Source organism: Cellulosimicrobium sp. I38E, assembly GCF_001647255.1.
GTDB lineage: Bacteria > Actinomycetota > Actinomycetes > Actinomycetales > Cellulomonadaceae > Cellulosimicrobium > Cellulosimicrobium cellulans_E.
Genome location: NZ_LUAZ01000009.1, coordinates 1 through 57,671 on the forward strand (window position 1 = coordinate 1; position 57,671 = coordinate 57,671).

The following is a 57,671-nucleotide window of genomic DNA, read 5'->3' on the forward strand; positions in this document are numbered from 1 at the left end:
CCAGGACGAGCACGACCTCCTCGCCTCCCAACGCGCCGTCTTCCTCGACCCCCACGACCCCCAAGTGATCGCCGCCGCACGCGCCGAGGGCATCCCCGAGGACTGGATCACCGCCGCCCAACGCTCCCCCATCTGGGACCTCATCACCCGCTACGAGGTCGCCCTGCCCCTGCACCCCGAGTACCGCACCCTGCCCATGGTCTGGTACATCCCACCCCTGTCCCCCGTCGTCGACGTCGTCGCGGCCTCGGGCAACGACGGCGAAGACGGACGCACCCTGTTCGCCGCCATCTCCCAGCTGCGCATCCCCCTCGAATACCTCGCGGGCCTGTTCACCGCCGGGGACACCGCCCCCGTCGAACGCGTCCTGCGCCGCCTGGCCGCCATGCGCTCCTACATGCGCGACCTCAACCTCGGCCGCGAACCCGACGAACAGACCGCGGCCGCGGTCGGCATGACCGGCACCCAGGTCCAAGACATGTACCGCCTCCTGGCCATCGCGAAGTACGAGGACCGGTACGTCATCCCCACCGCCCACACCGAGATCGCCCGCGAGCTCACGGACATGGCGTGCTCGCTCGACTACGACGGCGGCCCGGGGATGGGTGGCGCGGGACCCACGACGGGCGAGTCGTTCCACGCGGTCGGCGCGCAGGAGCGCGCCACGAGCCCGTACACGCCGTCCACGTCGGGCCGGGTCAACCTGCTCACCTGGGACGGCGACGGAACCCCGGGCGGGCTCTTCCCGCCGTCGCGACCAGCGGGCGGCCCCGAGCCCTCGGGGGGTGCGGCATGAGGCGCGCGGCCCGGTCCCGGCCGGCGTCCTCGACGAGCGCGGCGGCGCCCGGTCCCCTGCCGGACGACCAGCGCCGCGCCGCGCACACCGTGATCTCGCTCCTGCTCGACTACCCCACCGCGGAGACCGCCGCCCACCGGGCGGACGTCGAGGACGTCGTCGTGGGGCTGCCCCCGGACGTGGGGCGACCCCTGCGCGCGTTCCTCGACGCCACGGCGTCCGTGCCCCTCCGCGAGCTCCAGGCCGCCTACGTCACGACGTTCGACCTCAAGCGCAAGTGCTCGCTCTACCTGTCGTACTACGCGGCCGGGGACACCCGGAAGCGCGGGGCCGCGCTCGTCACGTTCGTCGAGGCGTTCCGCGCGGCCGGATGGGAGACGGACGGCTCCGAGCTGCCGGACCACCTGCCCACGGTGCTCGAGCTCTCCGCGCGGACCGACGGCGAGATCGCCGGCATGGTGCTCGACGCGCACCGCGACGGCATCGAGGTCCTGCGCGCCGCGCTCGAGACCGTCCGCAGCCCGTACGCGCACGTGGTCGCGGCTCTCGTCGCGACGCTCCCGGCGATGCAGTCCGCGACCGCCGCACGCTTCCGCGACCTCGTCGCCGCGGGACCGCCCACCGAGCTCGTCGGCCTGAGCGACCTGTCCCACCTCACGCCCTTCGCCACGATCCCGAGCCTGACCGAGGAGACCCGACGATGAGCCCGCTCGACGTCCTGCTGTGGGTCGCCGTCCCGTACGCGGTGGCGGCCGTGTTCATCGTCGGCCACGTGTGGCGGTACCGCTACGACCAGTTCGGCTGGACCACGCGCTCGTCGCAGCTCTACGAGAACCGCTGGCTCCGCCTCGGCTCGCCTCTCTTCCACGTCGGCATCCTCATGGTCATCGGCGGGCACGTCGTCGGCATCCTCGTGCCGCGCCCGTGGCTCGAGGCCGTCGGCGTGGACGAGCACGCCTACCACCTCGTCGCGACGATCGCCGGGACGTTCGCGGCCGTGCTCACGGTGGTCGGGCTCGTGATCCTCGTCCTGCGCCGGAGGCTCTCCGGCGCGGTATTCCGCGTGACCACGCGCACGGACAAGCTCATGTACGTCGTGCTCGGCGCCGCGATCGGGTTCGGCACGCTCGCGACGGTGCAGCACCAGATCTTCGGCGGCGGGTACGACTACCGCGGGTCGATCTCGCCGTGGTTCCGTTCGCTGCTCACGTTCCAGCCAGACCCGTCGCTCATGGCCGACGTCCCGCTCGCGTTCCAGCTCCACGTCCTGTGCGGCCTGGCGCTGTTCGCCCTGTGGCCGTTCACGCGCCTCGTGCACGTGTTCTCCGCGCCGCTCGGGTACCTCACGCGCCCGTACGTCGTCTACCGGCGCCGCGCGGCCACGACGACGTCGCGCGCACCGCGCCGCGGCTGGGAGCCCCCGACGGCCCCCTAGCGAGCACCGCCCTCACCCCACGATGCGTCCGCGCCCGAGTGCTGCGTCCCGACACGCAGCGCTCGGGCGCCGGCGCATCGCTCGATCCGGTGAGCGCACGACGACGCCCGGCGCCATCCCCGTGCCGCCGGGCGTCGTCGCGTGCGAGGGCTTGCCGGCCCCGCTGCTCAGCCCTGCGCGGGCACCGGCCGGCGCGTGAGGCGGATGCTCACCTCGGCCGCCTCGCGCGACAGGTACTCGCGGTCGAACGCGCCGGGCTCCCGTCCCTCGAGCTGTGCGAGCAGCGGGAGCGGGTCGTGCGGCGCGACGAGCACGAGCCCGTCGCCGGGCGCGAGCGCCTCGAGGGCCCCGAAGACGACTCCGTGGCGCACGGCGTGCGGGATCGTGCGGACGTCGAGCACGATCTCGGCGTCGTCGTGGGCGCACCCGCACGTGTGCCCCTCGTCGGGCCCTTCCCCGTGCACAGCCTCGTGCTGCGGGGGCTCGGTGATCTCGATCGGTTCTGCTGCCATGTGGTCCTCCTGGGTCGTGGCGCGAGCGCCGGGTGGGGTGCTGGGTCTGCGGGCCTGTCGGCGCGGACGCCGTCGCCGACGGCGGGCCTGTCAGGGCGTCACGGCGAACGCCCCGGACGCGCCGCGCTCGGCGTCGGACATGGCGTGCGTGACGAACGGGTAGGTCCCGGCCTCGGGGAACGCGAGCTCGACGAACCCGCCCTGTGCGGGCAGCAGGCCGAGCACCTGGCTGCCGCCGGAGCTCCCGGCCGGGAGCGAGTACGCGCCCTCGTGGTAGACGGTGTCGAACTGGCCGCCGACGACGTGGAACGCGCTCGGGCGGTTCGGACCGGCGTCGAGCACCCACACGCGCACGCGCTCGCCGACCCGGGCCTCCAGCGGGTCGTGCCGGTACTGGTTCGCGTAGCCGTTGAAGGCGAGCAGGTCGGGCTCGGCGGCCGCGACCTTCGCGTCGTCCGCGGACGCGCCCTGCGCGCCGAGGTAGAGCTCGGACTGCACGACGACGTACTCGTGGTCCACGCGAGCGAGGTCCGGCGGGTCGACGATCACCGCGCCGAACATGCCGTTCGCGATGTGCAGCGACATGGGCATGGTCGAACAGTGGTACATCCAGATCCCGGCGCGGGTCGCCGTGAAGCGGTAGACGAGCGACTCCCCGGGCGCGATGGTCTGCATCGGCTCGTCGGGCGCGAGCGCGCCCGCGTGGAAGTCGATCGAGTGCCCGATCGTGCCGTCGTTGACGAGCGTGATCTCGAAGACGTCACCCACCTTCCCGCGCAGCACGGGCCCCGGCGCGGTCCCGCCGAACGTCCACACCGTCTGCTCGACCGCGGGTGCGACCTCCTGGACGGCCTCCGTCACGGTGAGGGTGCGCCGGTGCACGACCGGCTCGCCCGACGGGTCCGTCTCGGCCGGTGCGAGCGTCGCGTCGCGCGAGGTGAACCCGTCGCCCGGGTGCGTCATGAGGTCGACGTCGGACGCGGTCAGCGAGGCCGCCCCGCCCGAGCCCGTGCTCGCGTGCCCGCCGTGCGCGTCGTGCACGTCGCGGCCACCGTCGTCCGCCGTGACCGTCCCGCCGGAGCCGTCCGAGCCGCCGGTGCCCTCGACGTCGATCGTGAGCGTCATGCCCATGAGCCGGTGCCCGGCGACGGAGCACCAGCCGTCGAGCGGACCGCTCACGACGCCGACGTCGACCGTGGCGGTCTCCCCCGGTGCGACGCGGCCCGACGTCGTGCTGTCCTCGAGGACGAGGTCGTGCACGTCGTCGTCGGTGTTGGTCAGCTCGACGACGAGCCGGTCGCCCGCGGGCACGGTGATCGTGCCCGGGACGAACCGCATGTCGGCGGCCTCGACCTGCACGGTCGTCGTGCGGCCGGTCGTCGCGACCGGCACGCCGGCCCCTCCGGTCCCGGCGACAGCGCCACCCCCGACGACGCCCGACCCGACGCCGGCTGCCACCGGGTCGGCGGCGATGCCGCCCACGACCGCGAGCGCCAGCGTCGCGACGGCGGCCGTCACCGCGCCCGCGAGGGGTCGGCGCGCCTGCGCGTCCCGGCGTGCGGCGACGGCGCGAGCGGCGTCGCCGCGGCGCGTGCCCGACGGCGGAGCCTCCGTCGTGAGGCTCGCCGCGCCCGGGGCGGGCGGCTGGGCCGGGGACGGGACCGCCGTCGGCTGCGACGCGTCCTCGCGCGAGACCGTGTCGCCCCGCGAGACGACCACGGCGCGCAGCGCGAGGACGAGGAAGGCGAGGAAGGTCGCGAAGACGACGAGCGACAGCCCGACGCGCACCCACGACGGCAGCGGCAGGAGGTACAGCGCGAGCCCGCCGTTCGCGACGAGCACACGGTACGCGCCGCCCGCGCCGACGACGGACTCGGTGCGGCGCCGTCGTGCCGGGCCGCCGCCGAGCACGACGGGGACGAGGTACGTGAGCGCGCCGAGGAGCACCTGCGCGGCGAACCCGACGACGAACGGGAGCAGCAGCCCGCCGATCGCGTCCTGCGCCGCGGCCCACGACGGCGCCGTCGCGACCCGCACCCCGAACGCGGCCACGCTCCCGGCGAACCACGCCACGGACGCGGCGAGGCTCCACGCGGCGAACCCCCAGGCGCCGCGCTGGGCGGCCCGACCCTGCGCCGCGAGGTGCCGACCGACCAGCACGACACCGCCCAGCACGACGGCCGCCCCGGCCGCGACGAGGGGCCGCCAGCCGACCGCGCACGCCGCGACGACGAGCAGGATCCCGGCGGTGAGGACCGGCAGCGCGCGGCGGGCCGCGACGTCGGCGTCGGGCTGGATGCGCGTGCGCAGCACGGTCGGCCACAGCAGCACGAGCGTGCCGAGCACCGTGAGACCGACCCACCCGAGGACGTTGAGCGTCACGTGCGCCACGTAGAGGCGGCCGTACGCCTCCGTCCCCGCGCCGCCGCGGGCCATGAGGACGCCGAGCGTCACGCCGACGGGCAGGCACGCGGCAGCGACGACGTAGTAGCGGACGAGCCGGCCGAAGCGCGACGGCAGCGCGCCCCGGCCCTGGAGCACGAGCACCGTCGCGTGCGTCACCGCCCCCGCGCCCACGAGCACCCCGCCCGCGACCACGAGGGACCAGACGTCGGTCAGCAGCCCCGCGACGACGAGCAGCGCACCGACCGTGTGCGCGGCGAGCCGCGCGACGTGCAGCGGGCGCCCGCCCGGTGCCTGGCGGCGCAGCATCGTGTCGGCGAAGTGCTGGCTCCACACGAGGACGGCCGTGCTCACGGCGCCGAGCATGAGGACGTGGACCATGAGCCACACGGCCTCCGGCACGAACCGGTGCACCACGACGAGCACCGCCTCGGCGACGAACCACCCGAGGACGAGGACATGGAGCCACAGGTTCCGACCGGTGCCCCCGACCTTCTGCGTACCCGGGAGCGGCCCGGCGGGCCGGGCGGACAGGAGCGACGGTCGCTCGGGCGAGGCGGGCACGGTCACCTTCCGGAGACGATCGGGAGCACGGCAGACGGTGCCGAGGCAGAGCCCTGGTCGCGCGAGATAGAGGCTCGGTCAGCCGAGGTAGAGGCCCGGTCGGGGCGCAGCGCCGACCAGACCGCGACCCCGACGAACCCGAGGACGGCGACGACGTTCCCCGCGCCGCCGACGCGGACGGCCGCCACCGCTCCGGGCCCGTCGCCCGCGAGGTCACCGGCGACCCGGACGGCGAGCGACGCGTGCAGCAGCGCGAGCGGCGCCCACATCGCGGCCCGGTATGGGAGCGGACGGCGCAGCACGGCCGGGAGGATGAGCGGCGCGTGCGCCATGATCATCGACACCCCGAACCCGAGGAACACGGCGTGCACGACGGCGTCGTACGTCGTCCCCGAGCGCAGCGTCACCGCCGGGCCGAGCCCGGAGGGACTGGCCCCCGCCGCGAGGAACACCCAGGCCGCGCCCGCGACGACGAGCCACGCGTAGCCCGCGAGCATCGCCGCCGCAGCGAAGCGCGGCAGGCCTCGGCCACGGACGGTGCGGCGCGCGACGTCGTGCCGCAGCAGCACGAGAGCCGACACCGCGAGCGCCGCCCCGGCCATGGCGTACCCGGGTGCGGGGGCGAGCAGGGCGACGCACGCCGCGCCGACGGAGACCAGCGACCCGGCGAGGACGGTGCGCTCGGTCCGGGCGTCGATCTCGAGCCGTGCGAGCTCGACGCGCTCGCCGAGCACGGTCCAGGCGACGAACCCGACGAGCCACGGAAGGAGGTCCGGCACCGCGACGCCCGCAGCCCAGAGCGCGGCACCCCCGACGGCGAGCACGGCGCCCGTGGCCTGGATCGCCGTCGCGACGGCGGGCTGGCGCCGCCAGAGCGCGGCGTAGATCGCGACGAGTCCGAGCGTCCCCGCGACGAGCAGCCCCTGCCCGACCGCGCGGGGCGCGGGCGAGAGGAGCGCGAGCGCGCCGAGCCCGAGCGCGGCGGGTGCGAGGTAGGCGACCGGGCGCCGCACGGCGACGGCGCGTTCGAGGGTGACGAGCGTGCCGACGAACCCGAGCACCATGAGCAGGCCGTGCGCGTCCTGGACCCGCTCGGCAGGGACGGGCGACGGGAGCCCGAGCAGGGCGAACCCGGTCGCGAGCCCCGTGAGCAGCGCGATCCCGGCGGGGAGCACGAGGAGCGCGCGGAACGGCGTCCGGCTCGTCACGCCCCGAGGGTTTTCCACGGTCCCGACCGTAGGAATCCAGCAGTACGCCCGGACAGGGCCGAAGGTCCCGCCGGGACGCGCCGGTCACGTGGGCTGGGTCACGCCGGCGGTCACGCGGACGAGAGCCCCAGCGCGGGTACGTGGCGGCTCACTCGCGCGCCCGGACGAGGTCGCGCACGGCGGGGCCGACCGTCTCGCCGTACGCGCGCAGGGTCTCGTCCTTGGCGTCGTGCTGGAGGTAGACGGCGAACTGGTCGACGCCGAGCGCGGCGAGCTCGCGCAGCCGCTCGACGTGCCGCTCGGCCGGCCCGACGAGGCAGAACCGGTCGACGATCTCGTCCGTGACGAACGCCGTGTGGGTGTTCCCCGCGCGCCCGTGCTCGTTGTAGTCGTAGCCCTGGCGCCCCGCGACGAAGTCGGTGAGCGCGTGCGGGATCGTCACACCCGCACCCGCCTCCGACCCGCCGGGCCCGTACCGCGCGACGATCTCCGCGACGTGGTTGCCGACCATCCCCCCGAACCAGCGGCACTGGTCGTAGGCGTGCGCGAGCGCACGACGTCCCGCCTCGCCGTCCGACGGCGCGTGGTCGGTCACGTACGCGGGCGCGGCGACGCAGATGCGCACCGCGTCCGGGTCGCGACCCGCGCGCTCGGCCGCGGCGCGCACCGCGGCGACGGACCACGCGACGACGTCGGGGTCGGCGAGCTGGAGGATGAAGCCGTCGCCGACCTCGCCCGTGAGGGCGAGCGCCTTCGGCCCGTACGCCGCGACCCACACCGGCAGCCGGGAGTCCGGGTTCCACGGCAGGCGCAGCGTCGAGCCGCGGTACTCGACGGCCTCCCCCGACGCGAGGCCGCGGATGACGCCGATCGCCTCGCGGAGCTCGGCGAGCGTGACGGGCCGTCCGTTGATGACGCGCACCGCGGAGTCGCCGCGCCCGATGCCGCAGATCGTCCGGTTGCCGAACATCTCGTTGAGCGTCGCGAAGAGCGAGGCGGTGACGGTGACGTCACGCGTCGCGGGGTTGGTGACCATGGGGCCGACCGTGACCCGGTGCGTCGCGGCGAGGATCTGGGAGTAGACGACGAACGGCTCCTCCCACAGCAGGTGCGAGTCGAACGTCCACACGTGCGAGAAGCCGTACGTCTCCGCCTGCCGCGCGAGGTCGACGACCCGCCACGCGGGCGGGTCATTCTGCAGCACCACGCCGAGGTCCACGTGCCCTCCCGATCCGGTCCGTGCCCGTCCTTCGCAGCTCGCCGCTCAGCGCAGGTACGCCGACAGCCCGCGGCGCAGGAACCGCCCGTGGCCGGGGCTGCCGTGGTACGTGCCGTCCTCGACGACGACGCGCCCGCGCGACATGACGACGTCCACGTGCCCGGCGACCTCGAACCCCTCCCACGCGGAGTGGTCCATGTTCATGTGGTGCGTCTTCTCGTACCCGATCGACGTGCGCCCGGCGGGGTCGTAGACGACGACGTCGGCGTCCGCGCCCGGGGCGAGCACGCCCTTGCGGCCGTCGAGCCCGAACATGCGGGCCGGCGTCGTGCAGCACAGCTCGACCCACCGCTCGCGCGTGATGCGCCCGTCGACGACGCCCTGGTAGAGCAGGTCGAGGCGGTGCTCGACGCCGCCGATCCCGTTGGGGATCTTCGAGAAGTCGCCGCGCCCGAGCTCCTTCTGCTCCTTCATGCAGAACGGGCAGTGGTCGGTGCTGACGACCGACAGGTCGCCGGTGCGCAGGTACCGCCACAGCTCGTCCTGGTGGCCCTCGGCGCGCGAGCGCAGCGGCGTCGAGCACACCCACTTGGCGCCCTCGAAGTCGCCCCACTCGTCGCTGCGCGCGGCGAGCTGTTCCTCCAGCGACAGGTAGAGGTACTGCGGGCACGTCTCGCCGAACACGTTGTGCCCCTCGTCGCGCGCCTGCGCGAGCGTCGCGACGGCCTGCTTCGCGGACATGTGCACGACGTACAGCGGCGCCCCGGTCAGGCGCGCGAGCATGATCGCGCGGTGCGTCGCCTCCTCCTCGGTCTCCCACGGTCGGCTCGTGCCGTGGAAGTACGGGGCGGTGTCGCCCCGGTCGAGCGCCTCGCGCACGAGCACGTCGATCGCGATGCCGTTCTCGGCGTGCATCATGATCACCGACCCGTTGTCGCGCGCCTTGCGCATCGCGCGCAGGATCTGCCCGTCGTCGCTGTAGAACACTCCCGGGTAGGCCATGAACAGCTTGAAGCTCGTGATGCCCTCGCTGACGAGCTCGTCCATGGCCTTGAGCGAGTCGTCGTCGACGCCCCCGAGGATCTGGTGGAACCCGTAGTCGATCGCACACTGCCCGTCGGCCTTCGCGTGCCACGCGGCGAGCCCGTCCTGGACGCGCTCGCCGGTGCGCTGGACGGCGAAGTCGACGATCGTCGTCGTGCCGCCCCACGCCGCGGCGCGCGTCCCGGTCTCGAACGTGTCCGACGCGTTCGTCCCGCCGAACGGCAGCTCCATGTGCGTGTGGCAGTCCACCGCGCCCGGGATGACGTACTTGCCGGTCGCGTCGATCACGCGCTCGGCGGTCGCGGCCAGGTCGGCCCCGAGGCTCGTGTCCCCGGGCCGCAGGAGCGCGGCGACCTGCTCGCCGTCGACCAGCACGTCGGCGGGCATCGAGCCCGTGGGCCCGACGACGGTCCCTCCCCGGATCAGCGTGTGCGGCATCGCGTGCTCCCCTCTCGGGTCCTCAGGTCACGGCCGGGTGAGGTCGTCGTAGGCGTCGGGGCGGCGGTCGCGGTAGAACTGCCACCGGTCGCGCACGACGCGCAGGAGGTCCAGGTCGAGGTCGCGCACCACGAGCTCCTCCTCGTGGTCGTCGGCGGGGTCGCCGACGAACGCGCCCTCCGGGTCGACGAAGTACGACGTGCCGTAGAAGTCGTCGTCGCCCAGGTCCTCGACGCCCACGCGGTTGATCGCGCCGACGTAGTACTCGTTGGCGACCGCCGCCGCCGGCTGCTCGAGCCTCCACAGGTAGTTCGACAGCCCGCGGCTCGTCGCGCTGGGGTTGAGGACGATCTCCGCGCCGTTCAGGCCGAGCGCACGCCAGCCCTCCGGGAAGTGCCGGTCGTAGCAGATGTAGACGCCCACGCGCCCGACAGCGGTGTCGAACACCGGGTAGCCCAGGTTGCCGGGGCGGAAGTAGAACTTCTCCCAGAACCCGCGCACGTGCGGGATGTGCGTCTTGCGGTACTTGCCGAGATAGCGCCCGTCCGCGTCGATCACCGCCGCGGTGTTGTACAGGACGCCCGGCTGCTCCTCCTCGTAGACCGGCAGCACGACGACGGTGCCCAGCTCGGCCGCGAGCGCCGAGAACCGCTCGACCGTGGGCCCGGGGACCGACTCGGCGTAGGCGTAGTACGCGGCGTCCTGCACCTGGCAGAAGTACGGCCCGTAGAACAGCTCCTGGAAGCACACGAGCTTCGCGCCATGGTCGGCGGCGTCGCGCAGGTGCTTCTCGTGGACGTCGATCATCGACTCCTTGTCGCCCGTCCAGCGGACCTGGGTGAGCGCGGCACGCACGGTGGTCATGACCCCTCCTCAGTTGTGGGCATGAAATGGGCCTGGTCTGGGGGCGCGAACCGGGCCCTTCTCATGCCCGCACCGCCTCGGCCTGCTCGTCGGCGACGTCGAGAGCCGCGTCGATCGCGGCGAGGCCGTGCTCGAGGTCGGCGGCAGACGTGACGAGCGGCGGCGCGACGTGCAGGCGGTTGAAGTGCACGAACGGCCACACGCCGCGCTCCTTCACCGCGGCGACGACGGCGGCCATCGGCGCGGCCGCAGGCCCGCTCGCGTTGAACGGGACGAGCGGTTCGCGCGTCTCCCGGTCGCGCACGAGCTCGACCGCCCAGAAGAACCCGAGCCCGCGGACCTCCCCGACGCTCGGGTGCCGGTCCGCGATCTCGCGCAGCCGCTTCCCGATGACGTCCGCGCCGAGCGTCCGCACCCGCTCCAGGATCCGGTCGTCCTCGAACGTGCGGACCGACTCGACCCCCACCGCGCACGCGAGCGGGTGGCCGGAGTAGGTGAGGCCCCCGGGAAAGACGCGGTCGTCGAACGTCCGCGCGACGTGCTCCCCGAGGACGACGCCGCCCAGCGGCACGTAGCCGGAGTTCACGCCCTTGGCGAAGGTCACGAGGTCGGGCACGACGCCCCACCGGTCCACCGCGAACCACTCGCCCACCCGGCCGAACCCGACCATGACCTCGTCGGTCACCAGGAGGATGCCGTGCTCGTCGCACAGCGCGCGCACGCCCTCGAGGTAGCCGTCGGGCGGGATGAGCACGCCGTTGGTCCCGACGATCGTCTCGAGCAGGATCGCCGCGATCGTCCCCGGCCCCTCGAGCTGCACCACCTCGCGCAGGTGGGCGAGCGCACGCACGCCCTCCTCCGCGTCGTCTCGCGCCCCGAACGCGGAGCGGTACGCGTACGGGCCGAGGAAGTGCCGCACGTGCGGGTCGGGCGAGACCTCGTTGGGCCAGCGCCGCGGGTCGCCCGTGAGGGAGATCGCCGTCGTCGTGTTGCCGTGGTACGACCGGTACGCGGCGAGCACCTTCGCGCGCCCGGTGTGCAGGCGCGCGAGCCGGACCGCGTTCTCGACGGCGTCGGCCCCGCCGTTCGTGAAGAAGACGCGCCACCGTCGCTCGTCGCCGGTCGCCGGCCCGCCGTCCCGCGCGCCCGGGGCGCGCTCCGCGATCAGCCGGGCGAGCTCGCCCCGCACGTCGTTGGCGAACGTCGGGCCGACGGTCGCGAGCCGGCCCGCCTGCGCCTGGAGCGCCGCGACGAGCCGCGGGTGCTGGTGGCCCAGGTTCAGGTTCACGAGCTGGGACGCGAAGTCGAGGTAGCGGTTGCCGTCCTCGTCCCAGAACCACGCGCCCTCCCCGCCGGCGACGGGCAGCGGGTCGATCGCGCCCTGCGCGGACCACGAGTGGAAGACGTAGCGGTCGTCGGCGCGCGTGGTCGACGTGCGCCGGGCGAGCTCCTCCGTCGTCATCGGGCGCTCACCGGGTCCGGGGGAAGCCGAGGTCCACGCCCGCCGTGGACGGGTCGGGCCAGCGCGTCGTGACGACCTTGGTGCGCGTGTAGAACTGCACGCTCTCCGGGCCGTAGACGTGCAGGTCCCCGAAGAGCGAGCTCTTCCAGCCGCCGAACGAGTAGTAGCCGACCGGCACGGGGATGGGGACGTTGACGCCGATCATGCCCGCCCGGGCGTCGACCTCGAACGCGCGCGCTGCGCCGCCGTCGCGCGTGAAGATCGCGGCGCCGTTGCCGTACGGGTTGTCGTTCACGAGCCCGACGGCCTCGTCGTAGGACTCCGTGCGCACGACCGACAGCACCGGCCCGAAGATCTCCTCGCGGTACACCGTGTGCTCGGGGCGCACGTGGTCGACGAGCGTGGGGTGCAGGAAGAACCCCTCCCCGAGATCCCCCGCACCGTCGGGGGCCTCGCGCCCGTCGACGACGAGCGTCGCGCCCTCCTCGGCGGCGGTGCCGACGCGCGCCGCGACGCGGTCGCGGTGCTCGGCCGTGATGAGAGGGCCCATCTGCGACGCGGGGTCGGAGCCCGGCCCGACGACGAGTCGCGCCACACGCTCGCGGATCGCCTCGACGAGCGGGTCGGCCACCGCTCCGACGGCCACGAGCACGGAGACCGCCATGCAGCGCTCGCCCGCCGACCCGTACGCCGCGGAGACCGCCGCGTCGGCCGCGACGTCCACGTCGGCGTCGGGCAGCACGACCATGTGGTTCTTCGCCCCGCCGAGCGCCTGGACGCGCTTGCCGTGCCGGGTCCCCGTCTCGTAGACGTGGCGCGCGACGGGCGTCGAGCCGACGAAGCTCACGGCCTCGACGTCGGGGTGCTCCAGCAGGCGTTCGACCGCGACGCGGTCGCCCTGCACGACGTTCACCACGCCGTCCGGCACGCCGGCCTCCTGGAGCAGGCGCGCGACGACGAGCGACGCCGAGGGGTCGCGCTCGCTCGGCTTGAGCACGACCGTGTTCCCGCACGCGATCGCGTTGGGGATCATCCACAGCGGCACCATGGCCGGGAAGTTGAACGGCGTGATGCAGGCGACGACGCCGAGGGCCTGCTTCACCTCGTGCACGTCCACGCCCGACGACGCCTGCTCGGTGTACCCGCCCTTGAGGAGCTGGCCGATGCCGCACGCGAACTCGACGCACTCGAGCGCGCGGGCGACCTCGCCCGCCGCGTCGGAGAGCACCTTGCCGTGCTCGGCGCTCACGACCGCCGCGATCTCGTCGCGGTGGTCGACGAGGAGCTGGTGGAACGCGAAGAGGATCTCGACGCGACGCGACACGCTCGTCGCACGCCACGCGGGGAACGCGTCCCGCGCCGCGGCGACCGCGGCGTCGACGTCCGCGGCGGACGCGAGCGCCACACGCCCCGTGACCGCGCCCGTCGCCGGGTCGTGGACCGGTCCGTACCGCTCCGCGTCGGGCCGCGCGCGACCCGCGACCCAGTGCCCGATGCGCGCCTCCCCGGCGCGCCCCTGCTCGTCGTCCGTCGCGGTCGGGGCGCTCGTGGCGCCCTGCGCGTGCGGGGAGATCCCAGCGGTCGTCTCCACGTCCTCGCCTCCTCGCGCGCCGAGGTGGTGGCGCGCCGTCGCAGCCGATCCCTCAGTCTGGCACGGAAGACCCGATCGTGTGGTGCGGATCACAGCGCCCGCCCGGTAGCGTCGTGCCTCGTGAGCGCAGCGCAGCCCCCGCCCGTCCGGCCCGTTCCCCGGCCCGCCACCCGGTTCGACCGCGCGGCCCTCCTCCCGCTCCTGCTCGTCGTGACGGTCACCGCGATCGTCGTCGAGCTCGTCCGGTCGAGCGGCCCCCTGCTCGACCACGCGTTCTCCGCCGGCGTCGTCACCGTGGCCCTCACGGCGCTCGCGACGTACGCCGCCCCCGGCGTCCTCGTCGTGATGATCGCGGCACGCCTCGAGCTCACGGGGAGGGTCGTGCTGCTCGCCGTGGCCGCGCTCGTCGTGGCCCGCCTCGCGCTCCAGGGGCTCGGCGCGGCGATCACCGCGGGCGTCGACCTCGGGCTCGTGCGGTACGGCGTCGGGCTCGCGACCGTCGCGCTCGGGATCGGCGTGCTCGTGCTCGTGGCCGCGTTCGCGAGCGGGACGCCGACCCGCGACGGCAGGGACCTCGCACCCGGCAGCGACGGCGCGCCGGAGGCTTCGCCGGCCCGGCCGGACGGGCGCCTCGCGCGCGGGTCCCTCGTCGCCCTCGGCGTCGTGCTCGGCGCCCTGCTCGCCGGGGCGGTGAGCGCCGCCCTCGGCACGTGGGACGCCTACTGGCGGTCCGACGTCGCGGCGTGGGTCGTGACGGTCGCCGTCGCCGGCGCCGCGGTCGCGTGCGCGTGGGCGCTGCGGGGCCGCGCCGCATGGCCGGGCGCGCGCGGGCTGTGGGTGCTCGGCCCGTTCGTCGCGCTCGCGGTGCAGGTGCTCGCCAACCCGGCGTTCGCCGCGTCCCAGGCGGGCGTCGCGCTGCCGTTCGCCGTCGCAGCCCTGGCCGTCGCGGCCGTGCTCGCCCCGTGGTTCGTCCCGTGGGCGGGCCGGTCGACCCGGCCCGGGTCGCCGTGGCTGTCCCCCACCGTGCTCGTCGCCGGCGTCGCGGTGGTGTTCCTCGCGGTGCCGCGCCTCGACGGTCCCGGGACGGTCGGCGGCTGGGCGCTCCTCGCGCTGCTCGTGCTCCTGGTCCCCGCGGCCGCGCGGACGCTCGCCCTCGCCCTGACGAAGGCCGCGCGCCCGCTCACGTGGCTGCGGCTCGCGGGCGCGGCGAGCGTCGCCGGGCTCACGACCGCCGTGCCCCTGCTCGGGTACCAGCTGGAGTACGACGTCCCGCTCCCCGTCCCCCACACGCTCGTCCCCGTCGCGGCCGCGCTCGCGCTCGCCGTGCCGGCGGTCGCCGCCGGGCTCCGCGCCCGCGGTGCGTCGACGGCCCCGGCCGACCCCGGGGGGTCGGGGACGACGACCGCCGCCGAGGGCACCGGCGTCCCGGCGCTCGCCGTCGGCGGGGCGGTCGCGGTGCTCGCGCTCGTCGGGGTCACGCAGGTCCACGTGCCGACGACGACGTCGGCCGTCGCCGACTACCCCGTCGGCGAGCTGCGCCTGCTCGACTGGAACCTGCACTACGGCGTGAGCGCGGACCCGTCGGTCCGGCTCGACGAGCTGGTCGCGACCATCGAAGACTCCGGTGCCGACGTCGTCACGCTCCAGGAGGTCTCCCGCGGCTGGGTGCTCGGCGGCGGCGCAGACATGGCGACCTACCTCGCGCGCGAGACCGGGATGCGCTTTGCCTTCGTCCCCGCGGCCGACCGGCAGTTCGGCAACGCGCTCCTGTGGGACCCGCTGCGCGGCGACCTCGCCGACGTCGTGCGCCACGCCCTGCCGTACGGCGCCGGGCCGCAGGAGCGCTCGGCGATCTCGGCCACGCTCGACGCCGGGGGCGTCCCCGTGCGCGTCACGTCGGTGCACCTCCAGCACCGCGAGGAGAACACGCCGACCCGCCTCGACCAGCTCGAGACCCTCCTCGCCGACGAGCCGGTGGAGGGCGCGTCCGTCCTCGCGGGAGACCTCAACGCCGAGCCCGGCTGGGACGAGATCACCTTCCTCGAGGAGCAGGGCCTCGAGAGCGGTCAGGACGCCGCCGGCGACCCGGACGCGCTCACGTCGCCCTCCATTGCGCCAGCCCATCGCATCGACTGGGTCTTCGGCTCCGACGACGTGACCTTCCGCTCCTTCGAGGTCCGCGACGTCACCGCCTCGGACCACCGGCCCCTGCTCGCCGAGCTCCGCGCCCGCGACTGAGCACGCCGGCTCGGCCCGCCGTCGCACCCCGGCGGCGTCGGCCTACGCGAGCGCACGCACCACGGCGTCCGCCCACGGCTCCGCCAGAGCGCACCCGACGAGCACCGCCAGCAGGTACAGGAACCCGAACCGTCGCGCGAGTCGCGTCGGCGTCGCGCCCATGATCGCCGCGACGATCCCGAAGAACGCGGCACCGACGAACGTCACCGCGGCCCCGAGGATCAGCGCCCCGACGTCCCCCGAGCACGGCGGCCCGGACGTCTCCGGCCCGCACGGTAGCGGCGTCGGGACCTGCGTCGCGCGGACGACGCCCCACACCGTCAGCGGCAGGCAGACCCCGGCCACGACCGTGAGCACCGCCCGGAGCGGCACCGACCACCGGTACGTCTCGGCCCGCGCCCCCTCCTCCGTCTCCGGCGTCGGGTTCCCCGCGTCCGACGTCGCGGTACCGACGTCCCCAGCCCCGTCCTGCTCGCTCGGTGAGTCCACGGCGCGCAGGGTACCGACGCCCGCACGTCCCGCGCTCCCGTGCCCGTCTCGATGTCGGAGGTGGCAGCGGCGCAGGGCCCACCGCTCCGCCGTCGGCCCTGCCCGGAGGTTAGGGTCGACGGGTGCGTATCGAGCTGACCGTGACCGAGGCCGTCGAGATCGCGCGCGCGACGGGCGGGCTGCCGCCGTACGTGCGCTCGGTGACGAGCGAGGGCGACGACGTGCGGGTCGTCGTCGACCTGCGCGAGGTGCCCGACCCGCCGTCGGCGCTCAAGCTCGCCGCCCGGCTGGTCCCCGTGGTGCGGGCGACGCTGCACGTCGAGTCAGTCGTGGCGGGCACCGCCGTGCTCGCGGTCGAGGCCAACGCCGCCGGACTGCCGGCGCACAAGCTGCTCGGGTTCGTCGAGGCGCCGCTCCAGGGCGCGCTGCGCTCGCACGGGCTGCCGCCCCAGGCGGTGCGCGTGCTCCCCGACGCGCGGGTCGCGGTCGACGTGCAGGCGCTGCTCGGAGGCGTGCTCGAGCACACCTTCCCGGGGTTCCAGCTCACCGAGCTCGCGTTCGCGGACGGGACGCTGCGCCTGGACGGCCGGCTCTGAGATGGGCGACGGGCCCACCGCGCTCGGCTGAGGGAGCCGGCGCGGTCAGTCCTCGCGGTGGTGCAGCATGCGCGCCACCTCGGCGATGGACCCCGAGAGCGACGGGTAGACGGTGAAGGCCGACGCGACGTCGTCGACCGTCAGCCGGTGGGACACGGCGAGCGTGATGGGGAACACGAGCTCGCTCGCGCGCGGCGCGACGACGACCCCGCCGAGGACGACCCCCGCCTCGGGGTGCGCGAAGAGCTTGACGAAGCCGTCGCGCATGCCGAGCATCTTGGCGCGCGGGTTGCGCGCGAGCGGCAGCACGGTCGTGACGTACTTGCTGCTCTGCGCCTTGAGCTGCTCCTCGCTGTACCCGACGGTCGCGATCTCGGGGGCGGTGAAGATGTTCGCCGCGACGGTGCGCAGCTTGATCGGCACGACCGCGTCGCCGAGCGCGTGCGACATGGCGACGCGGCCCTGCATCGCCGCGACTGACGCGAGCGGCAGGACGCCGGTGCAGTCACCCGCCGCGTAGACGCCGCGCACCGACGTGCGCGACACCTTGTCCACCTCGACGTGCCCGCTCGGCGTGAGCCGGACCCCGGCCTCCTCGAGGCCGATGCCGATCGTCGACGGGATGGCGCCGACGGCGATGAGGACGTGCGAGCCCTCGACGACGCGGCCGTCGGAGAGCGTGACGCGCACGCCGTCCTCGGTGCGCTCGGCGGACTCGGCACGGGACCGCGACATGACGGTCATGCCGCGGGAGCGGAACACACCCTCGAGCAGCTCCGCGGCGTCGGCGTCCTCCCCCGGGAGCACGCGGTCGCGGCTCGACACGAGCACGACGTCGGACCCCAGCGCGTTGTACGCGCCCGCGAACTCGGCGCCCGTGACGCCCGACCCGACGACGATGAGCCGCTCCGGCAGCTCGGACAGGTTGTAGAGCTGCGTCCACGTGAGGATGCGCTCGCCGTCGGGCTGCGCCGTCGGCAGGACGCGCGGCGTCGCACCGACCGCGAGGAGGATCACGTCGGCGTCGAGCACGACGGGCCCGTCCGCGCCGTCGGGCGAGTCGACGACGACGCGCTCGGGGCCGTCGAGGCGACCCGCGCCGATGACGACGCGCACGCCCTCGCGCTCGAGGCGCGCGTGGATGTCCGCCGACTGCGCGGCCGCGAGCGCCATGACGCGCGTGTTCACGGCCTCGAGGTCGACGATGTGGCGGCGCATCGCGGGGTGCTGCGCCTTGGCGGTGTCGACGGGCAGGCGGATCCCGAGCTCGGCGGCGCGCTCGGCGATGGTCATCCAGTCCGCGGTCGCGATGAGGGTCTTGGAGGGGACGACGTCGGTCAGCACGGCCGCGCCGCCGAGGCCGTGGCGCTCGACGACGGTCACGTCGGCGCCGAGCCGGCGGGCGACGAGAGCGGCCTCGTACCCTCCGGGCCCGCCTCCGAGGACGACGATGCGGGTGGCCTGGTGGTCGATGCTCGCGTGCGTCACGCCGGACATTCTGTCAGGCCGTCGCGTCCCGCGGTGTCAGCATGCGAGACGCCGGCACCGGTGAGGGGCGCGCGGTGGCGCCGACCCTCGTCGGGTCGCGTGCCCGGGGACGGACTAGCCTTGCGACCATGACGACGACGCCTGCGAGCACGCCCCCGCTCGACGACCCCGCGACCGACCCGTTCCTCGTGGCACGGGCCGCCGCCGACCACATCGCGCAGGCCACGGGGGTCGACGGCCACGACATGGCCCTCGTGCTCGGCTCGGGCTGGGGCGGGGCCGCGGAGCTCCTGGGCGAGGTCGTCGCGGAGGTCCCGACGCACGAGATCCCCGGGTTCTCCGCCCCCGCGGTCGCGGGCCACCTCTCGGTGACGCGGTCGATCCGGGTCGAGCGCGCGGACGGCTCGGTGCGCCACGCGCTCGTGCTCGGCTCGCGCACGCACCTGTACGAGGGCAAGGGCGTGCGCGCCGTCGTGCACGGAGTGCGCACGGCCGCGGCGACGGGCGCCGAGACGCTCATCCTCACGAACGGGTGCGGCGGGCTCAACCAGGAGTGGGGCGCGGGCACGCCCGTGCTGCTCTCGGACCACATCAACCTCACGGCCCGCAGCCCGCTCGAGGGACCGACGTTCGTCGACCTCACCGACGCCTACTCGCCGCGCCTGCGCGAGCTCGCGCACCGCGTCGACCCGACCCTCCCGGAGGGCGTGTACGCGCAGTTCCCCGGGCCGCACTACGAGACCCCGGCCGAGGTGCGCATGGCCGGGATCCTCGGCGCCGACCTGGTGGGTATGTCCACGACGCTCGAGGCCATCGCGGCCCGCCACTGCGGACTCGAGGTGCTCGGCGTCTCGCTCGTGACGAACCTCGCCGCCGGGATCAGCCCGACGCCGCTCTCCCACGCCGAGGTCATCGAGGCCGGCCAGGCCGCGGGACCCCGGATCAGCGCCCTCCTGGCCGACATCGCGAAGCTGGTGTGACATGACGGACCGCACCGCGGGATACCGGACCGACCCTGCCGACGACCCGACGTTCGACCCGGGGACCGACCGCGGCGCCTTCCTCGAGCGCGTCGCCGCGTGGGTCGACGACGACGTCGACGCGGGCGACCAGGACGAGCTGCGGCACCTGCTCGACCTCGCGGACTCACCCGACCCGCGCAAGCACGACGTGCGCGTCGCCGCCCTCGCCGAGCTCCAGGACCGGTTCTCGGGACCGCTCGAGTTTGGCACCGCCGGCCTCCGTGGCCGCATGGCCGCCGGGCCGCACCGCATGAACCGCGCCGTCGTGATCCGCGCGGCGGCGGGCCTCGGGGCCTTCCTCCTCGACACGCTCGGCCCCGCGGGCGCCGGCGGCGGGGCCCGCCCGCGCGTCGTCGTCGGGTTCGACGCGCGGCACCGCTCGCGCGCGTTCGCCGTCGACAGCGCGGCCGTGCTCACGGCGGCCGGTCTCGACGTGCTCGTGCTGCCGTCCGCCCTGCCGACGCCGGTGCTCGCGTTCGCGGTGCGCCACCTCGGCGCGGACGCGGGCGTCATGGTGACCGCGAGCCACAACCCGCCCGCCGACAACGGCTACAAGGTCTACCTCGGCGGGCGCGTCGTCGCGGACTCCGGGCAGGGTGCCCAGATCGTCCCGCCCTACGACGCGCGCATCGCCGCCGCGATCGCGGCCGTCGGCCCGGCGCGGTCCGTCCCGCGCGCAGGCTCGGGGTGGACCGTCCTGGGCCGCGACGTCGTCGACGCGTACGTCCGCTCTGTCCTCGCGCTGTCCGACGGCGCACCCCGCCGGCTCAAGGTCGTCACCACCGCGCTGCACGGCGTGGGCGGCGAGACGGTCGCGCACGTGCTGCGCGACGCGGGCTTCACGACCGTCGTCCCGGTCGAGGAGCAGCTCGACCCGAACCCCGACTTCCCGTCCGTCGCGTTCCCCAACCCGGAGGAGCCGGGCGCGATGGACCTCGCGCTCGCCGTCGCGCAGGACTCCGCGGCCGACGTCGTGCTGGCCAACGACCCCGACGCCGACCGCTGCGCGGTCGCGGTGTTCGACCCGCGCGTCGGCACCTACCAGGGTGCGGAGACCGCGCGCTCCAACGGCTGGCGGATGCTGCACGGCGACGAGGTGGGCGCGCTGCTCGGCGACGACGTCGCACGGCGCGTCGCGGCGTCCGGCGCCGCAGGCGGGGTGCTCGCGTGCTCGGTCGTGTCCTCGCGGCTGCTCGGGAAGATCGCGGCCGCGCACGGCCTCGGCTTCGCGACGACGCTCACGGGCTTCAAGTGGATCTCGCGGGTCGACGGGCTCGTCTTCGGCTACGAGGAGGCGCTCGGCTACTGCGTCGACCCCGCGCACGTGCGCGACAAGGACGGGATCAGCGCCGCGCTGCTCGTCGCGCAGCTCGCGAACCGGCTCAAGGCCGAGGGCCGCTCGCTCGTCGACGCGCTCGACGACCTGGCACGCCAGCACGGCCTCCACGTGAGCGACCAGCTCTCCGCGCGGTTCACCGACCTCGACCGCATCGGCGAGACGATGACGCACCTGCGGGCCGCTCCCCCGCGCACGCTCGCGGGCGCCGGCGTCTCGGACGTCGCCGACCTCTCGGCCGGTCTCGACGGCCTGCCGCCCACCGACGGCGTGCGCATCCTCACGGCCGACGGGACACGCGTCATCGTGCGCCCGAGCGGGACCGAGCCGAAGGTGAAGTGCTACCTCGAGGTCGTGCTGCCCGTCGCCCCCGACGCGTCGCACGACGACCTCACGGCGGCCCGCGCCGCCGCGCGCGACCGCCTCGACCGCGTGAAGGCGGACATGCAGCGGGCGCTGGGTCTCTGACGTTCAGGGGTCGGGAAGCTCGAGTACCCGCTGCATGAACTCGTCCCACGGGACGCGCTCCTCCCTCGTCGGGTCGAGGTCGTCCCAGACGACCGCGACCTGGTCCTCGCGGTAGAGGTCGGCGCCGTACACGTTGCCCGGGACCTCGAGGTAACCAGCCTCGGAGCGCGCGAACGCGAGGATCCGGGCTCGCGCGCGTGCGTCGACCGTCTCGCGGAGGAACAGGTCGAAGGTCGTCGTCACGGCGCCCATGCTGTCAGATGACGAGCAGGCGCGCGGCCCGCCGCGAGGCGTACCGGCGGGTAACCTGGGGCGATGAGCACAACGACACCGACGTCGGTCGCGCAGACCGGCCGGGCGGGCACCGGAACCGCCCCGGCGACCCCGGGTTCGGCCGACCGGTCCGCTGCCGAGATCGCCGATCTCGCGCGCTCCGTGACGGGTTCCGCCCTCCTCGACGACACCGCGTGGCGCCGCTACCTGCACGGGCTGCCGGGGGTGGACAAGGTGGGCGCCGACGGCCGCGCGGCCGCCCTGGGCACCCGCTCGATCAAGACGACGTCCAAGGCCTGGGCGCTCGACACGATCATCCGCATGGTCGACCTCACGACGCTCGAGGGCGCGGACACGCCCGGCAAGGTGCGCGCGCTCGCCGCGAAGGCCGTGCGCCCCGAGCCCGCCGACCCGTCGTGCCCGTCGGCCGCCGCCGTGTGCGTGTACAACGACCTCGTCCCGGTCGCCGTCGAGGCGCTCGCCGGGACGGGCGTCAAGGTCGCCGCCGTCTCGACCGCGTTCCCGTCGGGCCGCGCGAGCCGCGCGGTGCGCCTCGCGGACACGCGCGACGCGGTCGAGGCCGGCGCGGACGAGATCGACATGGTCATCGACCGCGGCGCGTTCCTGTCCGGCCGGTACTCCCAGGTCTACGAGGACATCGTCGCCGTGCGCGAGGAGTGCCGCGCGAACGGGCACCACGCGCACCTCAAGGTCATCCTCGAGACGGGCGAGCTCGCCACGTACGACAACGTGCGCCGCGCGTCGTGGCTCGCGATGCTCGCGGGAGCCGACTTCATCAAGACGAGCACCGGCAAGGTCTCCCCCGCCGCGACGCTCCCGGTGACGATCGTCATGCTCGAGGCCGTGCGCGACTTCCGCGCCCTCACGGGCGTGCCGATCGGGGTCAAGCCCGCCGGGGGCATCCGCACGTCGAAGGACGCGATCAAGTACCTCGTCGCGGTCAACGAGACCGCGGGCGGCGACTGGCTCGACCCGGACTGGTTCCGGTTCGGTGCGTCGTCGCTGCTCAACGACGTGCTCATGCAGCGCAACAAGCTCGCCACGGGTGCCTACTGGGGCCCCGACTACGTGACCGTCGACTGAGCGGGACTGAAGGACACCATGACCACCACAGCCAGCACGGCCGGCTCGCCGTTCGAGTACGCACCGGCCCCCGAGTCGCGCGCCGTCGTCGACATCGCGTCGTCGTACGGCCTGTTCATCGACGGCGAGTTCACGCCGGCGTCGGACTCCGGCTCGTTCAAGACCGTCAACCCCGCCACGGAGGAGGTCCTCGCCGAGGTCGCGGAGGCGACCGAGGAGGACGTCGACCGCGCCGTCCGCGCGGCGCGCCGCGCGCAGGAGAAGGTGTGGGGCCCGATGCCGGGCCGCGAGCGCGCCAAGTACCTGTTCCGCATCGCGCGCCTGCTCGCCGAGCGCTCGCGCGAGTTCGCGGTGCTCGAGACGCTCGACAACGGCAAGCCGATCCGCGAGTCGCGCGACGTCGACGTCCCGACGGCGGCTGCGCACTTCTTCTACTACGCGGGCTGGGCGGACAAGCTCGAGCACGCGGGCTACGGCCCCGACCCGCGCCCGCACGGCGTCGCCGCGCAGGTCATCCCGTGGAACTTCCCGCTGCTCATGCTCGCGTGGAAGATCGCGCCCGCGCTCGCGACGGGCAACACGGTCGTGCTCAAGCCCGCCGAGACCACGCCGCTCACCGCGCTCCTCTTCGCGGACCTGCTCCGCCAGGCCGAGCTGCCGCCCGGCGTGGTCAACATCGTCACCGGCGCGCGCGCCACCGGCTCGGCGCTGGTCAACCACCCGGACGTCGACAAGATCGCGTTCACGGGCTCGACGCCGGTCGGCAAGCGCATCGCGCAGGAGATCGCGGGCACGCGCAAGCACGCGACGCTCGAGCTCGGCGGCAAGGCCGCGAACATCGTGTTCGACGACGCGCCGATCGACCAGGCGATCGAGGGCATCGTCAACGGCATCTTCTTCAACCAGGGCCAGGTGTGCTGCGCCGGGTCGCGCCTGCTCGTGCAGGAGTCGATCGCCGAGGAGCTCGTGGACCGGCTCAAGGCCCGCCTCGGCACGCTGCGCGTCGGCGACCCGATGGACAAGAACACCGACGTGGGAGCGATCAACTCGCCCCAGCAGCTCGCGCGCATCACCGAGCTCACCGACGCGGGCACCGCCGAGGGCGCCACGCGCTGGAGCCCGGACTGCGAGCTGCCGTCGTCGGGCTACTGGTTCGCGCCGACGCTCTTCACGGGCGTCTCGGCCGCGCACCGCATCGCGCGCGAGGAGATCTTCGGCCCGGTCCTCAGCGTCCTGACGTTCCGCACGCCCGCCGAGGCGGTCGCCAAGGCGAACAACACCCCCTACGGGCTCTCCGCGGGGATCTGGACCGAGAAGGGGTCCCGCATCCTCTGGATGGCCGACCAGCTCCGCGCGGGCGTCGTGTGGTCCAACACCTTCAACCGGTTCGACCCGGCCAGCCCGTTCGGCGGCTACAAGGAGTCGGGCTACGGACGCGAGGGCGGCCGGCACGGCCTGGCGCCCTACCTGATCGAGGGGAGCACCTACTGATGGCCCGCACGACGAAGGCGCCCACCGCTACCCGCACGGCGCCCGAGCGCCTCGGGGTGCGCAAGACGTACAAGCTCTACGTCGGCGGGAAGTTCCCCCGCAGCGAGTCGGGCCGCACGTACGAGGTGACGGACACCAAGGGCCGGTTCCTCGCGAACGTCGCCCAGGGCTCGCGCAAGGACGCGCGCGAGGCCGTCGTGGCCGCTCGCGCGGCGCAGGCGAAGTGGGCCGGCGCGACGGCCTACAACCGCGGCCAGGTGCTCTACCGCGTCGCGGAGATGCTGGAGGGGCGCCGCGAGCAGTTCGTCGCCGAGGTCGTCGCGGGCGAAGGGCTCACGGCGCGCCAGGCCGAGCTCGCGGTCTCCGAGGCGATCGACCGCTGGGTCTGGTACGCGGGCTGGACGGACAAGGTCGCGCAGGTCGCCGGCTCCGCCAACCCGGTCGCCGGACCGTACTTCAACCTGTCCTCGCCCGAGCCGACGGGCGTCGTCGTCGTCCTCGCCCCGCAGCGCTCGTCGCTGCTCGGCCTCGTCTCGACGATCGTCCCGCCGCTCGTCACGGGCAACGCCGTGATCGTCGTCGCGAGCGAGCAGCGCCCGATCCCGGCCGTCACGCTGTCCGAGGTGCTCGCGACGTCGGACGTCCCGGGCGGCGTCGTGAACGTCCTCACGGGCTTCACCCGGGAGCTCGCTCCCCCGCTCGCGTCGCACCTCGACGTCAACGCGATCGACCTCGCGGGCGCCGTCGGCGCCGAGGGCGTCGCGTGGGGCGAGCTCGAGGCCGCCGCGGCCGACTCGGTCAAGCGCGTCCTGCGACCCGCCGTCGGCCGCCGCGGCGACGACGCCGAGCCCGACTGGACCGAGGCCCCGCGCCCCCAGCGCATCCTCGCGTTCACCGAGACCAAGACGGTCTGGCACCCCAAGGGCGTCTGACCCCGGCCGAGCACGACTGTGGTGCCGTGATCGCGTCGATCACGGCACCACAGTCATCGTGCGGCGACCCGGGTGGGTCGGCACGTCTGCTCAGAGCTGCGCGCCCTGGACCTCCTGGTAGCCCGGCAGGATCACGTCGTCGACGAGCGCGCGACGCTCGTCGTGGTGGACGAACGCGCTCCACGCGGCGGTCATCGTCACGTCGGCGAGGTCGTCGATCGTCCACCCGGCGTGCTCGACGAGCAGCGCCATCTCCTGCGTCATGGTCGTGCGCGACATGAGGCGGTTGTCGGTGTTGAGCGTGACCGCGAAGTCGAGCTCCTTGAGCCGCGTGATCGGGTGGTCCGCGACCGACGTCGCCGCCCCGGTCTGCACGTTGGACGACGGGCACAGCTCGAGCGGGACCTGGTGGTCGCGCACCCAGTGCGCGAGGAGGCCGAGCGCGGCCGTCCCGGACTCGCCCTCGGCGCTGTGCGGGAACTCGGGATCGAACGTGATGTCCTCGACGATGCGCACGCCGTGGCCGATGCGGCTCGCTTGCCCGAGGTGCACGGCCTCGGCGATCGACTCCGGGCCGGCGGCCTCGCCCGCGTGGATGGTGACGGGGAAGTTCTGGTCGGCGAGGTAGCGCCAGATCTCCGCGTGGCGCGAGGGCGGGAACCCGTCCTCGGCACCGGCGATGTCGAACCCGACGACGCCGTTCGCGCGGTTCGCGACGGCGAGCTCGGCGATCTCCTGCCACCGGTCCGCGTGGCGCATGGCGGTGACGAGCTGCCCGACGCGGATGGTCCGGCCCTCGGCGGCGGCCTCGGCGATGCCCTGCTCGATGCCGGACTGGACGGCGTCGACGGTCTCCTGGAGCGTCAGCCCGCGCTGGAGGTGCTGCTCGGGCGCCCAGCGTTGCTCGGCGTACACGACGCCGTCGCGCGCGAGGTCGAGCACCGCCTCGCGCGCCACGCGGGCCAGCGCCGCGGGGGTCTGCATGACCGCGATGGTGTGGTCGAACGTCTCGAGGTAGCGCACGAGCGAGCCGGAGTCGGCCGACTCGGCGAACCAGGCTCCGAGGGCCTCGGCGTCGCCCGCGGGGAGCTGGTGCCCGACGTCGGCGGCGAGCTCGAGGATCGTGGCGGGGCGGAGCCCACCGTCGAGGTGGTCGTGCAGCACGACCTTGGGCAGCGAGCGGATGACGTCGACCGTCAGGGGGGCGTTCTCGGTGGTCATGCGCTCACGGTACCGGCCGGTACGCCTGCGCTCGCGCCGAGCGGTCGGACGGGCCCGGCCGGTCAGGCGTAGTCGTCCTCCTCGCCCGGCACGGCGGACGCCTGCTCGACGACGTCGGCCTCGTTCGCCTCGCCCTCGAGGTCCGGTCGCGCGGTGCGCGGACGGTACTCGTCGCCCTCGTGCTCGGCGTCGTCGACGCCCGGGCTGTCGTCCTCCGACTCCTCGACCAGGCTCACGACCTCGTCGTCCTGCTCGACGAGGCCGGCGTCCCGCCACGCGTCGTTCCCGGGCACGGTGCTCATCGCGTCTCCTCACCTGACGACTCGGCGCGTTCCACGGACGTGGCGGCCGCTTCCATCCTCGCGCCGCGCGTGGGGGCTCGCCAGCCCTGCCGTCCAGCCGGGAGGAGTGCCCAGCAGACGTGTGGCCAGCCCCCGAGCGCGTGCCGCACCGCGGGCGACCGGGCGCCGTCGAGCAGGTGCACCGCGTCCAGGTCGTGCACGGTGCCCGACGACGGCTCGTAGACCCGGCACCGACGCGCCCGCGCGTCGGCGTCCGTGAGGAGCACGACGTGACGCGGCACCGCCGTCGCGATCCCGAGCGCGAGGTCACCGCCCGTGAAGAGGGGCACCGGCACACCGCACGCGGCCGCGGCGAGGGCGGCCCGGACCACCTGCTCGTCCCGGGCCCCGACGACGACGCGCTCGACGTACCGCACGTCCGCGTGGCGCGCGGCCCGCGCGGCACCCCACGGGGGTGTTCCGAGGGAGGCGGGCCATGGCAGCGGGCCGAGGGCGGCATGGTTGGTGCGCCGCTTCACCGCCTGCTGCAGCTCCTCGAACCGTGCCGCGCCGCCCGACCAGGACCGGCCCCTGGGCCCCGGGTCGTCCCCGGGGTGCAGGCCCGTGGCGAGCCACAGGGCGAGCACCGGGTCACCGGCCGCGGCGAGCAGCCCGAGCACGGCCGAGCCGCACGTCGTCGCGTCGGTCTGGCGCGCGGGATCCCCGCCGAGCTCGAGCGGACGGACCCGGCGGTCGCGTGACGCCTCGGGGGCGGCACGGGCCAGCGGGTCGACGACGGCGCGCCGGGTCCTCGGGTCGAGCGCACCGAGGGTCGTGGAGAGGGCTCGCACCCGCGAGACGGGGTGGCCCGCGCGCCGGGCGAGATCGAGCGCGTGCTCCGTGCCGCCGTCGGGCCGGTAGAGGGCAGCGGGTGGTGGTCCCGGCACGGCCCGGGCGGGCACGAGCCGTGCGAGGTCGGTGACCCGGAGCGCGCCGAGCGGGCCGCGGACGTTCATGCCGCTCCCAGCGCCCGGCCGAGCGCCCAGACGGCACCCACGACGGCCAGCACGACGACGAGGCTCGCCACACGCACCAGGAAGGACCACGAGTACAGCCGGCCGCTCCCGGGCAGCCCGCCGGTCGGGGGACGCAGGACGGCGGGGACCAGCGCCAGCACGCCGACGGCGACCGCCGCGCACACGGTCACCGTGGACCCGGAGCGGAGACCGGCGGCGGCGAGGACGAGCGATCCGACGACCACGCCGAGCACCGTCCGCTGCCACGCGAGCGCCGTGCGCTCCGGCTGCATGCCCTCGTCCCGGACCGGCGTGGGCCCCTCCCCGGTCGGCAGGCTCACGGACCGGTCGCCGATCCCACGGCGTAGCCCGCGAGCAGCAGCGCAAGGACCACGACCCCCACCACGAGCACGGGCAGCCCGCTCGGGGCGGGCAGCCGCCGGCGCAGGCGGAGCGCGCGCTCGTTGCGGCGCCAGGAGACCAGTGCGTACCCCGCGAACCCGGCGCCCACGAGGCAGGCGACGCCGGCGACGACGTCGAGCACGCCCGGCATGTCGGCGAACGTGGCGAAGGACGTCAGCGCGACGCCCCCCGCGACGAGGCCGAGGCCGGTGCGCACCCACGCGAGCGCGGTGCGCTCGTTGGCGAGGCTGAACCGCGCGTCGGGCTCGGTGCCGACCCCGTACACGGAGCGCGGCCGACGCGTGTCCGCCGGCTCGCCGGCGCCCGGCTCGTCGGGTGCCACGCTCAGTCGACGCGGTCCAGGACGACGGGCCGGCGCTCGACGACGGTCCCCGGGTCCGCGATCGACCACGCCCCCTCGAGCGCCTGCACGGCCCGCTCGAAGCGTTCGGGCGTGTCGGTGTGCAGCGTCATGAGGTGCTGCCCCTTGCGCACGGTGTCCCCCGGCTTGGCGAACAGCTCGACGCCCGCTCCCGCCTGCACGGGGTCCTCCTTGCGCGCGCGCCCCGCGCCCAGGCGCCACGCGGCGACCCCGACGGCGTACGCGTCGAGCCGCTCGAGCACGCCGTCCCGGTCGGCGACGACGTGCTCCCGTTCGCGTGCGACCGGCAGCGGGGCCCGCGAGTCGCCGCCCTGCTCGGCGATCATCTCGCGCCACTTGTCGAGCGCGCGCCCGCCGACGAGCGCGTGCCGCACGTCGTCCTCGTCCTGCGGGCGACCCGCACCGGCGAGCATCTCGAGCGCGAGCGCGACCGTGAGGTCGACGACGTCCTGCGGCCCCGCGCCCTTCATCACCTCGACCGACTCGCGCACCTCGAGCGCGTTGCCCGCGGTGAGGCCGAGCGGCGTCGACATGTCCGTGAGCAGCGCGACCGTGCGCACGCCGGCGTCGGTACCGAGGTCGACCATGGTCCGCGCGAGCTCGCGCGCCGAGTCGAGCTCCTTCATGAACGCGCCGGACCCGACCTTGACGTCGAGGACCAGGGCCCCGGTGCCCTCCGCGATCTTCTTGCTCATGATCGAGCTCGCGATGAGCGGGATGGACTCGACCGTGCCCGTGACGTCGCGCAGCGCGTACAGGAGCCGGTCCGCGGGCGCGAGGCCGGAGCCCGCCTGGCAGATCACGGCGCCGACGTGCTCGAGCGCGTTCATCATCTGCTCGTTGGTCAGCGCCGCGCGCCAGCCCGGGATCGCCTCGAGCTTGTCGAGCGTGCCGCCCGTGTGCCCGAGGCCGCGCCCCGAGAGCTGCGGCACCGCGACGCCGTACACCGCGACGAGCGGCGCGAGCGGCAGCGTGATCTTGTCCCCCACGCCCCCGGTCGAGTGCTTGTCCGCGGTCGGCCGCGAGAGCCCCGAGAAGTCCATCCGCTCGCCCGAGGCGATCATCGCCTGCGTCCAGCGGCCGATCTCGGTCCGGTCCATGCCGTTGAGGTAGATCGCCATCGCGAGCGCGGCCATCTGCTCCTCGGCGACGACGCCGCGCGTGTAGGCGTCGATCACCCAGTCGATCTGGGCCGGGTCGAGCCGCGCGCCGTCACGCTTCGTCCGGATGACGTCGACGGCGTCGAACGGCTCGGGAGCCGACCCCTCGCCGTCCGCGCCCGCACCGTCGTCCCCGACCCCGGCGGGCGCCTCCGCCGTCGCGTCCTCGTCCTCGGTCCCGCCACCCTGCGGGGTCACGTCGTCGCTGGTCACGAGCGCTCCTCCAGATCCTCGGGCCCGAAGGCGTCGGGCAGCACGTCCCTCATCGTCTTGATACCACGCACGGTGTCGACCAGCAGGTCGGGGCCCCCGTGCTCCCACAGGAGCTGCCGGCAACGCCCGCACGGCATGAGCGTCGACCCGTGCCCGTCCACGCACGCGAACGCCACGAGGCGACCACCGCCCGTCCCGACGAGCGAGCTCACGAGCGAGCACTCGGCGCACAGCGTCACGCCGTACGCGGCGTTCTCGACGTTGCACCCGACGACGACGCGCCCGTCGTCCACGAGCGCGGCGGCGCCCACCGGGAATCCCGAGTAGGGGGCGTACGCGCGGGTCATGATCTCGCGTGCGGCGTCGCGCAGGGCGTCCCAGTCGACGGACGGCCCGACGGCGGTCCCGCCCTGGTCCGTCCCCTCGCCCGGCCGGGGCTCGGCGTCGTGCACGTGCGGCAGGTCTGTCATCGGCACCGTGGCCTCACTTCACGTAGGGGATGCCCTCGGCGGCCGGCGGGCGCACGCGCCCGACGAGGCCCGCGACGGCGAAGATCGTCACGACGTACGGCGTCATGAGCATGATCTGGCTGGGGATCGGCGTGCCGACGATGCCGAGCACCGTCTGGAGGTTGTCGGAGAACCCGAACAGGAGCGCCGCGACGAGCGCACCGACCGGGTTCCACCGGCCGAGGATCATGGCCGCGAGGGCGATGAAGCCCTTGCCGCCCGTCATCTCCTTGCCGAACGCGAGGCCCGCCGCGACCGTGAAGAACGCGCCGCCGAGGCCGGCGACCGCCCCGCCGAGGATCGTGTTGCGCACGCGGGTCGCGTTGACCTTGATGCCCACGGTGTCGGCGGCCTTGGGGTGCTCGCCGACCGCGCGCAGGCGCAGGCCCCACCGGCTCCGGAAGAGGAAGATCTGGAGCAGGATCACGACGACGTACATGATGTAGACGAGCAGCGTCTGGCGGAAGAGCACCGGTCCCACGACGGGGATCTGCGACAGCACCGGGATCTCGATGACGGGCAGCGGGTTGCGCGAGTTCCACGTCGCCGCGTCCTCCGTGAGGACCGTCGAGTAGAGGTAGCTCGTCACGCCGACCACGAGCACGTTGAGCACGACGCCGACGATGATCTGGTTCACCCAGTACTTCACCGAGAAGATCACGAGCAGCACGCCGACGAGAGCCCCCGCGATCGGGGCGGCGATGAGGCCGGCGTACGCCGACGACGTGAGCGAGGCGACGACCGCGGCGAGGAACGCCCCGGCGAGGAGCTGACCCTCGATGGCGATGTTGATGATGCCGACGCGCTCGCACAGCACGCCCGAGAGCGCGCCGAACACGAGCGGGACGGCGAGGAACAGCGAGCCCTGCAGCAGGCCGGTGAGCGGGATCGCGGACTTGCCCGCGCCCGCCCAGCACAGGAACGCGAAGACGACGGCGACGCCGAAGACGATCGGGAGCCAGATGCCGACCTTGCGCCGGTCGCGGGCCGCCCAGAAGGACAGCCCCGCGAGCAGGAGCGCGAGGATCGACAGGAACAGCGCCGCCCCCGTCGAGCTGACCGTGACCGGCTCGATCTGGAAGAAGTCGTTCGCCGTCGAGAGGCGGAACGTCGTCTGCAGCCCGCCGGCGGGGAGCAGGGCGAAGAAGACCAGCGACAGCAGGCCGATGACCGCGTAGGCGATCGGAGCCTTCCAGCTGATGGGCGGCAGCGGCTTGGCCGCGCGCTCCGGCGCGGAGGCCGGCGCCGGGGTGGTGGTCGCGGTGCTCATGCTCCGACCTCCTGCGTCGTCGTGGTGGACGGGGCCGACTTCGCGCGCCGTCTCGCGGCGTGGCGCTCGGCGCGCGTCGGGCCGCCCGGGGTGGGGAGCCGGAAGATCGCCCGCACGAGCGGCGGCGCCGCGATGAAGAGCACGATGAGGGACTGGACCACGAGCACGATGTCGATGGGTGTCCCGGTGCGGGCCTGCATCGCGAACCCGCCGGCGCGCAGCGCGCCGAACAGGAGACCCGCGAGGACGGTGCCGAGCGGACGGGACCGACCGAGCAGGGCCACCGTGATCGCGTCGAACCCGAAGCTCGCGGCGACGCCCGCGGTGAGCACCTTCTCCGTGCCGAGCACCTGGGCGCTGCCCGCGAGGCCGGCGAGCGCGCCCGCGATGGCCATGACCCAGACGGTGGTCCACGGGACCGACATGCCGGCGGTGCGCGCGGCGTGCGGGTTCTCGCCCACGGCGCGGAAGCGGAAGCCGAGGGTCGAGCGCTCCATGAGCCACCAGACGCCCACGGCGACGAGCAGGGCGAGCACGAACCCGAGGTGGAGGCGGAAGCCCTCGCCGAGCAGCAGCGGGAACTGGGCCGTGGTCGGGATGCGCGGGCTGATGGGGTTCGAGCTTCCGGGAGCCTGGAACGGGTCCGTGGTCAGCAGGTACGCGACGAGGTAGATCGCGATGTTGTTGAGCATGATCGTGACGATCACCTCGTGCGCCCCGGTGCGGGCCTTGAGGACGCCGGCGATGCTCGCCCACAGGGCGCCGCCGAGCGCGGCACCCAGCACCGCGAGCAGCAGGTGCAGTCCCGGCGGCAGCGCGAACGTCCAGCCGATGAACCCGGCGAAGATGCCGCCCAGGATGATCTGTCCCTGCGCACCGATGTTGAACAGGCCGGCCCGGAAGCCGATGCCGAGACCGAGGCCCGCGAGGATGAGCGGGGTCGCGACCGTCATCGTCTCGGTGAGCGGTCGGAGCGCGCGGGCGAGGTCGGGCGCCTGGAAGTTGATGACGCTGCCCTGGAAGAGGGCGCTGTACGCGCCGAAGACGGCGTTCCAGACCGCCTCGAAGAAGTCCGAGGGCCGCGCGAAGAAGTAGGTCGCGGCCTCCTGGACCTCCGGGTCGGCCGCCGCGATGAGGACACCGCCGAGGACCAGCGCGGCGACGATCGCGAGCAGCGAGACGAGCCAGCTGCTCTCGAGCATCTCGCGCAGGACGCTCTGGCCGGCCGGCGTCGCCGGCTTCTCGGGGTCGCTCGGCGGTGCCGCGGTCGGCGGGAGCGCCGACGCGTCGTCGGGCGTTGCCTGCTGGGTCACTGGATCTCCTCCTCGCGGGCGGCGGCCGCGGCCTGCGCGGCGTCCGACGGCGCGTCCTCGGCGACGGCGTCCGCCTCGCCGAGGGTCGTGTGGTGCTCGGCGGCCTGCACGACGGCCTCCTCGAGCGGGACCCCGGCCATCATGAGGCCGAGGACGTCGCGGTCGGTGTCGCCGGGAACGACCCCGACGACGCGGCCGCGGTACATCACGGCGATACGGTCCGCGAGCGCGAGCACCTCGTCGAGCTCGGTCGACACGATGATCACGGGGGTGCCGTTGTCGCGCTCCTGCACGATGCGTCGGTGCACGAACTCGATCGAGCCGACGTCGAGGCCACGCGTCGGCTGCGACGCGATGAACAGGCGCAGCGGGCGCGACATCTCGCGCGCCAGGACCACCTTCTGCTGGTTGCCGCCCGACAGCGTCCCCGCGGGCGTCTCGACGGACTGCGTGCGGACGTCGAACTCGACGATGCGCTGCTCGGCGTTGTCGCGGATCGTGCCGCGCGCGAGCGCGCCGCCACGCGAGTACGGCGCGGACGTCACCAGGTCGAGGACGAGGTTTTCCTCGACGGAGAACGTCCCGATGATCCCGTCGGTGCTCCGGTCCTCGGGCACGTAGCCCACGCCGGCCTCGAGCACCTGGGAGACGCTGCGCCCCACGAGCTCCTTGCCGTCGAGCAGGATCGAACCGGCGACCGGCTTGCGCAGGCCGACGATCGTCTCCGTGAGCTCGGTCTGCCCGTTGCCCTGGACGCCCGCCACGACGAGGATCTCCCCGCGCGCGACGTCGAGGCTCACCCGGTCGACGACGGCCGTGCCCACGTCGTCCATGACGGTGAGGTCGTCGACGCGGAACGTCGCGTCGCCGGCCTCCGCGGGAGCCTTGTCGACCCCGAGCGAGACGGAACGGCCGACCATGAGCGACGCGAGCTCCGTCTCGCTCGCGCTGGGGTCCGCCGTGCCGACGACCTTGCCGCGCCGGATGACCGTGATGCGGTCGGCGACCGCGCGGACCTCGCGGAGCTTGTGCGTGATGAAGACGATCGAGGTGCCCGCCGCCTTGAGCTGACGCATGATCGCGATGAGCTCGTCCGTCTCCTGGGGCGTAAGGACGGCCGTGGGCTCGTCGAGGATGAGCACGCGCGCGTCGCGCGAGAGGGCCTTGATGATCTCGACGCGCTGCTGCACCCCGACCGGGATGTCCTCGACCATCGCGTCCGGGTCGACCTCGAACCCGAAGCGGTCGGAGATCTCCTGGACCAGGCGGCGCGCGCGCCGGGCGTCGATGAGGCCGGCCCCCTTCACGGGCTCGTGCCCGAGCGCGACGTTCTCGGCGACCGAGAACACCGGGACGAGCATGAAGTGCTGGTGCACCATGCCGATGCCGGCGGCCATCGCGTCACCGGGGCCGGTGAACTGCACCGGGACGTCGTCGACGAGGATCTGCCCGTCGTCCGGGTCGTACAGCCCGTACAGCACGTTCATGAGCGTGCTCTTGCCCGCGCCGTTCTCCCCGAGCAGGGCGTGGATCTCGCCGGGCTCGATGACCAGGTCGATGTGGTCGTTGGCGACCAGGGACCCGAAGACCTTCGTGATCCCGCGCAGCTCCAGCTTCACCGGTCTGCCTCTCCTCGTGCTTCGCAGTGTTCTTCGCGGTGTCCGGCCCCGCACGCGTCGCGATACTCCATCGAACCGCACTCGCGGGGGCGCGTCGCGTCGTGGGCCTGCACGCGTCGTCGCAGGCCCGACGACCCCGTCGTCGTCATGACGGTGGCCCGGGCGCTGTGCCCGGGCCACCGGTGCCGTCCGCCCGGAGGCGGCACGGCGGGTTCAGCGTCGCGTCACGGGGTGTTCTCGGACTCGATGACGAGGTCGCCCGCGATGATCTGCTCCTGGTACTGCGCGAGCTGGTCCTGGAGCTCGGCCGGGACGGCGTCCTCGAAGTCGTGGAACGGCGCGAGGCCGACACCCTCGTTCTCGAGCGTGCCCACGTACGGCTCGCTCGTGAAGTTGCCGTCCGCCGACTCGCTCACGGTGTCGAACACGGCCGGGCCGATCTGCTTCATGACCGACGTGAGGATGAGGCTGCCGTAGTCCGTCGTGAGGAAGCCGTCCGAGTCGACCCAGATGATCTTCGCGCCCCCAGCCTCGGCGGCAGCAGCCGCACCCAGACCGACGGGACCGGCGACGGGCATGATGATGTCCGCGCCCTGGTCGATGAAGCCCTGGGTGACGTTCTGGCCGTTGGCCTGGTTGTCGAAGTCGCCGGTGAACGTGCCCGTCTGGGCCGCCTTGTCCCACCCGAGGACCTTGACGTCCGTGCCGTTGTCCTCGTTGTACTTCGCGACGCCGTCGACGTAGCCGTCCATGAAGATGGCGACCGACGGGATCTGGATGCCGCCGAACGTGGCGACCGTGCCCGTCTCCGTCATGCCCGCCGCGAGGTAGCCGGCGAGGAACGCCGCCTCCGCGGTGTTGAACAGGATCGGCTTCGCGTTGTCGAGCTCGACGGCCACCGGCGGGTCGTCAGCCGTGGCGCCCGGGTCGGAGAACGAGGAGTCGATGAGCGCGAAGTGCACGTCGGGGTTCGCGACGGCCGCGGCCTGGATCGGGTCCTCGAGGAGGAAGCCGACGCCGATGATGAGGTTGCAGCCCTGCTGGACAAGGCTGTCGATGTTGGGCGCGTAGTCCGTGTCGGCCTGCGACTCGACCTCGTGGATCGTGATGCCGAGCTCGTCCTCCGCCTGCTTGAGCCCTTCGAAACCGGACTGGTTGAAGGACTGGTCGTCGAAACCGCCGGCGTCGGACACCATGCACGCGGAGAAGTCGGAGTTGCCGCCCGCGGTGTTCTCGCCGCCGCCGGTCGTCTCGTCGTCCTCGGGTGCGGCGCCGCACGCGGCCAGCGCGAGCGCGGCGACGGCCGCGAGCGCGGTGACCTGAGTCGCTCTCTTCACCTGATAGCTCCTGTCGTTCTCGTAGCAGGGCCGCGCAGGGAAGGACCCCTGGGCCCTCCCGAGCGTCGTTGCACGGGAGGACCGGTCCGTCGGCCTCTATAGGACCGAACACTAATCAGCCGGACGGGTCTTGCACGTTACTTGTCGGTAACGCCGCTGCTTCGTTATGCAAGCGTCACTTAGCTTCTAGCAGGTGACACGCCCCATCTCACGGAACGGGACGGCGTCGCTGACGCCGCGTGTCGAGACGCCCCGGCGTCGAGATTCGGCGACCAAACGGGGCGCCCGCCAGGCACAAGTTGGAGCACCAGGACCATGCGGTCCACGAGGGCCGGAGCGAGCGACGCCAAACCCTCAACCGCGGCGCCGGCCGCAGCCAGCTTCTCGAGCATCTCGACCGCGCCCGGCAGCTGTTCGACAAGCACCGTCGCGCGCAGCCCGCACGGACTCGGCGAGCAGGATCTCGCGGCACCGCAGCTCCCATGGCCCGTGCTCGGCGATCACTCGTGGCCGTTTTCTGAAGCTCGCGTGTCAGCACCACTACCGATGGCCAGCCCGATCCTGGGCCATGTACGCAATCATGCGCGTCTACGGACACCGAGTGAGGCCCACCGAGAAGGAAGAGCACTCGAGCACGGACTATGGCAGGCGAGTGCCGGCTACGCCGACGACAGTGCATGCGAGCGAACGATGAGAGGTCGGTGCCGCGACAGGCGCTCGTGGTCACAGTGCGGCTTCAAAGTGCGGATCCGACGGCGGAGAGAAGACCCGCGCACAGGGCACGACAGCCCCCGAAGCTCTCCGTTGCTGAGCCGAAACGCGTTGCACTAGACCGACAACACCAAGCACCGACCGGGGAGGGCAAGTTCACCGGTAGGCGATCGACGCTGGCGAGCTCACGTGCACGAACGGGCAGGAGAGCTACCGTTGGTACTGACGCGCGTGCGTGAAGCCCCGGACCGTCACCGCCACGAGAGTCCATGCCGCGCAGGCTCTGTCCCAAGGCCTACGTCCCGTCCCGGCTGGCGCGCCTGCGCTAGGTGTACGCATAGGCCCACATGGTGATCAGAGTGCGGTTGAGACGTTCGACCTCGCCGTTGGCCAGAGGCAGTGCGGCTTGATGAACTTCAGCTCGGCGCCGAGATCGGCCGCCTCGTCACCGAAGGCGTGGGACTGGCGGAAGTTCTTCGCGTTGTCACTCAGGACGCGCTGGATGGTGATGCTGTCCGTGGTGAAGACGCTGCGGCTGAGGTCAGGAACGCAGCGCAGGTAGTGCCAGTCGGGATCTCGGCTTAGGCGAGGCTGGAGTGGTCGTCGATCGCGGTGTGGACGTAGTCGTAGCCGTTCCCGGGGCCGCGGACCACCTCTAAACGACCATGGGCCCGCCACCCGCCACTGTCGGAGATACGGCCGAGCATCTTGACGTCGATGTGCACCAGCGAGCCGCGAGAGGGTGCTCGCCGCGGTGGGTGGCCATGCTGTGATCCGCGAGTGAACCCATCTCCGCGGCGATTTGCGCGACCGCGCGGCCCGCCGCGATCCGCTGGACCATGATCAGCCTCCCAACCGGAGTCGCTAGGCGCTAGCGCGAGACACGAGAGACCTCCGTTGGCAATACGCCGGCTTTGTGAGACAACCCCCACACGACCCCGAGGTCTCCCGCAATGTCAACAACACGCTGATTCAGTACAGCTAGGTCCGCCGGGGCGTCTTGCAGCATGTCGCCCCTGTCCCAGGAGTCGCCTGACGTTCCCGACATTGCACGTTCGAGCGACTCCGACACGCACACGCATGGCTCGACAGCGGCGTTTCCATTGTGCAATCGGTTGCAGAGACACGATGCTGCCGAAGTCCCTCGTGTACCGCTTCACCAACAGCTCGTCTGGCCGGCGAGCGCCGCGATGTCCTCGCGAGAACCCTTCCGTGCCACCGAACGTCAGCGGTCAACTGCTCACCACTCGACACCGGAACCAACACTAGTGCCGATCTCACGCGCGGGCATTCATGGGAGAACGCGATGACGAACAGCTCAAAGTTCAAGGATTAAGATCGCCTCGATCCCCGCGGCGAGTGAATCGAGGCGATCTCAACTAGGCAGTACGAGCCGATTCAGGTATTGCCGCCTTGGACAGAGACCCGTATGTCTGCCACCTGACCCGAAGCCAGATCTATCGACAACTGCGTGCGCTCAGACTCGAGCAGGAGTCGCGTTCGAGAGACAATTCCGTCGCATGGGACAGAGAAAGACCCGCCATCCTCATACACGACTTCAATATCGCCGCCGCCCTGGCACGCAAGGTAGGTTACGAAATCACTCGACAAAATGTCCACGCTCTCCCACCTGCCCGGCGAGACGTGCGCCGCGAAGAGCAGGTCCTCTCCGGGCGGAAGGCCCGCGCCGTCGCTCGAAGGCAGCAATGACGTGCTCGGAGGATTCCCCGTGCTGTCCTCGATTGCCGTATCGCCCAATGGAGAGAGACTGGCGGCGTTGCTATCGACACTCGAGGGATCCGAACTCCGCTGCGCCGACGAACTCGAACATCCAGCGAGAGCGAAGAGCAGGGCCGCAAGGATGACGAGCGTCTTGTGGACTCCCCGCACGGCCGTCAGTAGATGCTCCAGGCGGCACGCTGGGGCGCAGTTGACGACCAACTAACCGTCTTGATCGTCCCCGAGCCGCCGCCGCTGTAGCTGTACACCGTCTTCCCACTCATCTTCTCGGTGTATACCCCACGGTCGCACTTGACCGTCTTGCGTGCGGGAACTGAGAACGTCGCCGAAGTCGAGTAACCACTCGACAAGCTGGCCGAGAAGCCGTATCCAGCGGTGACGCCCATCTCCCCCAAGATGCCGGCCTTGACCTTCGCCTCGACCGACGCACTCACGGAGTGCGTATACGTCTTGCTAGTCGAAGCCTCACAGGTCGCCGAGATCGTCGCGGACGTTCCGTTGATCACCGAGTCGCGGTAGGCCACGTTAAACGTCGAACCCGCCCTGGAAGTGACTGTCGAACAGGCGCCGACATTGGAACTCACTGCGACGCACGTTTTAGCCGATGCCGGGGCGGCGAATCCAGCGCCCACCCCCGAGCCAACCAAAACAAAAAGCATCATTGCAGCGAGGCGGCGAATCAATCTCTTCAAGGTGCGCTCCCGATCCCTAATCGCAGGGTCGACAGAAATATAAGCCACCCTTGTGGACCCCCCTGCACGCCGGCGCGTTCGAAGGCTAGCGCAGCGCTCACCACCCGGTCAAGGGCTTCTTTATCACCTTCGCTTCGGAACGTTCGCCACCAAGGGCGCCGTCATTGCTCAGGCTTATCATTCAGGAGCGACGAGCCAGGGAGAGTTGAGGTGCCCACAGATCACTGGAATCGGCGGGGCCAACGCCGCTACCGGCGCAGTGCGGCAGGACCAGGCGCGAACTCATGATGACCAACCCACGGACCTGAACTCGTCATCTGTCGCGCACGGGCTCACGCCCGGGCGTCGGTCGGCGGTCCAGAGATGGGCCGTCCCGCGGCGACACGGGCGAGCAGTCGCATCCCCGCATCCACCGCGCGCTCGTCGACCTGGAGGTCGCCCTGGTGGATGTCGTAGCTGCGCCCACCGGGGGTCCGCGTGCCCAGCCGCGCCATCGCGCCGGGGACCTTGGTGAGGTACCAGGCGAAGTCCTCGCCGCCGAGCGACTGCTCGGTCAGGAGGATCGAGTCCGGGCCGAGGACGTCGCGCGCCGCCGCCTCGAGCAGGCCCGTGCAGCGCTCGTCGTTCTCCACGGGCGGGACGCCGCGCGTGTGGTGCACGGTCACCTCGACCTCGTAGGGCGCGACGACCTGCTCGACGGCGTCGTGCAGCACCTGCCCCGCGAACTCCCACGCGCGCACGTCCAGGCAGCGCAGCGTCCCGCGCACCGTCCCGGTGCTCGGGATCGCGTTGTGCGCGGACCCCGCGTGCACGGCGCCCCAGGTGAGGTTCACGCCCGAGCGGGGGTCGAGGCGCCGGCCCAGCACCGCCGGGACCTGGGTGATGACCTGCCCCAGCGCGTAGACCACGTCACCCGTGAGGTGCGGTCGCGAGGTGTGCCCACCGGGGGACGCGATGGTCACGGAGACCTCGTCGGACGCCGAGGTGATCGGACCGATGCGCGTCCCGATGCGGCCCACGTCGACCTTGGGGTCGCAGTGCACCGCGTAGATCTCGTCCACGCCGTCCATCGCGCCCGCGGCGAGGACGTCGAGCGACCCGCCGGGCTGGACCTCCTCCGCGGGCTGGAAGACGAGCCGCACGCCGCGGCGCAGCTCGCGCTGCGCGTGGAGGTCGGCGAGGACCAGGCCGGCCCCCAGCACCACCGCGGTGTGCACGTCGTGGCCACAGGCGTGCGCCACGCCGGGGACCGTCGAGGCCCACGGGAGGTCGCACCTGTCCTGGAGCGGCAGCGCGTCGAGGTCGGCGCGCAGGGCCACGCGCCCGGGCGACGACGCGTCGTCGGGCGTCCCGGTGGCCGTCGCGCCCCCCGGCTCGGGGCCGACGTCGCACACGAGGCCCGTGCCGGGCAGGAGCCGCGGCTCGAGCCCCGCGGCCCGCAGCCGGTCGGCGAGCAGCGCGGTCGTCCGCGTCTCAGCGCGCGAGACCTCCGGGTGGGCGTGGATGTCGCGGCGGATCGCCACGACCTCGTCCACGTGGCGCGCGGCGGCGGCGGCGATACGGGCGGCGAGGGTCACGTCGGCGGTCACAGGAGCTCGTCCATCCCGAGCTCGCGCACCGTCTCGACCATCGACTTCACCTGCTGGGCCCGGGCGCGCGTGGTGACGAGCAGCGCGTCCGGGGTGTCGACGACCACGACGTCGTCCAGGCCGAGCACCGTGACGACGCGATCGCTCGCGGGCACGACCACGGACCCGGCGCTCTCGCGACGGACGACGCGACCCGTGTCGCCGAGGACCTTCGACCCGGCACCGTCGACCGAGGGCAGCAGCGCGGCGAGCGAGTTGAAGTCGCCCACGTCGTCCCACCCGAACGTGCCGGGCACCACCGCCACGCCGCCGACGGCGGCGACCGGCTCCGCGACGGCATGGTCGATCGCGATCCGCTCGAGCGCGGGCCAGCGCTCGGCGAGCACGCGGCCGCGGTCGGGACCGTCCCACGCCGCGGCGATCGCGCGCAGGCCGTCGTGCAGCTCCGGGCGCTGGTCCGCGAGGTGCCCCAGGAGGACGGACGACCGGACGATGAAGATGCCGGCGTTCCACCGGTACTCGCCGGACGCGAGGTAGCGCTGCGCCGTCGTGGCGTCGGGCTTCTCCGTGAACCCGCGCACGTGCTGCGCGCTCGGCGCCCCCGTGACGCCGAGCGGCGCGCCGCTGTGGACGTACCCGAACGCCGTCGACGGTCGGGACGCGGCGATGCCGATCGTGACGACGTAGCCCGCGCGGGCCGCCTCCACCGCCTCGCGGACCGACGACTCGAACGCGTCGCGGCCCGTGATGACCTGGTCCGCGGCGAACGACCCCACCACCACGTCGCCGTGCCGCTGCTCGAGGACCGCTGCGGCGAGGCCGATCGCCGCCATCGAGTCGCGGGGCGACGGCTCCGCCAGGACGTTCTCGGCCGGGAGCCCCGGGAGCTGGGTGCGCGCCGCGGCGACGTGCCGGTCCCCGGTGACGAGGACCACGCCCTGCTCCCCCGCGAGCGGGACGAGCCGGTCGACCGTCGCCTGGAGCAGCGAGCGGCCCGAGCCGGTGAGGTCGAGGAGGAACTTGGGCGAGCCCGCGCGCGAGAGCGGCCACAGCCGCGTGCCCGCCCCTCCCGCCGGGACGACGGCGTGGAAGCCGGGGATCGGCGACGCGGCCGCGGCGGACGAGGGGTGAGGCGAAGAGGCCATGGGGGCAGCATAGTGAGGCGCGCAGTTCCCCCGCGGGCTGTGGGATCAGTCACAAACCCCCCGCGCAGGGCCGTTCCGCCGCCCCGGGCGGTCCGCATCATGACGCCGATGTCACTATGGTGGAAGCCCAGAGACCGATGCCGACGACGGTCCCGCGGTCCGGACTGAGGGAGTTCCGGGCCACGTCCGGAACGTGACATCTCCCCCTGATCTCGCCACAGGAGGCCCCCAAAGTGCCCAGTGCACCAGCTGGCACGCTCTACCGCGGCCGTGAAGGCATGTGGTCGTGGGTCGCGCATCGCGTGACCGGCGTGCTCATCTTCTTCTTCCTGCTCGTCCACGTGCTCGACACGGCGCTCGTCCGGGTGTCGCCCGAGGCCTACAACGCCGTCATCGGGACGTACCAGACGCCGATCATGGGCCTGGGCGAGGCGGGACTGGTCGCGGCCATCGTGTTCCACGCCTTCAACGGCATCCGCATCATCCTCGTCGACTTCTGGGCCAAGGGCCCGCGGTACCAGCGCACCATGCTCTGGATCGTCGTCGGCCTGTTCGTCGTGACGATGGCCGGCTTCCTGCCGCGTCACCTCATGAACGTCTTCGGAGGGGGGCACTGATGTCGACCACGACCACGGCCTCGGCGGTAGCGAGCCCGCGCGACCCGTACAAGCGCCGCAAGGCCACGCGCAGCAACTACGAGCTGTACAGCTGGATCTTCATGCGCGCCTCCGGCGTCGTGCTGATCGTCCTCATCTTCGGGCACCTCTTCGTCAACCTCATGGTGGGCGAGGGCGTGCACGCGATCGACTTCGGCTTCGTCGCCGGCAAGTGGGCCTCGCCGTTCTGGCAGATCTGGGACCTGCTCATGCTGTGGCTGGCCATGTTCCACGGCACCAACGGCGTCCGCACGATCATCAACGACTACGCCGAGCGTGACGGCACTCGCCTCGTCCTCAAGCTCGCGCTGTACCTCGCGTTCACGATCGTCACGGTCCTCGGCACGCTCGTGATCTTCACGTTCGACCCGTGCCCCGCGAACGCGCCGGCCGAGCTGCTCGCGTCGTTCTGCACGGCCTAGCACCCCCGCAACTCGCCCCCGTCTTCTCGCTCCACCCGGCTCTCTCCCAGGAGGCATCGACCCCGATGCAAACCCATCAGTACGACGTCGTCATCGTCGGCGCAGGCGGCGCCGGGATGCGCGCGGCGCTGGAGTCGTCCGGCAAGGTCCGCACGGCCGTCATCTCCAAGCTCTACCCCACGCGCTCGCACACGGGCGCCGCGCAGGGCGGCATGTGCGCCGCCCTCGCGAACGTGGAGGAGGACAACTGGGAGTGGCACACGTTCGACACGGTCAAGGGCGGCGACTACCTCGTCGACCAGGACGCCGCGGAGATCATGGCGAAGGAGGCCATCGACGCGGTCCTCGACCTCGAGCGCATGGGCCTGCCCTTCAACCGCACCCCCGAGGGCCGCATCGACCAGCGCCGGTTCGGCGGGCACACCCGCAACCACGGCGAGGCCGCGGTGCGCCGCTCCTGCTACGCCGCGGACCGCACCGGCCACATGATCCTCCAGACGCTCTACCAGCAGTGCGTCAAGCAGGACGTCGAGTTCTTCAACGAGTTCTACGTGCTCGACCTCATCACCGACCACGACCTGTCCACGGGCGAGATCGCCGACGGCGAGACCGTCACCGCGACCGGTGTGGTCGCCTACGACCTCGCGACCGGCGAGATCCACGTCTTCCAGGCGAAGGCGATCATCTTCGCCACCGGCGGCGCGGGCAAGATCTTCAAGACGACGTCCAACGCGCACACGCTCACGGGCGACGGCATGGCTCTCGCGTACCGCCGCGGTCTCCCGCTGGAGGACATGGAGTTCTTCCAGTTCCACCCGACGGGCCTCGCGGGCCTCGGCATCCTGCTGTCCGAGGCCGCGCGCGGCGAGGGAGGCATCCTCCGCAACGCCGACGGCGAGCGGTTCATGGAGCGCTACGCCCCGACGATCAAGGACCTCGCACCGCGCGACATCGTCGCCCGGTCGATGGCGAACGAGGTCCGCGAGGGCCGCGGCGCCGGGCCGAACAAGGACTACGTCCTGCTCGACCTCACGCACCTCGAGCCCGCGCACATCGACGCGAAGCTCCCGGACATCACCGAGTTCGCCCGGACCTACCTGGGCATCGAGCCGTACACCGAGCCCGTGCCCGTGTACCCCACCGCGCACTACGCGATGGGCGGCATCCCGACCAACGTCGAGGCCGAGGTCCTGCGCGACAGCCACAACGTCGTCAAGGGCCTGTACGCCGCCGGCGAGGTCGCGTGCGTCAGCGTCCACGGCTCCAACCGCCTCGGCACCAACTCGCTGCTCGACATCAACGTCTTCGGCAAGCGTGCCGGCCGCACGGCCGCCGCGTACGCCGCGACGGCGTCGTACACCGAGCTCCCGGAGAACCCCGCCGCGGCGGTGATCGCGCAGCTCGAGGAGATGCGCAACCGCCCCGACGGCGAGCGCGTCGCGGACGTGCGCAAGGCCCTCCAGGAGACGATGGACGCCAACGCCCAGGTGTTCCGCACCGGCGAGTCGCTCAACCAGGCCCTCGCGGACATCCGCGACCTCCAGAAGCGGTACAAGAACGTCTCGGTCCAGGACAAGGGTCGACTGTTCAACACCGACCTGCTCGAGGCCATCGAGCTCGGGTTCCTCCTGGACATCGCCGAGGTCACCGTCGTCGCGGCCATCAACCGCAAGGAGTCGCGCGGCGGCCACTACCGCGAGGACTTCCCGGACCGCGACGACGCCAACTACATGCTGCACACGATGGCGTACCGCCGCCCCACGTCGGCCAGCGACGTCGCCGACGGTCACGTCGCCGGCTACTTCGACCACGTCGAGGCGTTCGACGGCTACAAGGTCGCCCTGGGCTCCAAGCCCGTCACCCAGACCCGGTACGAGCCCATGGAGCGGAAGTACTGATGACTGCCACACTCGAGAGCCCCGCCCCCGAGGCCAAGGCCGGCGAGATCCCCTCGTTCGAGGTCACGCTCCGCATCCGCCGCTACTCCCCCGAGTCGGAGCACGGCGAGGACGCGTACTGGGACGAGTTCACCGTCCTGGCCCACGGCACGGACCGCGTGCTCGACGCGCTGCACAAGATCAAGTGGGAGCACGACGGCTCGCTCACGTTCCGCCGCTCGTGCGCGCACGGCGTGTGCGGGTCCGACGCGATGCGCATCAACGGGCGCAACCGCCTCGCGTGCAAGACGCTGCTGAAGGACGTCAACCCCGACAAGCCCATCACGGTCGAGCCCATCAAGGGCCTGCCCGTGGTCAAGGACCTCGTCGTGGACATGGAGCCCTTCTTCGCGTCCTACCGCGAGATCATGCCGTTCCTCATCACGTCCGGGAACGAGCCCAGCAAGGAGCGCCTCCAGTCCGCCGAGCAGCGCGAGCGCTTCGACGACACCACCAAGTGCATCCTGTGCGCGGCGTGCACGTCGTCGTGCCCCGTGTTCTGGACCGACGGCCAGTACTTCGGCCCCGCCGCGATCGTCAACGCGCACCGGTTCATCTTCGACAGCCGCGACGAGGGCGCCACGCAGCGCCTCGAGATCCTCAACGACAAGGAGGGCGTGTGGCGCTGCCGCACGACCTTCAACTGCACCGAGGCCTGCCCGCGCGGCATCGAGGTCACGAAGGCGATCCAGGAGGTCAAGCGCGCGATGATCACGCGCGCCTTCTGATCCCCCGCACGTCCCGCACGCAGGGCGCCGACCGTCACGGTCGGCGCCCTGCGTCGTCCCACCCCGGCTCGGGCGCGCGGCTCGGCGCCGCACGCGTCGGTCGGCTAGGTTCCGCGCGGGAGGCGGGCCCGACGGACCCCGCGGACGATCGGGCTCCAGGGCTTGCCGGACCCCTGGCCGGCACGGAGAAGCTCCTCCGTCGACGCGGCCACGGCGACGGAGCCCCCGGCCTCCTCGGTCGCCGCGTGCCGGGCGACCCGCACGTGCCGGGCGTCGGTCGTGGAGGTCCCGTCGACGACGGGGAGCTCGGGGCGGCCGTCACGGGCGTGCCGAGGGCCGTCGGGCTCGGGGTCGAGCGGGCGGGGCGGGTCCGCCATCCACGCGCACACCGCGAGGAGGATGCGCGCGGTGAAGTTGACGAGGATGAGGAGCGTGACGAGGACGGCGAAGGACGCGAGGAGTGCGTTCCGGCGGGCGCTGCCGGCGACGAACGACGACCCGAGGTAGCGGAGCACCCCGAACGCGACGGCGGCGGTGAGCGACCCGACGAGGAGGTCGCGGCGGCGTACGTGGACGCCCGCCAGGAGCGTGACCACCACGACGACGACCAGGGCGTCGAGCAGGATGCTCACCACCAGGCCGGCCCCGGTGACGAGGATCGCGGGTCCGCCGGAGAGCCCGAGCGCCTCCAGGAGCTGGTAGCCGATCGAGGAGACGGCGATGCTCGCGACGGCGGAGACGAGCATGCTCAGCGCCAGGAGGAAGAAGCCGAGGAGGGCGCGCGCCCGGGCGAGGACGGGGCTCTGGCCGACGTCGCTGACGCCGAACATCGTCCGGACGGCGCCGCGCAGGTGGTACATGAAGGAGACGACGGAGAAGAGCAGGACGACCCCGGCGACGATGCTCGTGACGCTGAGCCCGGGCTTGAGCAGCAGGAGGTCGGGGTCGATCACGCCCTTCTCCCCGTCGACCGCGATGAGGCCGGGGACGAGCTCGTTGATCTCGCCGAACACGGCGTCCATGAGCTCCTGGCTCCCGCCGAGGACCTGCATGAAGACCGTGTAGCCGATCGTCAGCGCGGCGAAGAGGGAGAACAGGGCCGAGTAGGCGATGCCGCCGCACAGCAACGCACCGCGGGAGTAGAGGTAGCGGTAGGTCGCGCGACCGGGACGGCTGTCCTTCCACCACTCGACGAGCGTCTCCACGCGCTCCCTCGTGCGCCGGACGACGCTGGGGGCGGCGGAAGGGGGCGACGTCACGCCCCGAACCTTACGAGGCGGTCGCGGTCCCGGCATCCGCGGTGAGCGGGAAGACCTGCTCCGGACGCCACACGCCGTCGTCGCCGTGCTCGTAGAGGGAGAACCCGGCGACCTCGAACCGCGCCTCGTAGGTGGCCATCTCGTCGAACGCGGCGTCGAGCGCGGCGTCCGGCACCTCGTGCGCGACGGTCACGTGCGGGTGGTAGTTGAACCGGAGGTCCTGGGCGAGCGGACCGGTACGGATGGTGCTCTCCAGGTGCTCGCACTCGGCGATGCCCTCGACCACCTGGATGAAGACCACGGGTGAGATCGGCCGGAAGGTGGCGCTGCCGCGCAGGTGGACCCGGAACGGTGCGGCGGTGGTGGCGACCGCGGTGAGGTGCGCCCGTGCCGCGTCGAGCTCGGCCGGGTCGAGCACCGTCGGCCCGAGGAGCGTGACGTGGGGCGGGATCGACCGTGCGAGCGGGTCGCCGAACCGTGCGCGCGCGTCCTGGAGCTGCGTCGCGAAGGGTTCGGGCACCTCGATCGCGATGCCGATCCGCACCTGGTCCGGCCCACGCTCCGGGAGGTTCACGCGGTCGGCCCTCCGACGGGCAGGAGGCCGACGCGGTCGTAGATGCGCGCGAGCGTCCCGGCGGCGATGTCGCGCGCCTTCTGGGCGCCCCGCGCGAGCACCGCGTCGAGCTCCGCAGGGTCGGCGAGGTACGTGTTGGCGCGCTCCTGGAACGGCACGAGGAAGTCGACCACGACGTCCGCGAGGTCGACCTTGAGCCGCCCGTACCCCTGGCCGTCGTACTCGGCGGCGATCGCCTCGACGTCGCGGCCCGTGAGCGCGGAGTAGATGGTGAGGAGGTTGGACACGCCGGGCTTGGCGACCGGGTCGTACCGGATCTCGGTGTCCGAGTCCGTCGCGGCGGACCGGATCCGCTTCGCGGCGACCTTCGGGTCCTCCAGGAGCCAGATGACGCCCTTGCCGTTCGACGACGACTTGCTCATCTTCGCCGTCGGTTCCTGGAGGTCGTAGATCTTCGCGACCGAGCGCACGATGTGGGCCTCGGGCACGACGGCGGTCCCGTCGCCGAAGCGGGCGTTGAGGCGCTCCGCGAGGTCACGGGTGAGCTCGAGGTGCTGGCGCTGGTCCTCCCCGACCGGCACGAGGGCCGCGTCGTACAGCAGGATGTCCGCCGCCATGAGGACGGGGTAGGTGAACAGTCCCACGGTCGTGCCGTCGGCACCCTGCTTCGCGGACTTGTCCTTGAACTGGGTCATGCGACCGGCCTCGCCGAAGCCCGTCTGGCAGGACAGCACCCAGGAGAGCTCCGCGTGCTGCGGCACGTGCGACTGCACGAACAGTGCGGACCGCTCCGGGTCGACACCGCCGGCGAGGTACTGCGCCGCCGTGCGGCGTGTGCGCTCGCGCAGGCGCTCCGGGTCGGGGTTGACCGTCAGGGCGTGGAGGTCGACGACGCAGTACAGCGCGTCGTAGGAGTCCTGGAGCGCGACCCACTGGCGCAGGGCACCGATGTAGTTCCCGAGCTGGAGCGAGTCCTCCGTGGGCTGCATGCCGGAGAGGATCCGGGGCTTGGTGCTCGTCGGGTTCCCGGTCGCCTGCGTGGTCTCCCGGACCGGTGCCGGACCGGTGTGCGTCGCCTCGATGGACATTGCCCCATTCTGACAGGTGGTACCTCGCCGGAACGAATCGCTGCCCGTCGCGCGGGCGGTCGGCGACGGCCTCAGGTGGCCTCGTCGTCGAACGGCGCCGGGCCGCCCTGCGGCACGGACGAGGCGGCCGGAGGCGGGGGCGGGGCGACCCGCTCGCGCACGGGCTCGTCGTCGAGGAGCGCCTCGCGCACGATCCGGCGCGGGTCGTACTGGCGGGGGTCGAGCTTCGACCAGTCGACGTCCCCGATCTCGTCCCCGATCTCGGCGTCCACGCGGGCCTTGGCGTCCCGCAGGTACCCGCGGGCGGACCGGACGAACGACCCGAGCTGCTCCGCGTAGCGCGGCAGACGCTCAGGACCGATGACGACGACCGCCACGACGAGGAGCACGACGAACTCGGCTCCGTTGATCCCGAACACGCCGACAGACTACTCGCTCGTGGCCTCGTCGAGGACGACGCGGACGTCGCGCTCCCGGTCGCCCGTGCGGACCCGCAGGGTCACGGCGTCCCCCGGAGCCTTCGCCCGGATGGCGACGATGAGCTCGTCCGACTCCGTGACGGGCCGGTCGTCGATGGAGAGGATCACGTCCCCGGGCCGGATCCCCGCGGCGTCGGCCGGTCCGTCGGGCGTCACCGCGGGGTTGCCGGCCTGGGCCTGCGTCGAGACCTGCACGCCCTCGCCCTGGTACCCCTGGTCGAGCAGCACGCCGATCACCGGGTACGTCGCGACGCCGTCGGCGATGAGCTGCTCCGCGGTCCGGCGCGCCTGGTTGGACGGGATGGCGAAGCCGAGCCCGATGCTCCCGGTCGCCGACTGGCTGCCCGGGGGCTGCGCGATGGCGGAGTTGATGCCCACGACCTCGCCGCGCCCGTTGACGAGCGGGCCTCCGGAGTTGCCGGGGTTGATCGCCGCGTCGGTCTGGATCGCGTTGATGAACGCGGTCTCGGCCGCGGCACCGGCCTGGACCGGCCGGTTGAGCGCGCTGATGATGCCCGTGGTGACGGTCCCGTTCAGGCCCAGCGGGGCGCCGACGGCGACCACGGGATCCCCGACGACGACGTCGTCGGAGTCGCCGAGCGCGAGCGGCGTGAGCCCCGTGTCCTCGACCTTGACCACCGCGAGGTCGTAGTCGACGGTCCGCCCGACCAGCTCGGCCGGGCTCTCGTGCCCGTCGGAGAACAGCACGACGACGTCCCCGCCGTCGGCGGCCGACGCCACCACGTGGTTGTTCGTGAGGATGTACCCGTCCTCGCGGAGGACGAAGCCTGACCCCGTGGCGACGCCGTCGGTCCCGCGGACCTGGAGCGAGACGACGCTCGGCAGCACCGTTGCGGCGATGTCCGCCACCGAGCCCGCGGGGCGGTCGGCCCCCGGCTCGACGCTGGCGGGCGGCAGGGCCGACGTGTAGGCGCCGGGCGAGTCCTGCCCGAGGAGCCGGTCGGCCGCGACCCCGCCCAGCGCGCCCGCCACGAGGGCGAGCACGGCGACGCCCGCCACCACGGCGGGACGCAGCCCGCGCCCGGGCGGCGGACCGGCAGCGCCCCGCGGGACCCCGACGAGCGTGGGGTCGACCGACCCGCCGGGTCGCGTCGGCGCCGACACCGGCTCGGGCTCGCCGAACGAGCGCAGGGTCTGCCACGGGTCTGCGGGCCCCGCCGCGCCAGTCGGCCCCGCGGCGGGGACCGGCGGCTGCGGGGCCGCGCCCGAGGGCGGGACGGTCGCGCCCGGCGGGGGCGGGACCGGGCCGGGCCCGACCGGTGCCGACGGCGGGACGGGCGGCACGCTGCGGTACGCCGACGGCGGTGCGAACGGGTTCCGTGCGGCGTCGGGCGCCCCGGCGTGCTCCGGGCCGGACTGAGGGCCGGTCTGGGGGTCGGTCATGAGGTGCCGAGCGCTCCTGTCATGGTCGTCCAGCCCCGGGAGATGCGCGCCGGGACCCCGGCATCGTAGTCACGCGCCGGGAAGGCCGCCACGAGGGCGGCGAGCGTCTCCCGCTCGGTGTCCGCGACGACGTCGATCACGGTGTCGCCGGACTGCCAGACCACGTGCCACGGTTCCTCGGACAGCACGTGCACCCGGCGGTCGCCGACGTCCCACGTCTCCGCGCCCGCGAGCGCGGCGGTGTCCAGGAGACCCGACTGCTCGCGCACCACGGCCTCGCCGCCCGGCGCCTCGAGGTCGATCTCGACGGTGCCGCGGGCCGCGTCGTCCCGGACGTCGACGACGATGAAGCCCTCCGGGAGCGCCGTGGGGCAGGTCCAGCCCTGGTCGTCGAGCGCCGCGAGCGCCGCGGTGCCGTCGAGAGCGGCTCCCTCGCCCTCGGCCTGGTCCGCCGTGCGCACCCCTCCCACGACGAGCGCCCCGGTGGCTCGGGGCGCTGCCTGTGCCAGCACGCTGAGCGGGTCGCTGCGGTGGAGCTCCGGGGTGACGAGCGGGCTCTCCCCCAGCGCGAAGAGGCCGACCGCCGCGACGCCGACCCCCCCGACGACGAGACCGACGACCCGGCGACGCACCGCTCCCCGGCGCACCTCCCCGCTCCACGCACCGCGCGGAAGCGGGACCGGCTGCGCCCAGGGGTCGCCCGTCACGGGCGCCGAGCGGAGCGGGTCGCCGTCGGTCGAGGGGATCTGGGCCGACAGGGCGAGCAGGCGCGCCGCGAGGTCGGGTGCGGGCTCGACCGGGCCGGCGCTGCTCAGGGCCCGCCGGGCGGCGCGCGCCGCAGACAGCTCGGCGGCGCACCGCGGGCAGCACGCCACGTGCTCGAGCGCACGCTCCGCCTCGGCGGGCGTGAGCTGCCCGTCGACGAGAGCGGAGAGGCGGGAGCCGAGGTGCGTCACGCCACCCCCCGGGCGGCCACGGGTGTCGGGACGTCGTCCGACGCCGGGCGGTCCGCGGGGTCGCGGTGCGGCAGCGCGGCGCGGAGCTGGGACCGCGCGCGGTGGATGCGGGAGCGGACCGTGCCGAGCTTGATCCCCAGCGTCACGGCGATCTCCTCGTAGGACAGGCCCTCGATGTCGCACAGCACGACGGCGGCCCGGTACTCGGGCGAGAGCGCGTCGAGCGCGCGCTGGACGTCGTGGTCGAGGTTGGCGTGCTCGAAGCCGCGCTCCGGCTGGGCCTCGGAACGGGCCGGGTACTGCCCGTCGTCGTCGCCCATGGCCTCCATGCGGATGCGCTGCTTGCGCCGGACCTGGTCGAGGAAGAGGTTCGTCGTGATGCGGTGCAGCCAGCCCTCGAACGTGCCGGGGGTATAGCTGGACAGCGAGCGGAACACCCGGACGAACGTCTCCTGCGTGAGGTCCTCGGCGTCGTGCCGGTTCCCGGTCAGGCGGTACGCGAGCCGGTACACGCGCGCCGAGTGCTCGCGAACGATCTCGTCCCACGACGGCGGCACCCACGCGCTCCCGTCCTGCGTCACGTGCGTGCTGGTTCCCGGTCGTGCGTCGTCCACGTCGTCCATCGTCCCAGAAGAACGCCCGGCACCGTCCCGGTGTTCCCCCTCTCGCGCGGGACGTGCGCGCGACGTCCACGGCCCGTGCACACACGCGCGGCGCGGGAGCGGGCCGCCGTGGGACGGGCCGGGTACGATCCGAGACAGCGCACCGCCAGGGGAACCCTCCCCGGGGCGCAGGCGCGGACGACGGACCACCAGGAGGCACCGATCACCAGCGACGTCGGCACCCACCGCAGCGCGAAGGCGGCGAGCTGGGTGTACAGCGAGGAGTTCGTCCCCGAGGACGAGGTCCTCCTGCGTGCGCGCGACCGAGCCGCCGAGCTCGGCTGCCCGACGGTGCTCCCCGGCGTGGGGGCGGTGCTCCAGGTACTCGCGGCGTCGCTGGCCGCCCGCGCGGTGGTCGAGATCGGCACCGGCACGGGCGTGGCGTCGCTCTGGCTCCTGCGCGGCATGCCGGCCGACGGCGTGCTGACGACGATCGACGTCGAGGTCGAGCACCAGCGCGCGGCCAAGGAGGCCTTCGCGGAGGAGGGCGTGCCCTCGGCGCGGACCCGCACCATCCCGGGTCGCGCGAGCGAGGTCCTCCCCCGGCTCACCGACGGCGCCTACGACCTCGTCCTCGTGGGCGCGGACAAGCACAGCTATCCCGAGTACGTCGAGCAGGGCCTGCGCCTGCTGCGCCCGGGCGGCGTGCTCGCGGTCGACGGCGCGCTCTCGCACGACCGGGTCGCCGACCCGGCGCGGCGCGACGAGGTGACGACGATCGTCCGCGAGGTCGGCCGGTCGCTGCGGTCGGACGAGCGCGTCCGGCCCGCGCTGCTCCCGAGCGGCGACGGCCTGCTGCTCGCCGTGCGCCGCTGAGACGTCCCGGCGGGCGAGGGACTCGACGGTCAGAGCCGGTCGAGCGCCTCGAGGAGGAGCCTGGCACCGTATCCCGTGGCCCCGGCGACGACCTCGTGCCGGTCGGCGGTCGCCCGTGCGGGTCCGGCGATGTCGAGGTGCGCCCAGGGCACGTCCCCGACGAACTCGCGCAGGAACAGCGCGGCCGTGATCGACCCGCCGCCCGGGCTCTCGACGGGCACGTGCCGCAGGTCGGCGACGTCGGAGCGCAGCGCGTCCGCGTAGTCCTCGACGAGCGGCATGCGCCACACCCGCTCGCCGGTGGAGAGCGCGGCGTCCTCCAGGGCGTCGGCGACGGCGTCGTCCGTCGCGAACAGCGCGCCGTGCCCGCGGCCCAGGCCGAGGCTCGCCGCGCCGGTGAGGGTCGCGACGTCGACGAGCACGTCGGGCGCGAGCTCGGCCACGGCGTACGCGACGGCGTCGGCGAGGACGAGACGGCCCTCCGCGTCGGTGTTCGCCACCTCGACCGTCCGGCCCGACCAGGTGCGCAGCACGTCCCCCGGGCGGTACGAGGCGGCGCCCACGTGGTTCTCGGCCAGCGGGAGCACCGCGGTGACCCGGCGGTCGGAGCGGGCGCGGGCAGCACCGAGCACGACCGCGAGCGCGACGGCCGCGCCCGCCATGTCGGTCTTCATCGGCACCATCGCCTCGCGCGGCTTGATGGAGAGTCCGCCGGTGTCGTACGTGATGCCCTTGCCGACGACGACCACGTGCCGGACGTCGGCACCGGCACCCGCAGGGAGGACCCCGTGGTCCGCCGGGTCGTAGGTGACGGTCACGAGGCGCGGTGGTCGTGCCGAGCCCGCACCTACGGCCAGGATCGCCCCGAAGCCCTCCGTGCCGAGCTCGGCGGGGCCGCGGACGGCCGTGTCCAGCCCGACCGCGTCGGCCAGCTCGACCGCGCGGTCGGCGAACCACGCCGGGTCCTTGACGTCGGACGGGACGTTGGCGAGGTCGCGGACCAGCCAGGTCGCCGCCGCAGCGCGGTGCGCGGCCTCGATCGGCGCCGTGACGTCGGGCCGGTCCTCGGGCGCGAGCAGGACGAGCTGCTCCGCGGCCGCCTCGGTCGCGGACGGTGAAGCCCCGCTCTGCCGGGGCTGGTCGTACGCAGCGAGCAGGTAGCCCTCGACGAACGCGCGGACCGCGTCGGGACCCGCGTCGGCGGTGGCGGCGCTGACGACGCGCTCCAGGCCGCGCGCCGCACGAGCGAGGGCCGCACCGGCGCGCCGCAGGTCCGACGCCGTCCCGCCGCCGACCCCGAGCAGCAGGATCCGCGGGGGCAGGCCCGCCCAGGGGAGCCGCGCCCCCGACCCCGCGTGCGCGCGCGGCAGGTCGACGCGCACGACCTCGCCGGACGCACCACGGAAGCTCCGCCCGCCCGCACGCTCGGCGAGCTCCGCGAGGTCGACGCCGTACCGCACCGTCGCGTCGACGGTGCCGGCACGAGGCTGCAAGCCGTCCTCGGCCTCGCGCGGGGGCGCGACGGCCACGACGACCGCGTCGACCTGCGCGTCGTCGAGGAGTGCCGCGTCGCTCAGAGCGCCCCGGGCACCGACCACCTCGGGCAGCGTGCGCGGCAGCCCGGGGAGACCGGAGGCCCGGCGCTCACGTGCGGGCAATCAGCCCACCACGGCCTGGAGCGCCTCACCCAGCTCGCTGGCCTCGGTCGCGTTGAGCTCGACCACCAGGCGTCCGCCACCCTCGAGCGGGACCCGCATGACGATGCCTCGCCCTTCCTTGGTGACCTCCAGCGGCCCGTCACCCGTCCGCGGCTTCATCGCAGCCATCGATGGCACTCCATTTCCGTTGTCCCGAGTCCACCCCGCACGCGCGAGGAGGGGCGTCCGACCTCGGACGACGCCCGGGGACAGTCTAGTTCACCCGTACCGACATCCCGGGCGTCCGGGTCACGGCGGCCAGCCGGACGGCGGGACGAGCCGCCAGAGCGACCACACCCACCACACCTGACCCGCGACGCCGGCGACGGTCACGGCGGCCAGCCACAGACGAGACCGCGTCCATCCGACGGTCACCGCCGCGAGCGGGAAGGCGAGCAGCAGGAACCGCACGAGCGACGTGCCGGGCTGGATCGCCGCGACCAGGTAGGCGAGGTACGCGCCGGACCACGCGTGCATCTCCGGTCCGAGCCGCGCCGCGCCGGGGTTGAGCACGAGGGCGGCCGTCGCGAGCAGCACGAGCACGAGGACCCACGGGCCGGCGTCGCCCATCAGCCAGCGCGACACGTCGACCCACGGGACGACCGGCACGACCTCCGCTCCGCCGCGCCATGCCTCCTGCGTGCGGAAGTACCCCTGGTGCACGCCCGTGACGACGCTGCACGCCCACGGCCACACGAACCCGCTCGCCAGGGCGACGGCGAGGAGACCGCTCACCCGCGCGGCGTCGGGCCCGCGCAGGTCGCCGCGCCGCCAGCGCACGATCCCGTGCCACAGGACGACCGCCGCCATCGGCAGCGCGACGGCGCGGGAGAAGCCGAGGAGGACGACGACGAGCGTGGCCCACCCGTAGCGGCGCCGCGCCAGCAGCAGGAGCGCCGACGCCACGAGGAGGAGCGCGAGGGACTCCGTGTACGCGACCTGGAGGACGGGGCTGGACGGGAAGACGCTCACGAGCAGGACGGTCGCCAGCGGCAGGCCCGGCCTGCGCTCGACGGCCGCGGCGCCCGCCGTCGCGACCAGCCGGTGGATCACGAGGACGGCGCCGGCACCGCACACGAGCGCGACCGTGGGCGCGAGCATGTCCCACCCCAGACCGGTGACGGCGTCGAGGGCACGGACGAGCGCCGGGAAGAGCGGGAAGAAGGCCCAGACGTTCTGCTCGACGGCGCCGTCGGGACCCACGGGGAGCGTGTCGGGGTAGCCGGACCCGTAGATCTGCTCGTACCAGCTCGCGTCCCACATGCGCGCGACGTACGGCAGGTACGACGGCGCGGCGTCCGTCCAGGGGTTCGCCTCCTGGGACCTCGCGACGACGAGGAGGATCACCGCGCTCACCGCGCGCGCGAGGCCGTACACCGCGAGGACCTGCACCCACCACGGCCACGAGGTCGGGCGGAGCAGCCGCGGACGCTCGCCCGGACCGGCCGCGACGCGCCGCGTGGTCACGCGAGGCCCCGCAAGGCGACCGCCGGAGGGATCTCGTCGCGCACCGCGGCGACGAGGTCCAGGACGCGCCGGGTCGCCGCGACGTCGTGCGCGCGGAAGACGCGCGCGCCGAGCCACGCGGCGAGGGCCGTCGCGGCGAGGGTGCCCTCCAGCCGCTCGTCGGCCGGGAGGTCGAGCGTCTCGCCCACGAAGTCCTTGCGGGACAGCGCCATGAGGAGCGGGAACCCGAGGCCTGCGAGGACCTCTGTCCGACGCAGGAGGTGCAGGGAGTGCCACGTGTTCTTGCCGAAGTCGTGCGTGGGGTCGACGAGGACCGACGCCCGCGGGACCCCGCACGCGACCGCCCGCTCGGCCGCCGTACGGAGGGTCGCCACCACGTCCTGGACGACGCCGTCGCGCGGGTCCGCGGCGCCGGGCCGGGCGGGGTACGCGACGCGGAACGGGTCGGTGCGAGGAGTCGCGCCCCCCGTGTGCGAGCACACCACCCCGACGCCGTGCTCGCCCGCGACCTCGACCAGGCGGGGGTCGTGGCCCGCCCACGTGTCGTTGATGAGGTCGGCGCCCGCGAGCGCCGCCTCGTGCGCCACCTCGGCCCGCCACGTGTCGACGCTCACGAGCAGGTCGGGGAACTCCGCACGGACCCGCGCCACGAAGGGCACGACGCGACGGACCTCCTCGTCGGGCGTCACCACGGGACCGACGCCTGCCCGCACTCCCCCCACGTCGAGGATCTCGGCGCCCTGGACGACAGCGCGCTCGACCGCCGCGAGCGCGTCCCGGTCGTCGAGCTGGCGCGCGCCCGCGTAGAACGAGTCGTCGGTGCGGTTGACGATCGCCATCACCGCGGGCCGCTCGAGGACCCGCCCGCGCAGCACGAGCGACGTGCCACGAGGTGGGACCCCGAGGGGAGGCAGCGGTTCGGGTGCGTCGTCGGAGTGCCCGCCCGACGGCTCCGCGGGCGCGTCGGGGGCGGGTGGGGTCATCGCGCCGCGGCCCTCAGCTCGCGTCGCCGGCCTGCGCCCGGGCGAGCTCCTCGGTGGCCTCGAGCTCCTCGGCGCGCAGCTCGGCGCCGCGGTCGCACACGTACTCGACGGCCTCGGCGGGGTCGTCGCACAGGTGGACGAGGTCGAGGTCGTGCGCGCTGATCATGCCGCGTCCGGCGACCGCCGTGCGGGCCCACTCGAGCAGCCCGCTCCAGTAGTCCGTGCCGACGAGCGCCACCGGGAACTCGGTGATCTTGTGCGTCTGGACGAGCGTGAGGGCCTCGAACAGCTCGTCGAACGTGCCGAACCCACCCGGGAGGACGACGAAGCCCTGCGCGTACTTGACGAACATCGTCTTGCGGGCGAAGAAGTAGCGGAAGTTCACGCCGAGGTTCACGTACCGGTTCATGCCCTGCTCGAACGGGAGCTCGATGCCCAGACCGATCGACAGCCCGCCCGCCTCGGACGCGCCCTTGTTGGCCGCCTCCATGATGCCCGGGCCCCCGCCCGTGATGACGGCGAAGCCCTCGTCGACGAGGCGACGGCCGACGTCCTCGGCGAGCGCGTAGTCCGGGTGGTCCGGCTTGGTCCGGGCCGACCCGAACACCGACACGGCCGGGCCGACCTCCGCCAGCGCGCCGAAGCCCTCGACGAACTCGCTCTGGATGCGCATCACGCGCCACGGGTCCGAGTGGACCCAGTCCGCGCTGCCCCCCGTGTCGAGGAGGCGCTGGTCCGTCGTCTGGCGGGGGATCTGGTCCCCGCGCAGCAGCACCGGCCCCTTGCGGTACCCCGTCCCCGCCTGGGGCAGGCCGTCGTCGGAACCCTGGTCACGCACCGTGTCGCTCATGGTCACGAGCCTAAGCCGCAGGGGTGGCCGTGAGCCACGCACGCAGCGCGTCGCGGCACAGCGCGAGCTCGCCGACCGGGCAGCGCTCGTCGTCCTTGTGCGCGAGCAGCGGGTCCCCCG

The 57,671-nt window shown here is 73.4% G+C and carries 52 protein-coding genes and 2 pseudogenes (1 of these 54 running past the window's edge); 15 read left to right on the forward strand and 39 right to left on the reverse strand.

Annotation, left to right across the window (positions count from 1 at the left end):
- The 3 genes and pseudogenes from narY to narI all read left to right on the forward strand — a co-directional run.
- Positions 1-796: pseudogene (gene narY / locus A0J59_RS02025) on the forward strand (nitrate reductase subunit beta); the annotation flags it as partial.
- Complete coding sequence (gene narJ, locus A0J59_RS02030) at positions 793-1,500, forward strand: nitrate reductase molybdenum cofactor assembly chaperone (RefSeq protein ID WP_082918668.1); 708 nt, start codon at positions 793-795, stop codon at positions 1,498-1,500. The pseudogene narY and the gene narJ, both read left to right, overlap by 4 nt.
- The gene (narI, locus tag A0J59_RS02035; RefSeq protein WP_064315074.1) at positions 1,497-2,231 is read left to right on the forward strand and encodes a respiratory nitrate reductase subunit gamma; all 735 of its coding nucleotides are present in this window, start codon (positions 1,497-1,499) and stop codon (positions 2,229-2,231) included. Before narJ ends, narI begins: the two co-directional genes overlap by 4 nt.
- Positions 2,232-2,398: 167 nt before the next feature.
- Here the strand turns inward: narI and A0J59_RS02040 are convergent, their stop codons facing one another.
- The 8 genes from A0J59_RS02040 to A0J59_RS02075 all read right to left on the reverse strand — a co-directional run bounded on the left by A0J59_RS02040 (position 2,399) and on the right by A0J59_RS02075 (position 13,440).
- Positions 2,399-2,743, reverse strand: coding sequence for a DUF2249 domain-containing protein (locus A0J59_RS02040; RefSeq protein ID WP_064315075.1), 345 nt, complete (start codon positions 2,741-2,743; stop codon positions 2,399-2,401).
- 90 nt (positions 2,744-2,833) lie between these two features.
- Positions 2,834-5,710, reverse strand: coding sequence for a multicopper oxidase domain-containing protein (locus A0J59_RS02045; RefSeq protein WP_255364889.1), 2,877 nt, complete (start codon positions 5,708-5,710; stop codon positions 2,834-2,836).
- Positions 5,711-5,712: 2 nt separating this feature from the next.
- Complete coding sequence (locus tag A0J59_RS02050; protein WP_181446397.1) at positions 5,713-6,936, reverse strand: hypothetical protein; 1,224 nt, start codon at positions 6,934-6,936, stop codon at positions 5,713-5,715.
- A gap of 130 nt (positions 6,937-7,066) precedes the next feature.
- Complete coding sequence (locus tag A0J59_RS02055; protein WP_053371150.1) at positions 7,067-8,137, reverse strand: TIGR03842 family LLM class F420-dependent oxidoreductase; 1,071 nt, start codon at positions 8,135-8,137, stop codon at positions 7,067-7,069.
- A gap of 45 nt (positions 8,138-8,182) precedes the next feature.
- Complete coding sequence (hydA, locus tag A0J59_RS02060) at positions 8,183-9,619, reverse strand: dihydropyrimidinase (RefSeq protein ID WP_064315077.1); 1,437 nt, start codon at positions 9,617-9,619, stop codon at positions 8,183-8,185.
- A 27-nt stretch (positions 9,620-9,646) separates the two neighbouring features.
- Positions 9,647-10,483: a nitrilase-related carbon-nitrogen hydrolase gene (locus A0J59_RS02065; protein ID WP_064315078.1), complete on the reverse strand. Its 837-nt coding sequence runs from the start codon at positions 10,481-10,483 to the stop codon at positions 9,647-9,649.
- Between the two features lie 61 nt (positions 10,484-10,544).
- Positions 10,545-11,945 carry an aspartate aminotransferase family protein gene (locus A0J59_RS02070; protein WP_064315079.1) on the reverse strand — a complete coding sequence of 467 codons (1,401 nt, stop codon included), beginning with the start codon at positions 11,943-11,945 and terminating at the stop codon, positions 10,545-10,547.
- A 7-nt stretch (positions 11,946-11,952) separates the two neighbouring features.
- Positions 11,953-13,440 (reverse strand): CoA-acylating methylmalonate-semialdehyde dehydrogenase, encoded by a 1,488-nt coding sequence (locus tag A0J59_RS02075; RefSeq protein ID WP_064315111.1) that lies wholly within the window; start codon positions 13,438-13,440, stop codon positions 11,953-11,955.
- Positions 13,441-13,656: 216 nt separating this feature from the next.
- Here A0J59_RS02075 and A0J59_RS02080 point away from each other — a divergent pair, with 216 nt between their 5' ends.
- Positions 13,657-15,774 (forward strand): endonuclease/exonuclease/phosphatase family protein, encoded by a 2,118-nt coding sequence (locus tag A0J59_RS02080; protein ID WP_156532750.1) that lies wholly within the window; start codon positions 13,657-13,659, stop codon positions 15,772-15,774.
- Positions 15,775-15,816: 42 nt separating this feature from the next.
- Here A0J59_RS02080 and A0J59_RS02085 read toward each other — a convergent pair whose 3' ends face one another.
- Positions 15,817-16,263 carry a hypothetical protein gene (locus tag A0J59_RS02085; protein ID WP_064315080.1) on the reverse strand — a complete coding sequence of 149 codons (447 nt, stop codon included), beginning with the start codon at positions 16,261-16,263 and terminating at the stop codon, positions 15,817-15,819.
- Between the two features lie 122 nt (positions 16,264-16,385).
- Here A0J59_RS02085 and A0J59_RS02090 point away from each other — a divergent pair, with 122 nt between their 5' ends.
- Positions 16,386-16,859, forward strand: coding sequence for a hypothetical protein (locus tag A0J59_RS02090; RefSeq protein WP_047233494.1), 474 nt, complete (start codon positions 16,386-16,388; stop codon positions 16,857-16,859).
- A 45-nt stretch (positions 16,860-16,904) separates the two neighbouring features.
- Here A0J59_RS02090 and A0J59_RS02095 read toward each other — a convergent pair whose 3' ends face one another.
- On the reverse strand, positions 16,905-18,356 hold the full coding sequence (locus tag A0J59_RS02095) for an NAD(P)H-quinone dehydrogenase (protein ID WP_064315081.1): 1,452 nt from the start codon (positions 18,354-18,356) through the stop codon (positions 16,905-16,907).
- 119 nt (positions 18,357-18,475) lie between these two features.
- Here A0J59_RS02095 and A0J59_RS02100 point away from each other — a divergent pair, with 119 nt between their 5' ends.
- Entirely contained in the window at positions 18,476-19,327 is an 852-nt protein-coding gene (locus A0J59_RS02100; RefSeq protein ID WP_064315082.1) for a purine-nucleoside phosphorylase, read from the forward strand.
- A 1-nt stretch (position 19,328) separates the two neighbouring features.
- Positions 19,329-21,173 (forward strand): phospho-sugar mutase, encoded by a 1,845-nt coding sequence (locus tag A0J59_RS02105; RefSeq protein WP_047233497.1) that lies wholly within the window; start codon positions 19,329-19,331, stop codon positions 21,171-21,173.
- A 3-nt stretch (positions 21,174-21,176) separates the two neighbouring features.
- Here A0J59_RS02105 and A0J59_RS02110 read toward each other — a convergent pair whose 3' ends face one another.
- Positions 21,177-21,416, reverse strand: a complete 240-nt coding sequence (locus tag A0J59_RS02110) for a hypothetical protein (protein WP_156532752.1) — start codon at positions 21,414-21,416, stop codon at positions 21,177-21,179.
- Between the two features lie 72 nt (positions 21,417-21,488).
- Here A0J59_RS02110 and deoC point away from each other — a divergent pair, with 72 nt between their 5' ends.
- Genes deoC through A0J59_RS02125 form a run of 3 tightly spaced genes read left to right on the forward strand, consistent with a single transcriptional unit; the run spans position 21,489 to position 24,973 of the window.
- On the forward strand, positions 21,489-22,550 hold the full coding sequence (deoC, locus tag A0J59_RS02115; protein WP_082918669.1) for a deoxyribose-phosphate aldolase: 1,062 nt from the start codon (positions 21,489-21,491) through the stop codon (positions 22,548-22,550).
- A gap of 18 nt (positions 22,551-22,568) precedes the next feature.
- Positions 22,569-24,041 carry an aldehyde dehydrogenase family protein gene (locus A0J59_RS02120; protein ID WP_053371155.1) on the forward strand — a complete coding sequence of 491 codons (1,473 nt, stop codon included), beginning with the start codon at positions 22,569-22,571 and terminating at the stop codon, positions 24,039-24,041.
- Positions 24,041-24,973 carry an aldehyde dehydrogenase family protein gene (locus A0J59_RS02125; protein ID WP_053371156.1) on the forward strand — a complete coding sequence of 311 codons (933 nt, stop codon included), beginning with the start codon at positions 24,041-24,043 and terminating at the stop codon, positions 24,971-24,973. The genes A0J59_RS02120 and A0J59_RS02125 overlap by 1 nt, the downstream gene beginning before the upstream one ends.
- Positions 24,974-25,063: 90 nt before the next feature.
- Here the strand turns inward: A0J59_RS02125 and A0J59_RS02130 are convergent, their stop codons facing one another.
- From A0J59_RS02130 to A0J59_RS02195, 15 genes and pseudogenes are all read right to left on the reverse strand, one after another.
- The gene (locus A0J59_RS02130) at positions 25,064-26,194 is read right to left on the reverse strand and encodes an adenosine deaminase (protein WP_053371157.1); all 1,131 of its coding nucleotides are present in this window, start codon (positions 26,192-26,194) and stop codon (positions 25,064-25,066) included.
- 62 nt (positions 26,195-26,256) lie between these two features.
- On the reverse strand, positions 26,257-26,496 hold the full coding sequence (locus tag A0J59_RS02135; protein ID WP_047233501.1) for a hypothetical protein: 240 nt from the start codon (positions 26,494-26,496) through the stop codon (positions 26,257-26,259).
- Positions 26,493-27,491 carry a hypothetical protein gene (locus A0J59_RS02140; protein ID WP_064315084.1) on the reverse strand — a complete coding sequence of 333 codons (999 nt, stop codon included), beginning with the start codon at positions 27,489-27,491 and terminating at the stop codon, positions 26,493-26,495. The genes A0J59_RS02135 and A0J59_RS02140 overlap by 4 nt, the downstream gene beginning before the upstream one ends.
- The gene (locus A0J59_RS02145) at positions 27,488-27,832 is read right to left on the reverse strand and encodes a DUF202 domain-containing protein (protein ID WP_052877680.1); all 345 of its coding nucleotides are present in this window, start codon (positions 27,830-27,832) and stop codon (positions 27,488-27,490) included. The genes A0J59_RS02140 and A0J59_RS02145 overlap by 4 nt, the downstream gene beginning before the upstream one ends.
- A complete protein-coding gene (locus A0J59_RS02150; protein ID WP_047233503.1) occupies positions 27,829-28,236 on the reverse strand; it encodes a YidH family protein in 408 nt (135 codons plus the stop codon). The genes A0J59_RS02145 and A0J59_RS02150 overlap by 4 nt, the downstream gene beginning before the upstream one ends.
- A 2-nt stretch (positions 28,237-28,238) precedes the next feature.
- Positions 28,239-29,504, reverse strand: coding sequence for a thymidine phosphorylase (locus A0J59_RS02155; protein WP_053371197.1), 1,266 nt, complete (start codon positions 29,502-29,504; stop codon positions 28,239-28,241).
- Between the two features lie 140 nt (positions 29,505-29,644).
- A complete protein-coding gene (locus A0J59_RS02160; protein ID WP_082918670.1) occupies positions 29,645-30,118 on the reverse strand; it encodes a cytidine deaminase in 474 nt (157 codons plus the stop codon).
- Between the two features lie 13 nt (positions 30,119-30,131).
- The gene (locus A0J59_RS02165; RefSeq protein ID WP_064315085.1) at positions 30,132-31,427 is read right to left on the reverse strand and encodes an ABC transporter permease; all 1,296 of its coding nucleotides are present in this window, start codon (positions 31,425-31,427) and stop codon (positions 30,132-30,134) included.
- Positions 31,424-32,740, reverse strand: a complete 1,317-nt coding sequence (locus tag A0J59_RS02170; protein ID WP_369799739.1) for an ABC transporter permease — start codon at positions 32,738-32,740, stop codon at positions 31,424-31,426. Before A0J59_RS02170 ends, A0J59_RS02165 begins: the two co-directional genes overlap by 4 nt.
- Positions 32,737-34,359 carry an ABC transporter ATP-binding protein gene (locus tag A0J59_RS02175; RefSeq protein WP_064315086.1) on the reverse strand — a complete coding sequence of 541 codons (1,623 nt, stop codon included), beginning with the start codon at positions 34,357-34,359 and terminating at the stop codon, positions 32,737-32,739. Before A0J59_RS02175 ends, A0J59_RS02170 begins: the two co-directional genes overlap by 4 nt.
- Positions 34,360-34,583: 224 nt before the next feature.
- Entirely contained in the window at positions 34,584-35,696 is a 1,113-nt protein-coding gene (locus A0J59_RS02180; RefSeq protein WP_064315087.1) for a BMP family protein, read from the reverse strand.
- A 1,048-nt stretch (positions 35,697-36,744) separates the two neighbouring features.
- A pseudogene (locus A0J59_RS22215) lies at positions 36,745-37,177 on the reverse strand (IS481 family transposase); the annotation flags it as partial.
- 1,125 nt (positions 37,178-38,302) lie between these two features.
- A complete protein-coding gene (locus tag A0J59_RS21440) occupies positions 38,303-38,887 on the reverse strand; it encodes a hypothetical protein (protein ID WP_156532754.1) in 585 nt (194 codons plus the stop codon).
- A 284-nt stretch (positions 38,888-39,171) separates the two neighbouring features.
- Positions 39,172-40,428, reverse strand: a complete 1,257-nt coding sequence (locus A0J59_RS02190) for an amidohydrolase (protein WP_064315089.1) — start codon at positions 40,426-40,428, stop codon at positions 39,172-39,174.
- Entirely contained in the window at positions 40,425-41,573 is a 1,149-nt protein-coding gene (locus A0J59_RS02195; RefSeq protein WP_047233507.1) for a mannose-1-phosphate guanylyltransferase, read from the reverse strand. Before A0J59_RS02195 ends, A0J59_RS02190 begins: the two co-directional genes overlap by 4 nt.
- 233 nt (positions 41,574-41,806) lie before the next feature.
- Between A0J59_RS02195 and sdhC the strand changes: the two genes are divergently transcribed.
- The 4 genes from sdhC (at position 41,807) to A0J59_RS02215 (ending at position 45,316) form a co-directional block, all read left to right on the forward strand.
- Entirely contained in the window at positions 41,807-42,190 is a 384-nt protein-coding gene (gene sdhC / locus A0J59_RS02200) for a succinate dehydrogenase, cytochrome b556 subunit (RefSeq protein ID WP_081772373.1), read from the forward strand.
- The gene (locus tag A0J59_RS02205) at positions 42,190-42,651 is read left to right on the forward strand and encodes a succinate dehydrogenase hydrophobic membrane anchor subunit (protein ID WP_047233508.1); all 462 of its coding nucleotides are present in this window, start codon (positions 42,190-42,192) and stop codon (positions 42,649-42,651) included. The genes sdhC and A0J59_RS02205 overlap by 1 nt, the downstream gene beginning before the upstream one ends.
- 65 nt (positions 42,652-42,716) lie before the next feature.
- The gene (gene sdhA / locus A0J59_RS02210; protein ID WP_064315090.1) at positions 42,717-44,549 is read left to right on the forward strand and encodes a succinate dehydrogenase flavoprotein subunit; all 1,833 of its coding nucleotides are present in this window, start codon (positions 42,717-42,719) and stop codon (positions 44,547-44,549) included.
- The gene (locus A0J59_RS02215) at positions 44,549-45,316 is read left to right on the forward strand and encodes a succinate dehydrogenase iron-sulfur subunit (RefSeq protein WP_047233510.1); all 768 of its coding nucleotides are present in this window, start codon (positions 44,549-44,551) and stop codon (positions 45,314-45,316) included. Before sdhA ends, A0J59_RS02215 begins: the two co-directional genes overlap by 1 nt.
- Positions 45,317-45,420: 104 nt before the next feature.
- On the opposite strand, the gene A0J59_RS02220 is transcribed toward A0J59_RS02215, so the two are convergent.
- From A0J59_RS02220 to sigE, 7 genes are all read right to left on the reverse strand, one after another.
- Entirely contained in the window at positions 45,421-46,575 is a 1,155-nt protein-coding gene (locus A0J59_RS02220; RefSeq protein ID WP_064315091.1) for a YihY/virulence factor BrkB family protein, read from the reverse strand.
- 10 nt (positions 46,576-46,585) lie between these two features.
- Complete coding sequence (locus tag A0J59_RS02225) at positions 46,586-47,149, reverse strand: 2'-5' RNA ligase family protein (protein ID WP_064315092.1); 564 nt, start codon at positions 47,147-47,149, stop codon at positions 46,586-46,588.
- Positions 47,146-48,237 carry a tryptophan--tRNA ligase gene (gene trpS, locus A0J59_RS02230; protein ID WP_082141314.1) on the reverse strand — a complete coding sequence of 364 codons (1,092 nt, stop codon included), beginning with the start codon at positions 48,235-48,237 and terminating at the stop codon, positions 47,146-47,148. Before trpS ends, A0J59_RS02225 begins: the two co-directional genes overlap by 4 nt.
- Positions 48,238-48,308: 71 nt before the next feature.
- Positions 48,309-48,656 carry a twin-arginine translocase TatA/TatE family subunit gene (locus A0J59_RS02235; RefSeq protein WP_047233513.1) on the reverse strand — a complete coding sequence of 116 codons (348 nt, stop codon included), beginning with the start codon at positions 48,654-48,656 and terminating at the stop codon, positions 48,309-48,311.
- A 9-nt stretch (positions 48,657-48,665) separates the two neighbouring features.
- Positions 48,666-50,120, reverse strand: coding sequence for a S1C family serine protease (locus tag A0J59_RS02240; protein WP_064315093.1), 1,455 nt, complete (start codon positions 50,118-50,120; stop codon positions 48,666-48,668).
- Complete coding sequence (locus A0J59_RS02245; RefSeq protein WP_064315094.1) at positions 50,117-51,076, reverse strand: zf-HC2 domain-containing protein; 960 nt, start codon at positions 51,074-51,076, stop codon at positions 50,117-50,119. Before A0J59_RS02245 ends, A0J59_RS02240 begins: the two co-directional genes overlap by 4 nt.
- Entirely contained in the window at positions 51,073-51,699 is a 627-nt protein-coding gene (gene sigE / locus A0J59_RS02250) for an RNA polymerase sigma factor SigE (RefSeq protein ID WP_047233516.1), read from the reverse strand. Before sigE ends, A0J59_RS02245 begins: the two co-directional genes overlap by 4 nt.
- 249 nt (positions 51,700-51,948) lie before the next feature.
- On the opposite strand from sigE, the gene A0J59_RS02255 reads away from it, so the two are divergent.
- Entirely contained in the window at positions 51,949-52,554 is a 606-nt protein-coding gene (locus A0J59_RS02255) for an O-methyltransferase (protein WP_255364897.1), read from the forward strand.
- A gap of 29 nt (positions 52,555-52,583) precedes the next feature.
- Here A0J59_RS02255 and A0J59_RS02260 read toward each other — a convergent pair whose 3' ends face one another.
- The 6 genes from A0J59_RS02260 to dapE all read right to left on the reverse strand — a co-directional run.
- Positions 52,584-54,212, reverse strand: a complete 1,629-nt coding sequence (locus A0J59_RS02260; RefSeq protein ID WP_064315095.1) for a M17 family metallopeptidase — start codon at positions 54,210-54,212, stop codon at positions 52,584-52,586.
- Positions 54,213-54,380 (reverse strand): DUF3117 domain-containing protein, encoded by a 168-nt coding sequence (locus tag A0J59_RS21040; RefSeq protein WP_064506638.1) that lies wholly within the window; start codon positions 54,378-54,380, stop codon positions 54,213-54,215. It lies immediately after the preceding gene.
- Positions 54,381-54,500: 120 nt separating this feature from the next.
- Entirely contained in the window at positions 54,501-55,718 is a 1,218-nt protein-coding gene (locus tag A0J59_RS02265) for a hypothetical protein (protein WP_082918672.1), read from the reverse strand.
- The gene (folP, locus tag A0J59_RS02270; protein WP_082141315.1) at positions 55,715-56,701 is read right to left on the reverse strand and encodes a dihydropteroate synthase; all 987 of its coding nucleotides are present in this window, start codon (positions 56,699-56,701) and stop codon (positions 55,715-55,717) included. The genes A0J59_RS02265 and folP overlap by 4 nt, the downstream gene beginning before the upstream one ends.
- Positions 56,702-56,714: 13 nt before the next feature.
- The gene (locus tag A0J59_RS02275; protein ID WP_047233518.1) at positions 56,715-57,551 is read right to left on the reverse strand and encodes a TIGR00730 family Rossman fold protein; all 837 of its coding nucleotides are present in this window, start codon (positions 57,549-57,551) and stop codon (positions 56,715-56,717) included.
- A gap of 10 nt (positions 57,552-57,561) precedes the next feature.
- A protein-coding gene (dapE, locus tag A0J59_RS02280; RefSeq protein WP_047233519.1) for a succinyl-diaminopimelate desuccinylase crosses the window boundary here: on the reverse strand, positions 57,562-57,671 show its 3' portion. 1,018 nt of this gene lie beyond the right edge of the window; 110 of the gene's 1,128 nt are visible here — the last part of the coding sequence; its start codon lies beyond the right edge, outside the window — the gene reads right to left on this strand; its stop codon occupies positions 57,562-57,564.

Coding starts and splice junctions, on each gene's coding strand:
- A0J59_RS02140 (WP_064315084.1), bottom strand. CDS start 27,491: ATGAACGTCCGCGGCCCGCTCGGCGCGCTCCGGGTCACCGACCTCGCA.
- A0J59_RS02205 (WP_047233508.1), top strand. CDS start 42,190: ATGTCGACCACGACCACGGCCTCGGCGGTAGCGAGCCCGCGCGACCCG.
- folP (WP_082141315.1), bottom strand. CDS start 56,701: ATGACCCCACCCGCCCCCGACGCGCCCGCGGAGCCGTCGGGCGGGCAC.
- A0J59_RS02275 (WP_047233518.1), bottom strand. CDS start 57,551: ATGAGCGACACGGTGCGTGACCAGGGTTCCGACGACGGCCTGCCCCAG.
- A0J59_RS02040 (WP_064315075.1), bottom strand. CDS start 2,743: ATGGCAGCAGAACCGATCGAGATCACCGAGCCCCCGCAGCACGAGGCT.
- A0J59_RS02065 (WP_064315078.1), bottom strand. CDS start 10,483: ATGACCACCGTGCGTGCCGCGCTCACCCAGGTCCGCTGGACGGGCGAC.
- A0J59_RS02125 (WP_053371156.1), top strand. CDS start 24,041: ATGGCCCGCACGACGAAGGCGCCCACCGCTACCCGCACGGCGCCCGAG.
- A0J59_RS02100 (WP_064315082.1), top strand. CDS start 18,476: ATGACGACGACGCCTGCGAGCACGCCCCCGCTCGACGACCCCGCGACC.
- narJ (WP_082918668.1), top strand. CDS start 793: ATGAGGCGCGCGGCCCGGTCCCGGCCGGCGTCCTCGACGAGCGCGGCG.
- A0J59_RS02095 (WP_064315081.1), bottom strand. CDS start 18,356: ATGTCCGGCGTGACGCACGCGAGCATCGACCACCAGGCCACCCGCATC.
- sigE (WP_047233516.1), bottom strand. CDS start 51,699: ATGGACGACGTGGACGACGCACGACCGGGAACCAGCACGCACGTGACG.
- A0J59_RS02160 (WP_082918670.1), bottom strand. CDS start 30,118: ATGACAGACCTGCCGCACGTGCACGACGCCGAGCCCCGGCCGGGCGAG.
- sdhA (WP_064315090.1), top strand. CDS start 42,717: ATGCAAACCCATCAGTACGACGTCGTCATCGTCGGCGCAGGCGGCGCC.
- A0J59_RS02240 (WP_064315093.1), bottom strand. CDS start 50,120: ATGACCGACCCCCAGACCGGCCCTCAGTCCGGCCCGGAGCACGCCGGG.
- A0J59_RS02120 (WP_053371155.1), top strand. CDS start 22,569: ATGACCACCACAGCCAGCACGGCCGGCTCGCCGTTCGAGTACGCACCG.
- A0J59_RS02135 (WP_047233501.1), bottom strand. CDS start 26,496: ATGAGCACCGTGCCCGGGAACGACGCGTGGCGGGACGCCGGCCTCGTC.
- hydA (WP_064315077.1), bottom strand. CDS start 9,619: ATGCCGCACACGCTGATCCGGGGAGGGACCGTCGTCGGGCCCACGGGC.
- A0J59_RS21040 (WP_064506638.1), bottom strand. CDS start 54,380: ATGGCTGCGATGAAGCCGCGGACGGGTGACGGGCCGCTGGAGGTCACC.
- A0J59_RS02195 (WP_047233507.1), bottom strand. CDS start 41,573: ATGGCCTCTTCGCCTCACCCCTCGTCCGCCGCGGCCGCGTCGCCGATC.
- A0J59_RS02215 (WP_047233510.1), top strand. CDS start 44,549: ATGACTGCCACACTCGAGAGCCCCGCCCCCGAGGCCAAGGCCGGCGAG.
- A0J59_RS02105 (WP_047233497.1), top strand. CDS start 19,329: ATGACGGACCGCACCGCGGGATACCGGACCGACCCTGCCGACGACCCG.
- trpS (WP_082141314.1), bottom strand. CDS start 48,237: ATGTCCATCGAGGCGACGCACACCGGTCCGGCACCGGTCCGGGAGACC.
- A0J59_RS02130 (WP_053371157.1), bottom strand. CDS start 26,194: ATGACCACCGAGAACGCCCCCCTGACGGTCGACGTCATCCGCTCGCTG.
- deoC (WP_082918669.1), top strand. CDS start 21,489: ATGAGCACAACGACACCGACGTCGGTCGCGCAGACCGGCCGGGCGGGC.
- A0J59_RS02165 (WP_064315085.1), bottom strand. CDS start 31,427: ATGAGCACCGCGACCACCACCCCGGCGCCGGCCTCCGCGCCGGAGCGC.
- A0J59_RS02070 (WP_064315079.1), bottom strand. CDS start 11,945: ATGACGACGGAGGAGCTCGCCCGGCGCACGTCGACCACGCGCGCCGAC.
- narI (WP_064315074.1), top strand. CDS start 1,497: ATGAGCCCGCTCGACGTCCTGCTGTGGGTCGCCGTCCCGTACGCGGTG.